We start from the raw sequence: 55764 nt of genomic DNA, 5'->3' as shown, positions 1-55764 counted from the left end.
GTGTGTTTTTGGCTAGTGCACTCCACGCGAGGGATGATGAAGGTAACCCTATTGACGTGGTTATGATCGACGATCCTATCCAGTCAATGGATTCAATCAACATCCTGTCAACAATTGACCTGCTGCGCAGTATCTGCCTCCAGTTCAAAAAGCAAGTAATCATCTCGACACACGATGAAAATTTCTTTGGCCTACTCCAGCGAAAAATTCCAGCACAGATTTTGGGGTCAAAGTTCTTGCAGCTTGAAAAGTTTGGCGTGGTCGTTCCGGTCGAACCGTTCCTTAACTAGCATTTGAGCACAGAAGGAACGAACTCGTTCTTTCTGTGCTCTAATTCCGCCCACGGAGTTGCCCGCGAATACCAGGAAGATCACCAGATAGATGCCTACTCACCCCTCATCAAGCGTGAGAAACGGGTTGTCTGGCGGCATCAGTTCTAAAAGCAACATAGGCTCTGCAATCAAGTATCCCCTCAAGGTCGCTTTCTTTCTGGGACCTTGAACGTTACACGACCAGATATTCAATCCATCACCACGCTTCCTATGGACTTTGAGTTTTTCGAATTGTTTTTGCAGCCATCGCCATTCTTCAATGTCTTGATTGACACCGTTGGATATGCCCGGGAACTCTTGGACATAACGTTGGAAAATACCCGGGGTCACCAGAAACACAGTACCGCTAAGCGTGTGGATTTTAGCCTTGCTGTCATTGATGATCAGCTTTTGATTCTGAATGCCTTCTCTGACCCAATTTAGAAAGGCCTGGCCAGGGTTGTGCGACGGGAGGAGGTAAGTTTCAGGAAGGCTTTCTAACGGGGAGCGATTGGCCACTGGCCCCACCAACTCAAACATGTCAAGCAAAGTTCCGAGGTAGTCAGCATCTTTCATCGCCATGGTATCTGGCTGCGATTGGCTTTGATGCGATACTGTTCCGCCTGCCTTGGGCGCCGGTGGTGATACCGGAGCATCAGCTGGGTGGTCATCGACTGCAATGCTCACCGTTCCGCTGAAAGCATCAGGCCGGTCTTCGTTCCCCCAAATCAATACCGGTTGAATGCGCAGAAAGGTGAAGGTCTGCTGCCAGTTTCCCTGCGCCACGAGCGCAGTCCATATAGCTTTGCCTTCTGGAGTCGACTCGACCAGACCATGCGACTGCAGTTCGTCGAACACGGCAATGTTGGACGAGGGAATGCCCTCAATCGATTGCGACAGCAGATAGGCTCGCAGTTTGTCGGTGACCGTTTTGCTGACGAGCCAGAGTGCGTCTTGAGTCAGCCAACCCGCAGCACCTGGCTGGTTGAGTTTCAGCTCGTGCTGAACCAGATGACGCAGTCCGCTGATCAAGTGATGTTGCAGCGAATGAATCGGCGCTTGCAGCGCCTTGCTCGGGTTACCACCGATGTTCTGTGCGGTGGATACACGGTCGGCCTGCATCACCAACTCGCCCAGCACGCCAGCACGTTCGTACTGACCGGCCAGGACATACAGCAGGCTGGACCACAGTGGCGGAAACCCACTGAGCCAATCGAGGATCGGACGGTCGAGAATCTGGGTGTAAAGCAAACCTGCAGCGGCGCCGTGCAGGTGATAGTCGCGACCTTTGACATAGCGCAAACGGTAGGGCTGATCCAGGGGGCCGTGCCAAGGATGCCAAAGACGGCCATCCTGTCGCTCGACCTGCAGGTCAACGGCGATCTTGCCAATGTCATGCAGCAGCGCGCCATAGGCGATGCCGGCGGACCAGGCGTCAGTCTGGGTGGCCTGGTCTTCGGGCGCAGCGCCGGTGGGAAGCAGATACGACTGACGCAGTTTCAAACTGCAGGCGACCAGTTCCAGTCCATGGTCGAGCATGCCGCCGAGATAAGCATGGTGATGCGTCTCGCTAGCCGGGAGTTGTTGGACCTGTTCGGCGTAGCGATGGATCGGATTTAAATAGAGTTGGATGAACTGCGCGTGGGAGAGGGCGGTGTGCTGCCAGATGCGATCGAGCAGCTGGCGGCGGTGCTCCGCGGCTAACAAGCTGTGAGCCGACTCGATGGGCAGGTAACCTTCGGCGACGTTGACGGTCGGTGGCGGAGGGGGCTTCTGCCTTTTGCGGCGAAACAGGCTGAGCATCGTGACCTCCGGGAAGTGACTGGGTCAGTGGTCTTTTAGCTTTTTCGGATAGAGCTCTTACCCTTGAGTCCCCATTCCCTTCCAACCCTTACCCTTCCTTTTGGCTCGTGTCCCTTTGTGCGGCAATCGGAATATGGATACTGCTAGGAATCGTTTTGTTGGGGTAGTACGGAAAAGACAAGAGTCGGTACACTGCGGTGCATCTTTTTTGGGTCTTGCCATGAACCTCACTGATGCCACGCTCGTGCTGCTGCTCGCGGCACGTATCCATGGGACCGACGAAGCCGTCAGGGCTTCGGCGAAGAGCGTGGTCAAGAAGTTGCCGCGCAGTAAACGCGATCTGATCTACAAGGTGATCGACAGCCGAAGTCCGCTCGAGTTGGTGGATTTTTTGGCGCAAAACCTGGATACGTAACAGCATGCTGGCGGTGTGCGCACATCTCATGTTCTTTGCGTCATAGTCCCGAGGCATTGGGATTTTTCTGGTCACAGAAAAAAAGGCCCCAACTCGTGTTGGGCCCTGTGAAGCGTTTACAGCGGAGAGGTAACGATCAAGCTCCATCGTTCATGCAGAGTGAGTTGTCCAAGACCGCTCGCTTCAGTTGCTGCTCCAGGTTGAGCACATACTCCGAGGCGCATCGGGCATGACCACTGGCGCGAAAGATCGCGCGTTTGTCAGCCTTGAGCAGGCCGAGCCAGGAATCGATATAGCCCTCGTGCCTCAGCTCTCCCTGAATGCCGGCGTAAGCACATAAAAACGCAGCACCCATCTCGGCGATCAACTCCTCAAAGGCATAGCCGGGCGAGCCGAACGGACAGGATGATGTCACGCCTTCGCGCTGCAACCGAGAGCGATGCCCGGTCCAGTGTGTCAGCTCGTGAAGTGCGGTGGCGTAGTACCCACCTTCATCGTGAAATTGCACTTTTGTCGGCAGTTGGATGAGATCCCTGATGGGGTGGTAAAAGGCTTCGTCGGCAGGCCGATGAACGATGTGTGCACCTGAACTTAACAGCAGATTTTTCGCAGCGCTATTGGCCTGGAAGGGATCGGTCGGTTCCGTTTCGAGCAGGGTTTGATTGAACATATCGAGCCCTTCCGTTTGCTCGATATTGAACAGAAAATGCGTCCTGAGAATGCCGAAGTGAGCGACCTTGGGCTGACCGTTTTCATCGAGTACGGGTTGGCCTGACTCGGTCTGTTCCTCGCGCTCCATCGGCTTGTAGAGCACCGTCAGGGTACTGTGCTCACCCTTACGGATGTGCCCACCGGCCTTTTTGGCTTGGTTGAAGGTCAGCCAACGATCTTGAGTGAACCCCTGCAACCTGGCCTCAGCCCAAAGCAACAGTAAATTGATGCCCGAATACGGACGTCGCGTGATGGCGTTGATGGGGTAGGGTTGATGACCGATGTAAGCTGAGCCACTTGAGGACCAGGGTTTGATCCAGGGAGCAACGCCTTGGTCTAACGCGGTAACGATCTTGTCAGTTACGTCTTGGTAGATATCGCGCATGGCAATTTCCTCGAGAGAAAAACGGAGGAACGCCTTGCCCGTCGGGGAAGGGTTCCCCGGTGGGTGATGGGCTGGATTGATGTAGGTCTTGCATGCCGTCCGAATGTGGAGGTGGCGCCGCTAATTGCGCTTAGCGCTGGTGTTCTTCTGCAAGCGCTATCAGCAAGGCGCCAGGCTGACCCGGTTCTTGGAGTAGGCTCAGACTCAATTGCAGCAACGGGTCTTGGTCGAAGTGATCGGTTGGTTCAATGTGGACTACCTCGAACAGCACATAGGGCTTGTGTGGATAGGCCAGGTGGGCTTCGAAGGCTGCGCGCAATACGTGGCTCAACCGATCGACCTGCAGCGTCTCCGCGTGATCGGATTGTTCGAGCAGTACTGCGCGTTGCCACGCGCCAGGGGTGAACACGATGGGCAACCGAAGGGTGTTCAGTGTTTCCGGTGTAAGTGAGTCGGGCATGGTATGTCTCCGTTGAAAACGCGAAGAAACCTGTCCCGTGCGGGGAAAGATTTCCCCGCAGTGGGTTGAAAAAAATCAAGAGGGTTTTCCTCACGAGCAGAGCTCGAAAGGCGCTCACGAGAACAGTAGGCGTTCATCACCGTAGAAGCGGTGACCGTGCGAGCCACCGAACGCTAATCGCACTTGGGGAGAGCCATCACCGAAATGACGTAGCCTTGAAGGTTCTGGCTACCTTGGGGAAGTGCTGTCGATAACAGCGATCCGTACCTTGTATTTAGCTGGACGATTTATCTGGGTCAATCACTGCAGAGACGCTGTTTCACGGGGTTTGTCTTCTGGCTTCCAATGACGATTTTTCGGCCGGGAAAACTGATAAGCGGTCAGGCACGGCCGGTTTTCAGTAGTAGGCTGTTACTCTTGTCTCAACCATGAAAACGCTCAGAAGAGGGCGAGACCATGCCGACTCAGCAACCTGTTAAGAGTTTACGTGCCCACCGCTGGGCGTACGCCTGTGGTCTGTCGGTGAAGCGTGGTTATCGTAAGTTGAAAACGTTTGAATCCCGCGTGGTCGAGCGTGCGGAAACGGCAGGTATGCCCGCAGGTAAATTACTTGTTCGCGGGTGTTTTCTGACTGCCAAGTTGGCGTTGGTTGGAGGGCTGCTCTTTATCGGTTTCTGGCTGGTCGCTTCTGTTGTGGTGGTGATCGCTGTGATTGCTCTTCTGCAGTCCAAGGCTGTCATTGACACGGATCTTGAAGAGGATAATCCAGGTCCAGACTATCTTGGGGCTAACTCCTATCTTGGCAACTACGATGACAATGGCCACTACATAGGTCATTTCAAATCATCTGAAGACGTCAGAAGAGTTTCTTCGTAGCACCCATCAACTGATCTGTTCCTTTGCCCGCTGCTCCATGTGCGGCTTTGCTTGCACCTCCTAACATCCCTTCAAGGCTGTTGCCGATTGAGTAGCCAGCCCAGCTCATGGCGACCAAAAACAGTCCAGGCAGCACCAAGAACATTGCCCCCATCACATACTCGATCACCTGCGCGGTGACAGTCCCATCCATAAGCCCGGATGTGGGCAGCGACAACAGCACCTGATTGGAAGCCGAAACCTGGTTGTACAGGGTATCGAGCATGCTGGAGTCGACCCAACGCGCCAGTTCCCACCAGAAGGTCAGCATGTGTAAGGTGAACAGCGCGAACGTCACGGTCATTACGGTCTTCAACTGATAGGTACTGACCAGCAAGATCAGCGGCAAGCTGATGATGATGCCCATGATCAGGAAAGCCTGCACCATCGGTAGGGCGGCGCGTAGAGCATTCATCGCCGGGAAGTTGCTGAAAGAGCCGAGGGCCAAGCCGGTATTGGTGGCCAGGTTATTAAGCCCCTGATTGATCGAGCCGCCACGAGCGCTGGAACCATAGTCCTGGTACACTTGTCCGGGCGACATGGACATCGATTGCTGGCGCGGACTGACCAGTTCGCGCAGGGTGGCATCCTCGATCTCGTTGCTCGAGCGGCCAGTCAGCCAACCTTTCAGCTGAGTCAGCAGAGATGGATCAACCTGCTGGATCAACCGCTCGCGCAAGCCAACACCGCTGTCGCTCCACCACTGCTTGCAAGTGGGGTAGCCCGCGCCATTCTCCAGCCGCGGCAAGGAAACATCGCGGCTTTCGTCATACGGCCAACTGATTCGCGGTGTGCGTGAACGATCCGTGTCGTAGTAGCCGGGCGTGTCTAGAAGATAGCTTGAGCCGATCCAGGACGCGTCGTGACTTTGTGCCTTGTCCAGTTGCGGGCGATTGGTAAACAACCGAGAACGGGAATAGCCATAACAGTCGCGGGTGAAGTCGGCGACTTCCTGCAGCAGTACCTGGCTGTCGATGCGCGAGTTGTCGATCTCCAAGCGCATCTGCCGAATATCCGGTGCGCAGGGAATGGAGGCGGTGGCGGCGGCGGTTACCCCTTTGCTCAAGGCATGCACCAGAAACCACCAGATCGGTACGTTGGCGGAGCGTTCGCCGATAGTATTGAAGGTCGTTCCCCAAGCGGTTTCCGCTGGTTTGGCCACACTGACACCGCAGCGCTGGCTAGCCTCATCATCGAACGCCATTGAGGCGAGGCTCAGCGGAAAGACGGGCGCGCAGCCGAACAATACGACGATGTAGGCGAGCCACAGCCGGTTCTCGATCCGCGGTATCGAGAGCAGCCCCTTGTTACCCTCATCCGCGCCTTGCTGACGGGCCGATAGCCATTCTTGCAGGATGATTGCACCAAAGGGCGCGGCGAACAGTCCGGTATCGGACAGGACGCTCCAGAGACCGTTGTTGATGATCCAGGCCAGCAGGGAGAGGTAAAACTCCAAGTAGCTGTTGGTGCTCATGAGCATGGTGGTGACCTCACAGCCGGGTGAGTTCGACGCAGGTAAAGAGCACGAGCCCTAATGCCCCGATGTGTTTGACGCGCAGTCGATCCTTTGGTCGATGTCGGTACCGCCGAAGCAAATCCCACCAGAGTGCAAAGAGGGCGCCGTAGAGCAGGGCACGCCACCATCGCAGATAGGGCCGTACGGATTCGAATGCCTGCTGCCAGACCTCGAAACTACCCAGCGCAGTGCGGCCGATCCAGGCGACCAGTGCGGCGATTAGAATCATCACCGCGGCAATCCCCAGACTCGAAAGAAAAAAGAATAGCGGTGAGCGTTTCATGGCTCACTTGCGCCTGGCGTCAGCATCATTGAGTCGACCGGGCTCGGGGTCGCCTTGCTCGACGGTACGCGAAGCATCGGCACCACCAGCATGCCGATCGAGCACCAGGCTGGCGGTGTTGATGGCCAGCATCTGCCTGACCTGCAGTTCGGTCTGCAGCAAGCGTATTTCGCGCTCCAGAGCGTCGATGTTTTTCGTCAAGGCGGTTTGGGCCGGCTCGGCGGAGGCGATGTTCGGTTCGTGACTGCCCGCCAGCAGGGTGCGCAGTAGCAGCAGTGCCTTGTCGAGCACGCTGGACAATGCCGTCTCACTGGCCAGGCGCCGTGCTAACAGATCCTGGTCGGGATCGTCGCGCAGGGCTTCAACCACACCACGAGTCACCGGCAGCATCGGGCTGGAGGCTTTCGCCAGGTTGTCAGGGGTAGGCGGCAGAGAGCCAGACAGCAACCTTTGCAGGGCTTTGAGGTTTTCGCTGTAGGCCTCCTGGATCAGCGGCGTCAGTCCGCTGCCAGCGGTCGCACGCAGAGTTTCGCAGCTGTCGCAGGTCGCGACTTCGCTCTCGCCCAACACCCGAACGGCCCATTCGGATTCTTCTTGGGGCGAGGCCCAGGTCTGACAAATAGCCCCTCCCAGGCAATCACTGCTACTGATCGAGGCACTGTCATCCACCGTACGGGTATGCAGCAGGTTATAGCCTGCGCGGACCACGTCGGCGGTGACCCTAATGGGCGTCTGTCCGTAACCTCCGGCCTTCGAACCGCCGACCCAGGACACCCCATTGTTGCCGTTATGGGTCTCGGTGTTTTTCACCGCGGCCACCGCATCACCGCCAGATTGCTCCAGATTGCCCTGCATTTCTTGGTTCTTGGCCAGTGCGCCCCAGCCGGCCTGACCGACCTTGTCCGCCATCTTCTCGGCCATGGCCTGGCAGGTCAGCTTGGAGCGGTCGAAGTCGATACGCCCCTGCATCACCCCGTTACTGAGCAACTCATAAAGGCCGGGATTGGCGCGTTGGATGATCAACGCCGGCAGCGACATCACCGCTTGGGTCGCGTTCTGCACGATGCTGCCCATGATGTGCTGGAAACCTTCGGTGACGCCGTTCAGCTGGTTTTGCAGGGTGTTGGTGAGGCTCATGTTTCCGCACATCATGTTCGCTCGCCATGACCCGCCGACACCGAGACCACTGGGTCGGTAGAGCGAACTCGGTGAGCCGACTGCCGAGCCGCCACCAATGGTGTACATCACTCGGTCGTCGAGGACTTCACCTTGAGTACCCAGGCGGTAATCGCCCTCGGCGGCGTGGACATGTAGGACAACGGTCAGCGGTCCGTAGAGCAACAGACTCACCACGCCCAACCATGGTCGTGCGAGAAACCGACTCATGACGCACCGCCTTCGAAGTCGATGCTGAACAGAAAGGTCTGCCCCTCACGTTTGCAGCAGCTATAGGGCCGCCATAACGACCAGGCGTAGCCGCCATCCGCGCTCTGTACAGGATCGCTGGGGAAGACGGCGCACGTCGATTGAACCTGAGGGTAGAGCAATTGCCATTTGTGGGTTGATGCATCGTTTTCAACGATAGGACCAGGCGGCCAGTAGCCGTCACGTTTGGCGGGCGTGAGCGGTAGGTACACATGCGGTTGCCAGCTGCGGGTAATCACATCACCGGCCCGTTGCACCATGACCGCGGCCGCCTTAAAGTCGTCAGGCTGTACTAGAAAGCCCTGCCGGGGATAGACGTTGCCCCACATATTTCCCAAAGCCTGGCGACCAATTTCACGGATCCCCGGCATGAGCGACTCTGGGTAAAGACTTTCCGGTATGCCATGGCGCCAGGCCAGTGAGTCCAGGGTACTCAGGTAGTAGGGCATGAACGCAGTCGCACCGCTGGCGCAGGCGTAGCCGGACTGCGAAGCCAGTTGTGTCGCGGCCCAGCCACCGGGGTGGCCGATACCGTCGACGTTCTTGAAGCGGGGCAGGTTTTCGCGGCGGGTGTTCGGCGTGATCAGGTTACCGCCACCTTCCGCACCGCTGATGGGAGCGGAGAGGGCAGCCATCTCGGTCCATGGGTTATTGCCGGTGGTGGCGTAGCTCGAGACCACCAGCTCAGGAATGAAATGACGAACCTTGGTTGAGGTTTTGACGGTGCAGCCGATGGGTGTGCAGAGCAGCCAGAAACAAATTCCGACCACCCGGTATGCGAGGCAATTTGGCGAAAGCACAGAGGCGATGATGCTGCCGGTATCCAGCGCCATGCTTGGGCCGCACGCCAGCAGGATGCTCAGCGCCAAGGGCCGTAGCTTTGTGGGCGAAAATAACGGGCAGGCAACAGGCATGATCCAGGCTCTTGGTGTGCGGCCTGGGTAGATTTGATTGCGAGCGGAAGACTGTCAGTGGAAAAAATGAAGGAGGATGTATCGGATTTGTGAGTCGTGAGACTACTATTTGACGTGAAGGGCGCTGCGCAGAGTATCGGGTTCTGCAAGTAGCTGATCTGTGGTGATTTCGAGAATATTGGCGAGTTTGCACAGGACCAACAGTGACGGATTGCCCGTGCATCGTTCGATTTGACTGACGTACGTGCGATCCACCTCGGCCATGAGCGCCAGCTGCTCTTGGGTAAGGTTTTTCACGCGTCGCATGAAGCGGATGTTTTCCGCCAGCTGTAGACGAAGCTGTTCGTAGTCTTGAGTCATGCGCGCAAATTGCGCCTTGAGGGACTCTCAATCCACGGGATATAGTCTACATTTGCATTGATCTAGGCCATTTGATGCTCATGCCTGTTATTGAGCGTTCATTTGGTTTCGTTAAGCTTTTCGAAGCTGGACCAGCGTCTAACAATAAAATCAGACATCTAGGGTGTGTATGGACGAAAACTACATTTCAATTCCTGCGGCGGATGGTTGTCCAAGCCTTCTCACACCCTGGGGCAACGAATTTGCGCCAATGATCGAACGTGGCGTGCAATGTGCTCAGGCTTGGCTTGATACGCCCGGCGAGATTCCTCTGTGGTGGGAGCTGGCGCAAACACGCAAGACGTTTCCTGTCGGTGACTGTCAGGATGCCTTTGAAGCCGGATTCCTGTTGAGGATTCAGCAGGGGCTTCAGCGCGGTACACGGATACCTGTATCGACTTGACCACCCGTTTGCATTTAGCCTGGCCTATCACATTGGCACAGGCCAGCAGGTTTCGGTCCTAAATCACTTTTGGTTTTTAGTTGCGGCGTTTTTGTCCCGATGTTTGCTCTGCGAATCGCGCTGCCCTCGACGAAAGCGAGCGGGCATCAGGTTGCGCAAGGAGTCCAGCTATGTGGCAGCAACCCACCGATCTCTCTCATTTTCCGCGTCGCCAACCACACCAGCATATCTTCAGAGGGCACATCAGGATGGTAAACAAACTCGATCTGCATCACGAAATGAAAAAGATGCTACGCGTAAAGACTGCCATTCTACGTCGCTCACCAGGTGATTCCCTCGCAGACATAGTCGCTTCCGATCGTGAAGCATTCTCGGGCATTCGTGTGTTGTTCGCGAGCGATGAGGGAGGGGTTCCATTGCAAGTTTTGGGACGGTCAGATGATCCAAATGTGCCCGTGGTTCCTCTATTTGCTGGAAAGGGGATTTTTGCATTTTCCGATGCTATCGAAAGCCAGATGAGGAGCGGTAGTGCGCCTTTGGAGTTTCCCTTTTTCTCACTACTCGATACAAATTTTCTTACTGAGTTACCTGGTTTTTTCCGTCATAAAGATTCAAGGCATCGCGAAAAGGTGGGGGCGACCTTGCAGTTCATTGAAGGTCAAGGCGGGCGTGGTTTTGATTGGGTGTTTGCGGCACTGGAAAACCTACGTGAAGTTGTAAAACCTAATAACCCTTGGCCGTACCAGAAAGTTGCGGCAGCAAAGATGTTTGATGCCATGATGCATATCCCCGAAGTTAGGGAGAGGGTGCTGAACGGGCATGCCGAACAGATTCAGGATTACATACCCGCAGCTGAGGAAATGTGGGATGCATTCTTGACCAATCGGGAGGCATGGGCCTGTATCCAACGGCGAGATATGATGCAGTCCATAATTTTACGCGCGATGCTGGAGTGCTGGAATGGCAAAAGCGTAGATGATGGTATTCGCTGTTTGGTAGATTTTTGTCTTGATAATTTTGACGTCATGCCCCTAAAGGAACTTTACTTCGGATGGAAGGCTCTGAGCGGATTCGCTGATAAGCAGAGTAGAATGCCCATCTTTGACGAGCCCGCGTTGCGGAACCCAAACGGGGATTCGAATAACAGGATTTCTGCTCTTGCCTGGGACCTCTATATGTTTCGACATTGCGAAACGCTTATGACAGAAAAAAATGGTAATCAGTTCATGATTCCTGTTGTAACTACGCTTGATGATGGTTTGTTAAAAGCTATTAAGAGCTGTCCTCTGAGGGCGCTTTTGATTCATGATGAGGCTCGAAAAGTAGAAGCTATATTCGACGATGAGATGGAATTTTCCACTTGTCTAGATCGCGCGCTTTCGGATGAAACAAAGGTGCGAATAAATGACCCAGTACGTATGGCCAGACCGAAGCGTATTTCGAAGCATGATTTGAGTTTTCTGATAAATAGCCTGGAATCAGAAGTAAAGAAGGCTGCTAGAGCAAGGTCACAACCGGGGTCGCATCATTAATAATAGAAAGTGGTGTTGCATTTGGCGGATATAAAAATATTTGAAGTGGCCCCGCGCGGGCGATGGCCAGCAACAGACCGCCCGGCTAAGTGCAGAACACAAATGCAATCAACTGTTCAGTTGTCGTACAAACGACTGGTCAGTTGCGATGCAATCGCAGAGTTCACTCTCTGGAAGGGCAATATCTTAAATAGCTATTCCTATGTTGATTCTATTCCTCGCGCTCTATCGATCCGTTCAGCTACCCGATATGCCGCTTCCAGTTCAGAGCAGCCGATCTCCTGCATCAATGTCCAGCGCTCGGCTTTTTCCTCGGGCTCCGTCATGGCCAGGGCGAGATAAAGACTTGGCGGCACGGCTCGAAACAGCGTTTCGAGCTTCTTCGATAGTACGACCCCCTCGGTGTACTTTCCTGGCTCCTTGCTGGCGGAGAGCAGCAAGGCTTTCTGTACAGGCGTGAGCTTTTTGAACCGTGCGATCTCCTCGATTTCCGCGGACGGCATGTTCAAACAGATCCACCACTCGATCATGTTGAGCATGGTCTCCGCAGCGGTGGGAAAGTCAGCAAGGTTTTGCGTCGCTAGCCAGAACCATGCGCCGAGCTTGCGCCACATCTTCGTGCCCTTGACCACGAATGGCGCTAGCAGAGGGTTTTTGGTGATGATATGGCCCTCGTCGGTGACCATGATGATCGGCCGGCCCAGATACTGGTCGCGCTCGGCGAGGTTGTTCACGGTGTTCATCAGGCTGATGTAGCTGATGGACATCTGTGCTTCGTAGCCTTCACGAGCATAGGTGGCCAGGTCGACGATGGTCACATCGCTCTCGGGCCAAGGCGTGCCCACGCGATCGAACAGTTCACCCTCGAAACCCTGGCAGAACAGGTCGATGGACTCGCCCATTTCCTGGGCACGCTCACGACGCTTCTCCGGCAAGTGCGTGTCAGCGGCGACTCGCAGCAAGGCGTCGCGCACGTTGCGGGTCAGTACCTGGCGGCCCGCCGCGACACAAGTTTGCGCCGCATCGAGAATGCACTCGCGGATCAAGCTGCGATCGGCTCGACTTAGACGCGCCTCTTCCTTGGCCTCGCCGCCGGTGATCATCAGGCGGGCGGTGATTTCCAGTTCGCCGAGAACATCGCGCTGGTCTTCGCGACTGGTTACCACCTCATCGTCCAGCTCATCGATAGACAGACTTGCTACCTGATCCGGCTGCTCGACCAGGCGCCAAGCGGCGGCGAACGGTGCGAGGCTGACTGAGGCGCCAGGTTTCAATTGGACCTTGTTGACCGACAGGCCCTGTGTCGCGAAGTAGTCGCCCTGCAAGCCGAATGAGTTGCCGGCCTCGACGATAAACAGGCGAGGGCGGTACACCGCCATGACCTGCATCAGTAAGGTGACCAGGGTTGCCGACTTGCCGGCACCGGTGGGGCCGAACAACAGCAGATGACCGTTCATGGCCCGGTCCAGCCGTGATAACGGATCGAAAGTTAACGGCGAGCCGCCCCGATTGAACAGGGTGATACCCGGGTGGCCGGTGCCGGTGCTGCGGCCCCACACCGGAATCAGATTCGCTAGGTGCTGGGCAAACATCAGGCGGGTATACCAGTTGCGCGTGTCGCGCGCCGGGTTGTAAGCCATCGGTAACCAACGCAGGTAACTGTTGCAGGCGGCGACTTCATCGCCTTCGCCGACCGGTTGCAGCCCCGCACCCAACAGCGCGTTGGCCAGGCTGACCGAGCGCTGGTGCAATTGCTGCTCATCGTGACCGCGTAGGTAGAACGCCAGGGTGCCGCGGTACAGCTTGTGCTGGCGACCGATGATCGCACGGGCCTCTTCAACATCCTGGCGGGTCTGGGTCGAGGCCAGGTTTTCACCGATGGCTTTGCGAGCAAGGCGGTTCAACTGATCCTCGAGTACATCCTGTGGTTTGACCACTAAAGTCAGACTCATTACCGTACCTTCGGGTAACTGGTCGAACAGGGCATTTACCGCGTCGCCTTTGCGGGTTTCGCCAGTGAGTTGACCAATCAAGGGCGCTCGGCGCAGCTTGTCCACTACCATCACCCGGTGGGGCTGATCGTCGAAAAACCAGAGTCCGCGCTGTACATCCGAACAAGGCTCATTGAAAAATAGGCGCTCGGCGAAGTCATGATCGAAGGGCAGTTCCAGCGACTCACCATCGCCCGACTCCGGATAGGCCACGCGGCGGTAGAAGTCCTTGGGCGCTTCATCGGTGAGCTTCGGCGCTGGATTGAACCAGGGCAGCAGCCAGGCATACAGACCGCGGCCATTGACTCGCGTCGATTGCACCCCGCACGCCTGCAACGAAGCACCGATTCGTTCGCAAGTCTGTTGCAGGGATTGCACCGGGGTGAGTCCTGTCTTTTCAGCGCCAGACTCAAGCCAGCGATAGATCACCAGGCGCACCCGTCGGTTATTGCCACGCCAGGGCAGGCGCGTCACCACCTTATCCTCAAACAGACCGCCGGGCTTGGCGATGGCCTTCAGATGAAGGCGGCTGAGTTCCAAATACGCTTCGGTGAAGACCGTGGCGCGCGCGCTGTCCTGGATATAATCGGTGAGGCGGGTCAGGTAGGGGGTGAAGTCGTTGTCGTCCTGACAGAAAAACTGCGCCACCCACGGAGCTTGGTCCAGCTCGTCAAAGCTATCCTGCAGGGCATCCTCGAGGGCATCGCGGGCGGCCATCAACCAATCGGGTTCGCGCCCCTCAGCGCCAATGGGCAGCAACTCGAACACGGCACCCACCGAGCGATTGTCATCCAGCAGAAAACACTGCTCGGTGTCGAGGTATTCGACCCAAGGCAGGTGATCGGTGAAGCTGGGGTTGTGCGCATAGAGTGTGGCTTCATCGGCCAAGGTTGCGCGAGGGCGCAATGGGTTGCGCCAGGCTTTCCACGCGTTAGCGCCGGTTCGCATCATAAGTCTTCCTGACGTTCACCGGGCAGCGCGTACTGCACGCACTGGTAAAACGGAAAGACTGTCGAGTAACCCGGAACCGGTGCCTGCTCGGTACCACTCAAATGCGGATACACATACAGCACTAGATCGGGATTAGGCAGGCGAGGGAACAAATTGTGGATCTCGTTCGTCGCTGTGCGCGTGTACGGTTCTTGGAGAGCCGCGGAGACATCTGCCTGAGCCAGCGGGCGGCGTAACTGCTGTCGAGCATCCAGCAGTTGCTGCTGGGTGCCTTGCGAACCGGCGCCGTTCCAGATATCCATCATGGTTTGCTCGCCATGGGGCAGCAGCGTGTCTTTGTCGGTGGAACACCCCGTCAGGACCCAGCAGAGCAAGCTAATCCAGGTCAGGCAGAGAAGCATAGTCTTTTTCATGGCGAACGCTCCGGCCCTCGGGCTCGTAGTCGATGGTGATCTCATTGTCGAGGTGCAGGGCGACCTGTGCGGCCGGTGGCACGTACACGGCGGCAAAGGCCTCGCCATACAGCTTGTTGACCCACTCACGGATGTCGCTGACCCCACCACTGAGAATTGAATTCAGTGCGCTATTGCCACTGCTGCTGGTGACTCCGAGCGTACTGCCGCCCGAACTGATCAAGCTGCTGTTGTTCCGCTCATCCCCGAGCAAGGAGGCGACACCTGCGCCGGCCGCCGTGATCAGGCTCTGGCTACCGAGGTATTGCTGAGCGTTCGAGCGGCGCTCGCCGGAGATGCAAGGAACGCCATACGGATCGGACAGGTAACCGAGGCCACCGCGGATCTTGTCGGTGTTTGAGCTTTGGGTGGTGGAGGCAGTGCGGCTGGCTACCGCCTTCGGCTGGGGCACCGTGCGGATGGTTCCATCGGTAAACACAACGGTGATTGACTCGACCTGTCCGCGCACGCAAGACAGGGTCCAGTCACCAGACGCCGTGCCGCTCATTACGGCCCCCGCGACGTCCGGCAGGTCGATGCCGTTGGCTGTCAGGTTCTCCGAACCGACCAGCACCTTGAAGGGATAGGGGTCATTCACGGTGCCGTCCACCGGGACTCGGCCGATCAGCGCAGTCATGGCGACCGAGCCCATCAATGTCGCGTTTTCGGGAATGGTGTAGACCTGCTTCGCGCCTTCGGTACGATCAACGGATCGCGTTGGGTCGCGCTCACCCTTGGTAACTGCACGTAGCTGTTTCTGGCTGCGATCAATCGCGTTGTCTTTCAAGCCTTCCAGAGAGTTGAAAGCGGTAGGCAGGCTCAGTGCGGAGGAAGTTGTGGTTTTGCCTCTGGCGTTGGTGGACGAAGCATCCGAGGGTTCAATCCACTGCAGCGTATCAGTGGCAGAGTGTCGCCCTTCTAACTGAGCCCCATCGCCCGGCTCTAGCCCCAATCCGATCGGCATGTCCTTGCCTTCGCCGGTCAGCCCCGACAACTGTTCCTGCAATTGCGTCAGCAGGCCGCGAGCCTGACGACTGTCTTGTTCCGCTTTGAGCCGGGCCTCGTTGGCTTGGCGGCGGCCTTCGTCGACCTGCTGGGTCACACTGCCAAGCGCGGTCTGGATACGCGAATCGACACTGTTTTCCCGCTCGCGAAGGCGGTTGTTTTCCGTCTGCAGCGAATCGTTGTGTTTTTTCAGGCCGAGCATGTCGCTGCGCATGTCCTTCACCTGTCCGACCAGGGTGGCGACCGTATCGCGTGGGGTGTCGCCAGCAATGCCGAGCGACTTGGCCTGCTCGGCGGATAACTGAATGTTGCCCTGATCAACCAGGTTCTCTGGAGAGGGAGTGCTGCCACCCGCGACCCAGGTTTTCAGGATGATCAACACCACGGCCAGTAGCGCAGCCGGTACCAGCCATTTGAGCAATGCGTTAGCTTTCATCGTCAGCACCTCGCGCAACGGGCGGGAGCAGCACGGCTTGTTCGAGGCCGGCACCGCGGGTGACGAGATAGGCGATCGTGGTGTCTTCAGCGCTGCCGACAGGTCCGAGGAAAGCATGTTGGAAGGCTACGGCGAACAGCTTGGCTTGAAGTCGGCGCGGATCGAGTTGCACACTGAATGAGCCGCGGTTGCGCAACTTCACCGCGGTTACCCAGTAATCACCGAGTCGCCAGGCGACGATGGGTGTGCTGGACACGTTTTCGGTCGGCAGCAGGGTTGGCAGTTCGGTGCGTAGCTTGAGCGGGACGCGGCGTATGCCGGGCAGGGGCTCCACGGTGCGCAGAGGCGCGTACAGGCTTTGCGCGGCGTAGCGCGTCAAAGCGACCGGGATCGGTGTGCGTTCTGGAACAGGGACGGTATTAGATTCAGCCTCGGTAGTTTGCACCTGAGCATTCTTGAGAATACGTACGGGCCCCAGCGGTTGATCGCCAGGAGTGGCCGCGATATCCAGGAGGATGATCTCGCCCGTCGTGACCGATTGCAGTTGCAGTCGGGTCGGTGCAATGGCTTCCGACGCTCGCAGGTACAGCGTACCGCCGGTTGATTGCACGCGCAGCTTGCCCGTCAGGGTTGAGGGCACGCCGACTCGAACATCCTCATCAACAAAGACCACCCGCTCCTGATTGATCACCAGCGGGACCGCGAGGGGGAGGCGCTCCCATTGCATCAGCTCGACGGCCTGCGCTGCAGCTCCCCATAGTGTCAGTGCGACGGTTAGTCCCAAGGTAGAAATCCGCTTCATGGCTCAACTCCAGGCAGGGAGATTTTTTGCGGAGTGCCCTGATAACAATCCAGTGCCAGTCCCCACTTATTGCGTTCGGGGTCCAGATCAAAACGCACCACGCGCAATGGATAACGCACCACCACCCGTTTCACCGGTTCGGCGGCGTAATATTCATCGGCATTGAGATCGAGCTTGACCAGCCAGCTGTCGCGGTCGAGTTGCTTGACCCTGAGTTCCGGATCTTCGCTGTAGCCTCGGCCCAGAATTTCGTAGACGCCACGCACCCGCTGGCGCAGTTCTCCGGCGGCTTTGCGGTACTCGTAGTCGCCGTCGAGGAAGGCCTTGCAGGCGGGGGTCAGGTAGGACTGTAAGCTATAGATGGCGCGGCGATAGTCCTGCTCGCCATCCGAGGGCCAGCGGTTGAGCTGACCAAAGATGTAGAGGGCAAAGGCATAGACATTCTCTGAGGGGATATCCCACCACTTGCGCGTGCTGCCCGAGCGCAGATCTGGCGGTACATGCACGGTCAGATCGGTCGGCGCCGAGCGCCAGCCATACCAGAGTCCGGCACAGACAAGGGCGAGGATCATTACCGCCAGACGCAGGCTGAAGATGTGGGCTTGCTGGGCATCCACCTTGTTCCGAAAACGACTCATGGTTGCCACCGGGACAGGGCAGGGCGCAGTCGACGCGAACGGCGAACCGTCCAAGCGCCGGAGTGGAGAATCAAACCTCCACGCCCCAGGCGCCAACGGCTTGCAAGTATCCATTCGAGCTTGCGGTACAACCAGGTTTCGGGGCGGGCACGTTTGGCCCGACGCAGTAGCGTGCCACCGGCAAATAACACTATGGCCATGCCCGCGATCATGCCGGTCGGTGCTATAGCAATGGAAGCGGTAGCGATCGCTAGAGGAACGCTCACTATCAGGCCGATGACCGCGCCGGAACCTAAAGCAATCCAAATCTCATCATTGGTTAACCCGCGCAATACGGCGGGATCACGATTGAGTCGCTCTGGCAGAAAGACCAAAGTGCCGTCGACAAGGCGTTCGATAGCGTCGTTCATGCCAACCTCACAGAATTGCGGCAGCCTTGGTCAGGAACCAGATGATGATCACCACCAGTAGGGCTCCGATGCCGACTACGGCGCCGAGGTCTTTCCAGGTCTTGCGTTGGTTCTGCACGTCGGCATACACCGTCAGCGAATGCCAGGCCACACCCAAGAAAGCGAGCAGGGCGATCAGTAGACCAAGCAGGATGCCGCCGTCATAAGCGTAGTTTTTGATTGTCTCGATCAACCCGGAACCTTCACCCCGTGAAGGAGCTTCCATGGTCGGAAGTTCGGCAAAAGCCAGGCTTGGACCGAGCACCAGCAGCAGACCGATTAAGCGCTGGCTCGCGCGATCACGCAGGTTGTTTTTCAGGGGGACAAGGCGCTTGAGCATGACGGCGATCTCCAGGATTAGGAAAGGGCGAAGAACATCAGGACCAACAATGCGAGCAGCACGCGCATGGCGCTGCCACCGAACGCTCCAAAGCGCACACTGCCGGCGGCCCACCCCCGGTAAGCCGTCAACATCACCCAGGCACACCAGAGTAAAGCCAGGACGAGAACCAGGGACAGCCAGAGCGTCGAACTGCTCTGCGGTGAGAAACCGGAGGCGTTTTGGAACGCCGAGGTCTGAGCTTCAGTCATGGCGACGGCTCCGCGGACGGAGTGTCGAGGCGGTATTCGCCGACCAATTCAGCGGGATCGCGGGGTTGCGCACGGGAAGGAAACAGGTATCCCAGCACACCATGGCGGATGCGTTGGATGTCTTGAGTCAGTTGGGGATAGTCGAAGCGATAGCGTTCGTTTGGTTCAGAGGTACTGGCCACCTCAGCTTGCGTCGCAAGGCGTTCGATAATGTCGAGTTGTTGCTGGACCAGGCTGAGCTGTTCCTGCTCATGAGCAGATGCGGCATAGCTGCTGCCTTGAACAATGGTCAGTGAAAGGAGCAAAAAGTTGCGATAGATGGTAATCGACATGATGCTGGCCCATGTGGAGATGGAGCCAGAATCAAGTTAGCGTTTGAATTATTCAGTATTAAACGCGAGGTGGGATGTATCGCTTTTTTAGGGGCGAGCGGAAAAAGACTCTCACACTACATCAGCAATCGATTGGACCATAAAGAAAGCTCAGACAGCACTCTTACCCATTAATAATGTGTTGTTCATGCGGCAATGAGTGGATTTGCTCGTGCTTGAAGGCAGCATGGGTGACGAAGAGCTAATCATCGCTTAACATTGGAATGTTCATTTTTCATTTCCCTAAACTGAAGGAAGTTTCACATGTCTCGGTTGGTTGAATTTCGTAAGCTTGAGCAACAACTGGCCGAACAGCTCGCAGAGCTTGAGTCGATGAAAAGTGATTCCGGCCTGAAAAAAGAAATGGAATTTGAGAGCAAATTGCGGGCGTTGCTTGGAGAGTACGGCTTCAGCTTGAAGAACATCATTAGCATCCTAGATCCAGAGGCTGGCCGTCGTACCTCGACACTAATAGCAGCTCCTATGAGGGCCGCCCGTAAAGCTCGCGATGTGAAAATTTACAAAAATCCGAACTCTGGTGAGCTGATCGAAACCAAGGGAGGTAACCATCGGCAGTTGAAAGAATGGAAAATCGAGTTTGGCGCAGACGTTGTCGAGTCGTGGCGTACGCAGTAAGAACGATTTGATTGCAAGGGCTCTGCATGCGCCCTTGTTTGTTGGTGAGGGTGATGAGTCCTGAATGCGAATCTTGGTCCCTCTCCTGCACCAATCTTGAGGCACACTCCCAAACTTTGGGAGCCTGCCTTGCACTCAACACTCCGCTCGAAGTGGGGAATCTCGGTCGAATTCTGGCGGGTGAGCTCGTGCGGTGTATCAGTTCTGCAGACGCTGGATAACTATCCTGATACCACGGGGATATACGACTGAAAATATAATTTTTCCGAGTCAGAGATATTTCTTAAATGTAGTTGCCGTGATTGCCATTGCGATGCCAAGCGTTACAGCACAAGGCAAAAATACGGCCATAGGGTTGAGCGAAAAGGGCAGGGACAGGTAAATGACCCAGGGCACGACCAACAGTGGTATCACTGCTCGTTTAGCACGGTGATAGACAAAACTGCTTTCTCGCCCGGCTCCAAACTTACGCAGGTCGCGACGCATCAAGCCATCGACAAGACCGGTGAGCGTGGCCAACAAAAATAGTGGTGTTGCCAGGACCAGAATGGTCAGGCGCACCACGAAGGTAAAGGTCACATAAACTGCAGCCAGTACGAAATCCTCAATGCTCACGTATAGCTGATTGGTCCAACTCCAGAAACTGTTGCCCTGACTCGACACCCGCGCCTGCCGGGCAAAATCCGCAAAGCCCGTCTTGACCAGCAGCCACTGATTTAGAAAATCCAGTACTTGAACGATCGTTTGCCCGGGTTGTTGGAGGATGAGTGAAGCTCTGAAGTGCTCGCTGAGCCATCCCAATTCGCTATTCAACATGGCCTGGCTGTGTCGCCAACCCTGATCGCCCCAGAACAGTAGCAGGCCGGCGAACTCTATGAGGATCGAGAACAGCAACGAGGCGATCAGCAATCCGATGATGCGCAGGACCAGGCTGATCGCCGAGATGATCAACCCCGGGCGCTGGACCGGTTGTGGCGGCGTGTTCTGGACGGAAGTCGGCATCGTTCACTCCATTGCGCACTGCAGAGTTGAGTTGGGCACGACGTCTTCCGGATCGCTTTCTGTTGAGTCGAAATCTAGGTCTCGGTAGGGCTACCCTACCTGATCTAAATCGAAGTTTGTTGTTGGGCCGCCACCGCTTGCGCTCCACCATTGCTCCGCCTGCGCGTTATAGGCCGCCCGCATCCGTTGAGTGAGTTCCTGCAGGTCCTTGGGCATGGCATCATCGTTGGAGGGTTTTGGCAACGGCATACGGACTTTCCAGAGCTGCCCACCTGCCTGGAAGGAGAACATTTGCCCCTTGGGCAAACTGACAATGTGAGCAGGCTCGATCAGCGGCACACTGGTGCTGCTGACACGGTCTTGTGAGGATGAGGTGAAGTCTGTGTTGGCCTCAGGATCGGAGGTGTCGGTGGCGCCCGACACCAAGGTCTTGGTCAGCACGTTAACCTTGGGCAACTGTTGGGTGAGCAGTTCCGCAGTGGCGGTCTCGCGCACGCGGAGTATCTGCAAGGTATTGAAGTTACCAATGACCTGGCCGGCCTTGGCGCGGTTACCAATGCGCGCTTCGATATCGCTGAGAGTCTGGGTATAGGCGGTTACCTGGATACCGGCACCGCCGCCTTTGTTGATCAGCGGGATGAATTCATCCCCCATTAACTCGTTGAACTCATCGGCGTGGAGGTTGATCGGCAACTTGTCACTGTTGTTACCCGATTGGGGCAGGCCATGGTCGGTGCCGTGTTTGTAGATGTGTCCGGCGACCGAGACCAAGTCGGCGAACATGGAGTTGCCTACAGCGGCGGCCACCTCGGCGTCGGTCAGCGCGTCCAGACCGACGTAGACGATGCCGCGTTTTCGGATGATCTGCATCCAGTCGAAGATCGGCCGCGGGTCATCCAGGTCGGTGTAGTTGGGGGCCAGTAACTGGGCGGTCTTGCCGGTGGTGAGTTTCTCCAGCAGCGGCAGTAGCGAGGCCACGATTTTGTCGAAGTAAGTACGGTCGTAGCGCACCGCTGAACGCAGTCCATCCATTACCGGATCAAATACCCGCTTCACCGCCAGGTATTGCTCGATGGCCACCACCCGTTTTTCTCGTCCGACCATATGCCGGGGAATGTTCTTCTCGGTGAGCTTGCTTTCGAGCTGGACGATCACTTCCCACGCCATCGGGTCGGTCTTGGCGAAAAACTGCTGGGCGTATTCGATGAACAGTGCGTCGATGTTGACTACGTGCCGTTGGATCTGCAGGTAGTCCGGACGTCGGCCTAGCTCGATCAGGGCGCGGGCGATGATGTTGACGAAACGCCAGGCGAACTCGCGAAAGGCCGCAGAGTTACCTTCGCCACTGAGCTGCCCTGCGATGCGTGACGCCACTTCCGAGATACGACCGAAACGTCCCACAGCGTTGTAGCGGGCGGAGATTTCTGGCCAGCCCAGATGGAAGACATAAAACTCCTTCTCCCGACCGGCGCGTTTGGCTTCTACGTACATGCGCTTCAGCAGGTCGGCATCGCCCTTCGGATCGAAGACAATCACTACCTCGTGTTCGACGCGGTGTATGTCCTGGGTGATATACACCTCGGCGAGCCGCGTCTTGCCGACACGGGTAGTGCCCAGCACCAGTGTGTGTCCGACCCGTTCGCCCAGCGGCAGACTGACTTCCATTTCGTCGGGCTCGACCCCATGCAACAGCGGCGAGCCACCTACCGGGGGCAAAGGGCGCAACGGATTGAAGGCACTGTCCCAAGCCGTGACTCGGGCCAATGTCGAGAGCGGAAACGGTGCATGTTCCAGGCGTCGTTCGAGTTCACGGGCCAGGCGATAGCTGGTCAGTTGGTCGACGTAGTGGGCGACCGCCGGATCCTGGGCCTCGACCAAGCGCTGGGTGTGCAGACGGGTCCAGCGAAAGCCGCGACCCATAAACAAACGCTTACGGCTGACCGGAATCTGCCGACTGGTCAGTTCGTAGCGGGGCAGCCGGCGGATATTGCGCCGATAGCGCAGCACCTCCCAGGCTTGTCGCAGGCGGATAAGGCCGAACAGGGTATAGGCCAGCGCCGCAGCCAGCCCGATCTCGGGTGAGAGGGCCACAGCCCAGGGCGAGTACACGCACAACACCGCGGCGGCGATGCAGATCGCTACGGTGTACAGCTCCACTGCTGGCCGGAGCTTGGACTCCATCGCATGCTCGGCCATGACCTGACTCACTGTTCCAATGAGGTGGCGGTTATCAAGACGGGGTAGTGCTCAATCTGCAGGCGGGTGGCGATGTCGTTGCCGTTGACCGGCAGGATGGTGACGCCCGGAGCGGCTGCTCGAATCCGGGCCAGGGCTTCAGCATCGGCCACTTCGACGGCGAGGCCGGTTGCGCCCATTTCGTGCAGTTCAGTCGCGCGTTGATTCAGCCAAGCCCACGACTGGGGATCGTCGCCCACCAGAAAGAAGGGTTGTAGCCCAGGCATGTTCAGGGTACGAGATGCGATCTGGCCGGGGCTCAAGTGGGAGCTGCGGACGGGCAGTATCCAGTCTTCATTGGCAGACGTGGACAGGTCCGCATGCACGGCCCGGTCAGCCTGAACTCTGTTATTTATGGGCAGGCCCGTGGCTTGGACGTAGGGTTGGATGACGTCGCCAGTCGGATCCCTGACTACGGTTGGTTTCGCCTGGGCGACAGGTGCCAAGAACAGGATGAAATAGCAGGTAAGGAATATTCGCGTCATGGCGGTGTGCCCTATTTGAAGGAAACCAGCAACCGTTCGAGTTGCCGGGAAAATCCGGCGCGGTAACGCGCGGCCGGCGTTCCTCCTGCCGGGCGGTGATAGCGTCCGGCAGCTGACACCCAGTCACCGGTGGCGGTGTGATGCTCCTGCAGCAGCGCGGCGGTAACGGCGAGATTTCGGTACGGGTCGAGGGCATCGCAGGGGCTGGAAAAACGTTGTCCGTGGTAACCCAGGTTGGTTTGCCCAAGTCCGGCGTCGACCCGCTTGGCGTCATACTGAGTGAGTGCCTGGAGCAAGGCGTGACAGGCGGCCTGGCGAGTGGCGAAGCGGTAAGGGTTACCGGCGATGTTCAGGGTCCAAGGCCAGGGCAGCAGTCGGCCATGGACCCGAATACCGCTCTCCTGCAGGGCAATCGCGAACAGCACCGTAGAAGGGATGTCCGCGTCATGCGCCGCCAGTTGGTAGGCAGGAGGCGGAAGTTCGTCAGCCTGGACGGCGAGCACCGTCAGCAGGAGCGCAATACCACTCAGTCGAGGCGTTGCCATTGTCCACTCACCTGTTGAAATGTGGCAGGCAATGGCCCCGGGGCACCCAGGCTGAACCAGCGACCACGGTCATGGTTCAGGGTGATCTGCTGGCGTTGAACCTTGGCCGGATCGATGTCTGCTTGCCGAGCCCAGCTACGGACGCGTTCATCCTCGCCTTGGCTGCCCACCAGGTAGATATCGAACGCCGTGTCGCTGCTTTGCAGACGCTGTGCTTCGGCGGTGCACGCTGGGCAGTGGTCCTCCACAAACAGGGCCTGGCGCGGCACGACCGATGAGCTGGCAGGGGACGGGGATGCCATGCCCTGGATCGGCAGCAGCCCGGGAAACAGCTTGGCCCAGGCTGCGGTGTAAGCGTTTTGGTAGGCCAACTCGCGCTCAGCGCGTTTGGCTTCCAGCGCTACCTGTAATTCGGCATAGCGCTGGCGCTCTTGGTCGGTCTCGGCCTCAACCCCGAGTGTGGTCAACGGATCAAGGTTCGGGCTCCAGAAACCGCGTGGGCTGGCTTGGATCTGTTCGAAGCGCGTCCACTCCTGCTCCGTCAGACCCCAGCTCGCCGCTTGTACAGAGTCAGAGCGCCCCAGAGGGGCGGACAGCGGGTCCTGGATACTTGACTGTGTCGTGACGGGGTTGCCCATGGCCGCGCCCGTGGTCAGTAGCGAAGCGAGACAGACGACGGCGGGCAGTAGCGCTCTGTTCATGATCGCTTCTCAAGGGATTTGCACGGTCTGGTCTGGCTGAGCGGCCACTGCGAAGATGGCTGAGTTCGGCTCCAGTACTTTTAGGTGCCAGGCCCCCAGTTGCTCACCGCTATGTAGCAGCCGGACATCCGTGAGAGAGCGACTGTCATGAGGTGCGACCGCCAGAAAACGCTCACCACCACGGGACTCGACACTCAACACCGAGAACGGTGGCGAGAGCGGGGCGGGCTTGGGGCGAATGGTCTTTTTCAGCTTGGTCGCGGAAGACGTCGGTGGTGGAGTTGATGACAGAGTTTTGAGCCCCAGAAGCTGCTGCTCGACGTGCTCAAGGCGTGCGCGTAGCGCTGTCAGGTCTGCCACGGTGGCGCGGGCTGCCAGACCGTCGCGCAGTTCCTGTATTTCTTGCGCCCACTGATCCAACATCGGATCGAGGGTATTGGCCTGTTGCTCGCCGGTATCGACCATCTGTTTCAGGTCTTTCAGCGCGTACTGCAGCTTCTCCTGGGCGTCCTTGAGGGCGCTTGAATCACGTTGCAGGGTATCCAGGGTTTGTCGGTATTGCGTGTTCGTGCTCTGTAGTTCCGCCACGCGCTGATACTGGTTATACAATCCACCACTCAGCCCGGCGGCCGCCAGGCAAAGCAATCCAATAATGAGGGTTTGAAACGTCGAGGCTTTCATGGACGTGCCTCCGCCTGATGGGATGAGCTTGGTGTGGCCCGCACGACGCCGGCCTCCGTTTTCTGCTGTTCGAAGCAGACCGAACGGCTGACTTCATCGGTCGTGAGTTGCCAGGCGGGCCCAGCCAGCACTTGTAGCGCGTTGCGCAAAGAGAGCGGGCCGAGCCGGTAATGAGCCGCGGGCAGGGGCCGAGTAAAGAGCACCCTCACCGACGCAGTAGCGGGGCAGAGCGAATAGCCCGAGCGTCGCAATACGTACTGCAACGCATCCTGCACCGAAGGACTCAGGCTGGATGGGATGTTCACTTCAATGATTTGGGCCAGAAGATCGCGTTGTTCCGTGGTGGGCTCGGTGCTCACCAGCGTATAGCGGCCATAGCGGAGTTCTGCCGGACGGCTTCCTTCGGTTGGGCCCCTCGAGACCTGGGTCCAATTGGAGCCATTGTCGATCGCTAGATTGATCGGCGGTGTGTTGGGGATTTGCGCGGTGCAGGCGCTCAACAAACCCAGCAGGCAGACAGGCGTGAAAAAACGCTCCATGGATGAAACCTCATGTCAGATTCAGTGCAGAACCTGACATGAGGTGAAGGAGCGATTCAGTGAGAAAGTTGATTCAAGGCGGGTCGTGTTAAAGCCGAACGCGTTGTTACTCATCGAAAATGGCGAGCCCATCCAAGATGGTAGCGTCGGGGTCGAAGATCAACAATCGCACATCCGCCAATGCCGCCAAATACAGTACGTTGACCAAGGCTTCCGGTGTGCCTGCGTCGAGTTGTTCTTGTCTCAAGCTTGAATAACGTTTGCCCTCAATGTTCAGCACGTTTTCGTCCGTCCGTGGTGTGCCGATCAGTTTGCAACCGATGCCGCAGCAATCCGGCAACGTTAAAAGCTCGAACAAGAGGCCGGTTTGTCTCGGCGCGGAGTGACTGACCCACCCTTCCAGATAGAACATCGCTTCTTCGGGAAGGTGCGCGGTACTGATTTCCCAGGCTCGACTGTAGTGTCCCGTTTCGAAGCTCAAGCGATGGACCATGGCTTGTGCCTCTTCCAGGGAGTACAGATCACCGAGGTGATGCCGCTCGTTGAGCATTTCGCCCATCACAGCGTAGAGTACTTGGCGCACTAGCCCGGTGGACTGGCAGCGTTCATCCAAATCATCCGAAATGGATTGGCCTTCGCTGATCAAGGCGAAATCGCCATTGAACAGGCAGGCGAACAGTTGCAACTCGTCGTCGGGCAGATGGGCTTGTGAGTCGTGTAGGGGTCGAAAGCAGGGAGGGCAGTCGTCTTCGTAGGTGATCAGTAGCAGCCGTTCTATATGAAGGTTGTCGTAACCGCGAGCAAATGGGTTTGAGGCCGTCAGCAGGGCTGCAGCTCGGTGTGTGGGGTTCATGAGCGTGCTCCAGAATGAAAATGAACAAGGCGCCCGAAGACGCCTGTGAGGGTTAAAGCCAGCCATGTTCGGCAAGGGAGAGAGGACGACCTTCACCCACGATGAAGTGATCCAGTACACGCACTTCGATCAAGGCCAAGGCCTCCTTCAGCCGTGCAGTCAAGACGCGATCCGCCTGGCTGGGTTCCGTACACCCTGAGGGGTGGTTGTGAACAAAAATGGTGGCTGCAGCGTTATGCACGAGGGAACGCTTAACGACTTGGCGGGGGTAAACGCTGGCGCCATCAATGCTGCCGTGAAAGAGGACTTCGAATGCCAGCACCCGGTGCCTGGCATCGAGAAAGATCACACCGAAGACTTCATGCTCTTGCTGCACAAGATGCAGTTTTAGGTATGAGGCCACAGCGTCAGGCGACGTCAGGTTCGGGCCGCGGGCGAACAGCCGACGATCCAGAATATGCAGTGCTTCGTCGATCACCTGGTTTTCTTGGACGATACGATCAGCCTCGAAATCCGAAGTATCGATCAGTGTGAGTTGGGTGCTCATGGTGGTACCTCCGAAGGGGAAAAATCAGGGGTACACGCCCGAGGGGAGCAGTGTCCCCGAGGTGGATATAGAGTCGTCGGCGTTAGCAGATGACGCGCTGTTTACAGCCGAGTGAATCGGTGGCGTTGACCGTACAAGGGCGAACCACAACCATCGCAAGGCAATGGAGAAAAGGCTTTTATCCCCCAGCCGGCTTCGGGATCGAAGTCGGCACTGATGGGCATTAACCGAATCAGTCCACGATGGATGCCGGCGATGCGCTTCTCGATTTCATCCGTCGTGTAGTAGAGCGATAACGTGCTGTAGTCCTCGTACGCCACAGCGAACAGGCAGTCGTCGCATAGCCAGAAGGATTCCATGTCGGTTCTCCTGTGCTGATTGAAGAAAAGGCGCTCGAGGGAGCGCCTTGATGTGGAACATCGTTGACTGTTCAGGCGGACTGAACGGTACGGGTAGCATCACGGCGAGCCGTGCGGGGAGTGGGTGGAGAGTCAGGTTCAACCCGAGCCTCTATTGGGATGTCGATCGCCTCAGCTTCGGCATCAGCCGATGGTGGGGATAACTCACTGGTGGGCGCTGGCTCAGCAGGTGCTGTTGCTTCCTGCCTGGCGGGCGCTTTGTACTCGAACGTGCCGTTGACCTTGATCCAGTCGATGAACAGCAAACGACCTTTCAGGCTGGCGCCCGGTTGGCCTTGTTTATCGCCTTTCTCGTAGAGAAACGGATCGATCCACAGGTCGCCGATACGGAACGACAGCAAGACCTTTTTCTCGGCTTTGACGGCGTCCATATAGAGACGAATCAAGCGTTCAGCTTCACCCCCAGCGACTTTGCAGTCGAAACGGGTGTACTCCACCGCATCGATGGCACCGTGTAGGGCTGCAATATCGCAGGCCATGAATGGCTGGCCGCGGCGGACTTGTACTTCACGAACACGGTTGAGGTAACCGATACCGACGGTGTGCAGGTTGAAGTAAGTGGTCGCTTCTTGGGAGTGGTTGGCGTGGGCCATGATGGTTCTCCTGTTTCAAGGGAAAACGGTGACGCACAGTCCCTGAAGGGGAAGTGAGCCCCGTCAGGGTGGGTAAGGTGAAGGCGAGCAATGAACGACTCGCCACCGGCAAACCGATGACGATCGGAACGATGCGTCTGGGGGAATAGCAGTGCAGCAGAGGAGCGTCTGCGGTGGTGATCCGCAGGCATAGGGGAGTGGGCATTCATCACCGCTGAAGCGGTAATCGTGCAAGCTTCCGAACGCTGATTGCACTTGGGTGAACCACCACGAACGTGGCGTAGCCTTTAAGGTTCAAGCTACCTGGGCTGGGCTGTCAACGACAGCGAACCACGCCTTTTGTATAAGCCTGTCACAGGGGAGCGTCAAGACGCTGCAACCCGATTTTTTAAGGCCGGAATACGATGGAAGTCACTGGAATTAAGAAAATGAAAAAAATGAAGAGTGGGCCTGGAGGGGCGCCAGGCGAGGAAGAGAAAAGCCACCTTTGACGGTCTTGCGCAGTCGACAAGCGCCTCGCAACACTTGGTTGAACTGCGCCATGATTCGCCAACCGACCCTTGTCGTGGCCTGGGTCGGAACCTGCTGGCACGCATCCGCGCACAAAGGGTGCCCAGTGTTTCCCCGGTGGGCTCCGGGACTGAATACGATCGCCGAAGCGGATGACCGCTATTGCCTGGTAGAGGCAACAGTGGTCATCCGCCACCGTGATGAGGTCGAGCACAAGTGAGGAATGAAATTCCGCAGAAGAGAAGGCTCCGAACTCTAGGAGTCCGACCGAGCTACCCGGAGCGAATCGGTCTTGGGTCGCCGTTGGCGGTGATCCGAAGCTACTACAGCAGAGAGGGCAACACGACGTCAAGCCAGTGGGCGACCCCTCATAAGAAACTACATTGAGCGCGATGAAAGAGGTTACTTACTGCCGAGATGAGTGGCCAATTGTTCGACAGTTGCCAGGATAAAGGCGCGGTCACTTTCTTTCAGTCCGTGCAGCAGACCCGCGATCATCTGGCCTTGATCATTGGGACGATTGCTCGACTCCGTCAGCAGTTCATCCATCCGGCAGTCGAAAATATCCGCTAACTGCATCAGCTTGACCACGGAAAGCTCTACCACACCCCGCTCCAGGCGCGATATGGCTTCACTGCCGATCCCCATGCGCTCAGCCACCTCTTCTTGGGTCAGATTACGCTCGGTCCTGTGTTTCGCGATCATGCGCCCGATTTGGGCTTGGGTTGGATGTTTATGTGCCAAGTGATGAGTTCTCCAGTTCAACCCGAATGGTTGAGCAAAGACCCATTGACATGAACATCCTTAACGGTTGAGTATCAACTTATAGAGTTGTTATATTGGCTGAAATCGCTATGTAATGCGACGTGGCTTCTATTCCTCCAGGAATCAAAGTCCGAGGTGGTCAGTGAGAATGAGCGGTCTGATAGGGCCAAGCTGAGGAACGGTTGAGCATGGAAGAGGAGAGCGAGAACGTCATGGATCTGATTTGGGATCGAACACTGGAGCTGTTCATCAAGATTCATGATTGCCCGGAGAACCCCGAGCACTTCGACAGTCTTGTCCATTGGCTCAACGAAGATCCTGCTCACCTGAAAGCGTTTAACGAACTGGGGCAGATATGGATTGCGACAGGCATCGCATTGGCCCGTGAAATCGGACAACCGCTAAGCGACTTGGAGAGGGATCAGCCACCGTTGATAATGCACTGACCATATCGCTCCCAATACTCATGTCGATCTCCAGTGAAGCGTCATGAGCGACGCGTATCTTTTCTTATCGGCACAGTGCCCTTGCAGTCCGGATAGTGGGAGCATGACCAGAACGGCCCTGATTTTCCCTTTCGCCTGAGCATTGAAGCGTTGCAAATGGGGCAGGCCGGACCAGCTTCGATAGGCATGGCTAAAGTAAGTGAGCCGTAGCGTGCGACCAACTGCGCAATCCAAGTCGCCTGCTTGGCGACGAACGCATCAAGGGTCAGCCGTTCCGCTTCGATTTCGTCCAGAGCCTGTTCCCAGATCGCGGTCATACCTGGATCTGCGATTGCAGCGGGTACCGCCTCGATCAGGGTATGGGCCGCTGCGGAGGCCATCAAGGCGCGTTTTTTCTTCAGCAAATAACCGCGATCAATCAACCCCTTGATGATACCGGCTCGCGTGGCTTCGGTGCCGATACCGGTGGTTTCCCGGAGCTTCTGTCTCAGGCGTGGGTCGTTGACCAGCTTAGCCACATTTTTCATCGCCTTGATCAGATCGCCCTCGGTGAGCGGTTTGGGAGCTGCAGTGCGCATGGACTTGAGTTCGACGTCGTCCACTGTGCACTGACTACCCTGTTGCAAGACGGGCAATACTTGGGACTTATGACTGGGCTCATCCTCCTCGGCGGCGTCATAGAGCAAGCCTTTCCAGCCCTGGACCAGGATCTGTTTGCCTACAGCGGTCAATCGTTCTTCGCCACACTCCAGTTCGACCTGGGTCCGATCAAACTCATGATGCGGAAGAAATTGCACAAGGTAGTGGCTGCGAATCAGTTCGTAGACTTGGCGTTCTTGTACGGACATCCGCGCCAGGTTTGCCGGCTCGGTGGTCGGGATGATGGCGTGGTGCGCGGTGACCTTGGCATCGTTCCACACGCGAGAGTGCAGTGATTGATCGAGTCTTCCTAATGCGGGTTGCAGCGCGGGATCCGTTTTGAGCAGGGCATCGAATACCGCGGGTACCTCGTTGAACATACTATCTGGCAAATAGCGGCAATCGCTGCGCGGGTAGGTGGTGGCTTTGTGGGTTTCATACAGCGCCTGGGCGATGTTCAGGGTTTCCTGAGCGCCGAGACCCAGCTTGCGTGAGCAGACTTCTTGCAGTGTGCTCAGGTCGAAGGGCAGGGGCGGCGGTTCTCGGAAATGCTCAGTCTGCAGCGAGAGTACTGTGGCGGTCTTACTGCCAGAGATCACTTGGACCGTTTGACTGGCAAGCGCCTGCTGCAGGCAACGACCGGCCTCGTCTCGCCCTGAGTTTGGTGGTAACCACGATGCGATGAATGGTTGCCCCATTGAGGACAGGTGCACATCCACGTCCCAGTAGGGCACCGAGACGAAGCTGGCAATCGCACGATCCCGATCGACCACCAGACGTAAAGTGGGTGTCTGGACGCGTCCGACCGACAATACACCGTCGTAACCCACCCGCCGACCAAGGAGGGTAAACAAACGACTCAGGTTCATGCCGATCAGCCAGTCGGCGCGGCTGCGGGCGAGGGCGGAGTGATAGAGCGGGAAGGTTTCCTGACCAGACTTCAGCGAGGACAGTGCTTTGCGAATCGACGCCTCGTTGAGGGCGGACAACCAGAGGCGCTGAACGGGGCCTCGATACTGGCAGAGCTCCAGTAACTCGCGGGCAATCATTTCACCTTCGCGATCGGCGTCGGTGGCAATGACGACGGTGGTAGCGTCACCGAGTAGGCGTTTGATGACCTTGAACTGTGCGGCAGTCTTGGGTTTGACCTCAACCCTCCACTGCGCGGGAGTGATCGGTAGATGATCCAACGACCAGGATTTGTACTGAGCATCATAAGCTTCAGGTGGGGATGTCTCCAGCAGGTGGCCGATACACCAGGTGACGGTTGAATCGGTGCCGATTAGGCAACCATCACCACGCCGGGTGGCTCCGAGCACCTTGGCGATGTCACGACCCTGGGACGGTTTCTCACAGAGGAAGAGACGCATAGAACTGCTCCGGATTGGGTTCGGAGCAGCGTTGTTCGAAGTAGCAGGGGCGAGATATGAGAAACCTGAATGGCAGGTTCCTCATATTAGTCGGTGAGGGCAGCCTTGAATGGGCGAGGCGGCTACCTCGTAGTAGTGTGGAGCTTCACAAGCAGCGAGTAATGACAGGCCAGGAACTTCGCGCAAAGGCGCATTTTTAATGCTTGAAGTCTGTCAGGCCGTAGGTGGTTGTCCTCTGCGTTTCTTGGGTTTCGACGCAGGTGAACTGGCCTGCTCTGTATTTTGAGAGGCCACCGGTTCACTGGAGCGTTCCCGCATGACCACACTGTGCACCCGGTGGGGCAGGACACCGACTCGACGGGCCTCGATCTTGAAGGTCACCCGCGCATTGTCTTCGCTGTCCTCCCACTCATCGCGCACCGTACGACCTTCGACCAGAACGCGCATGCCTTTCTGGTACAGCGTGCTCCAGTGTTCAGCTTCGCGGTGCCAGAGCTCAACCGGCGCCCAGTAGCCGCCTCGATCTTCATAGCTGCCCTCGCGTGAGATGGGGTTGTCGAAGTACACATTCAGCCGCAGCAAACGCCGTGGTTCGTCATTACCTGAGGCGAATTCTTGGAACTCTGGCGCACTGCCGATATTGCCTTCGCCAACGAAAAAAGTACTCATCGTGATACCTCCACTGCGGGTGTGTACTGGCGCAGCAGCTGTTCGGCGCTGGCCATTTTGATCGCGCAGGTCGAGGCCTGGCGGTAGATCGAATGCACCACGCTCATCTGCAGGTTCAGTGCAATGCGCTCGCATTCGAAACGGTGCAATCCCTCGCGTACGGCCTGCGGCAGGGCGTTGTTGCAGACCTGGCGTTCCCAGACCGCAACCCCCATACGGGCAAAATCACGGGTGCGCCAACGCAAAAAGGTGCTGCCCGCGCTGGTGTTCTGCAGCACCAATCGGATATCCAGCAGTGAGTAAGGAGGCTGTCCGGCCTGCTGCACCACAGCCTCCATCAGGCGACATAACTGCGCCTCGATTTCCCTCGCCGCCTGCGCCAGGTGTTCCAACTCCCCCTTACCCTTAAAGGGCTTTAAAAGGCCTTTTAGGGAGGCAGCGTGTTCGAGCTGCCGATAGGCATCCGGTGTCAACGCGTCGAAGGGCATTGGTTGAGCCGGGATCATCGGATTCATGCTTCGTCCTCCGGCTCATCCGCTGTCGCAGACGGTTCTTCCGCGTCCTCTGCCAACGCGTCGGCGTCATCCACTGGCACAGCACCACGGCGAATGATCGGCGGCGCGAACTGGGAGCGGCGATGACCCTCCAGGATGTCCATTGGGGGCAAACCCATCTTCTCGATGGCCGCAATGGCACGGGCGTTGTTCGCCGCTATGTCATCACGGGTGACGCCAGAATGCCGATAGCGCTGGGCTTGGCCGAACAGGCTGCGCAGCAGATGGGCGCCATCATCGATCCAGGCTTCCATGTCGACGCGGCCGATCAGGGCGGTGTGATGGGCCAACAGGGTACGGCGCACTAGGGTGTCGTAGTCGGTCAGCAGGTAGACCGCGAGAAAACCCAGCTGGCTGCCGATGTACAACGGCAAGGTGACGGGGTGGATGTTGAGGTTATCGCCCATGTCGATCTGTGTCGGCAGGTCCTGTCTGATCCGGTCCAGCTGCTGGGTCAGTTCCAGCATCCCAACCTTGGCCTGCATCAGTTTTTCTTCGAGTTGCACGATGGCCCAATCGGCATAGGGATCGTCCTGGGCCGCGGTTTGTTTGATCAGGTTGGTGACACTGATGTAGCCGGCCATACCCATGATCGAGTGGACGCCTTCGCGTGCGGCTCGACCTTGCCAGATACGGGCGGCATGGTGGGTGTGCAGGGTCAGGGTGATGCTGCTGCGCAATGAACCCAGATTGAGTTGATAGTGATCGGCCACGGTGGTGTCCTCGCATCGGCTTGGACGGGAACGTTGCGACAGATGAGGGGCAAGGACAGCCAAAAAGCTGAATGCGGTCTGTTCGGTTTGGTTTAAGAGGGTTAACTATGGAGACGTCAATGGGTGGAGATGTCCCGGCTTTTCCCTAAGAGATTCATAGTTTGGTCCGACGTGTTCGTAGAGTGGAACTCAATGGATTTGATGCCACTGGCATCAAATCTACTGACGTCCACCGCGTTTGCCACGCAGTTGGCGTAGCTCATTCAGACACGCTTGGGCGAGGGCGGATGCGGGTTCGCCCTGTTTTCGAGACGGGCGTGACTGTGCTGTTGGGGGCGGATCTGCAATGGGTGAGGGCTCTGTCTGGCCTGCCCAAGGACGAAAGTCGCCTTTCAGCGCGCGCTGGATCAGGCCCATCAGATACGCCGCTGGCTTGCGGATTCCACCGGCCGCACAGCGTGCCCCCGCTTCGTTGAGCACCGCCTGCCGATCCGCTGGTTTGAGCTTGTTCAGCGCCACGGCGACGGCCTGACGCTCGTTTGGGCTCAGGTGCAGCGCAGTGGGCCAGTGCAGGTTATCCACCGCTGGGGTCGCGCGCGGTACTGTACAAATACTTTCTTTTAATACAGTACAGGCGGCGTTCGGATTCCGAACGGTGCGGGAAACACTGGCGTTCAGACTCGGTTCGGAATCCGAACGAGGGCCTGTACGATTCCGAACGAGGGCATTTTCTCCCGGTTCCGAATCGTGCAGAGTGGCATCGGTTGCCGGATCCAATCCTTGCTGCGCCCAAAGTTCGCCCGAACTGTCGAGCCGCGTCGGTAACCGATCCCGATCGATATTCGTGTCTTGGCGGACTTCCTCCACAACGTGCTGGGCGACAATACGTACCGCCTTGGTGGCATGACCGAGGGCATGTCCGACCAGCGCCAGGTAATCCTGATCCAGTTCCATGGCTTCTGCGGGGGTTAACGGCTCATCGTGCAGAACGTACAGCGAACCTTGAAGACGTCCGCTGAGCTGATCGCGTCCGCGACTCACCAAACTGAGCCAGCGGGTCAACCTGAGCATCGTCAACACCCGAGCAATGGTTTCACGGGAGGCTGACGCACCGTAGGGCACGCTTGATAGGTAAGGCTGCAAATCCTCATAGCGCGGTGTGACCACGCCCTGACCGTGCAGCATGAGTCGAAACACCTGCCAGGCATTGCGCTCCAATGGCGTCAGCCGACTATCCAACAGCAGCCGACGTGGCACGACTTCGTGAGATTGGCCACTGAACAAAAAGCCCGCCTGCAGGGCCTTGTTGGAGGGATGTTCAGTGGTGGGGCGTGCGGGCCAGCGCTCACTCAGCTGCTGGGTGCATTGCTGCAGGACACGCTGCCAGCGATTGGAAGGGGCAGTGTTCATGTGTCGTTGCTGTACTGGTCAATCTGCTGCCACACGATGGTCAAGCTGATCTGTTGTTCTTCGGCCAGCATCATCATGGCGTCGAGCTGATCTTCAGTACCATCTTGCGCACGCAACTGGCACCAACGCTGCCAAAGTGAATGTTCCTGGGCTTCGCTCAAATGCTGAGGACGGCCCTTACGGGTTTCTATCTTGAGCAGACGTCGGCGCAGGGCGGTTTCCGAATGCGCCAAGCCAAAGCACTGGTACATGATGGTGCTGCTGGCGCCCAGCTTGAGCGCGCGGTTGATCAATCGCTCGTTCTGCTCGTCGCGCTCGGCTTGTTCGATCAATCGATGCAGCACCGGCGAGTCGATCTTGACCTCTACCCAGGGTACGGTGGCATGGGCCAGGCGTGACAGGGTTGTGGGCGGTAGGGATTGCAACAAGTAGATGTCGTCTTCACCCAGCCCAAGTGCCTTGCAGCGCTGCAAATTACCCAGGCGCAACTCGTGAAGCACTTGGGTCAGCATGGCCTGATTGAGCACATTGAAGGACAGGTTCATGGCAGCTCCTTCGGTGAATCAGCTTCAGGGGTAAGCGTTAGGTCGATCAGGCGCCGGGCCAGACGGATCAGGCGATACAGTTTGATTAACAAACTGTCGGGCAGTCGCTCCAGGCCTACGTCCATGATGGGATGGTCTGGCAGCGGAAATTGGTAAATCCCCAGCAACAGTTGGCCGAACAAGGCTGAGGGCAGTTGCTTGCGATCCTCCCAGTTCACGTCGTCTTGAGCGCGCATTAGGGCCAGGAGCAGAAGGTGAACGCCGGTCGAGCGAGGTGTCGCAAGATCTACCAGCTCCATATCTAGGGCAAAACCCAATCCATGCTGCTGATCGATGATGCTCTCGGGATGTCCGGCATAGGTCGCCATTTCCCGCGCCAGTCCGGCGATGGCTGAACGCAGTTTTTTGGGGCTATCCAGTGTGGGTGCGATGGTCCAGATGTTATCGATCGCGCAGGTTTCGACGGGCGGTGTTACTTCAGTGGCAATGTCGCGATCGATTTGTTCGCGAATCTGTTGAACGCGTGACGGAGGGCTGACCGCTGAGGCGATATTCGTTTCGGGCGGTGTGAGCAGCTCCTCTCGCGCTGTTTTGGTCTGGGCGCTGGTCTCGGCTGATTGGGGACGTGACTCGGAGGGGGGAACTCCGACCGAGGCTTCATCAACGCTCGGCAGATGCCTGTTCTCCGAGGACGTGGTAACAACAACGCCAGGCGTCGAGATGACCCGTTGGGTGTCGCTCAGTTCCAGGGCCAGCATTCGGTAGGACTGTCCGAGCAAACGGCTCATGCGTTCGAGCAGTTCATCCTGTATCTGCTCAATATCGAAGGCCTCGGGTTCGGCATCGAAGTAACCCAGGGTATCGAGCCAAAATTCGGCGAACGCAATGGTGGCGTTTGGATAACGGTTCCAAGTTCGTTCAGCCTGGCTACGTAGGCCGATCAGGCGTTCGATTTGCGGCTTACCCAATCCGGCATACAGGGTTTGTGGAATGGCGGGCAGTAAGTGTTCAAGGGTGTCGAGCATCCGGCTAATGTGCGACTGCGAAATGGGATAGCCTCCAGCGACAAGGCGTCGTGCCAGCTCACGTTGCGAGAGCACAGCGCCATCTGGTTCGAGCATGGTTTTGAGTTTGGCCACAGCCAGTGCTCGTTCGATGAAGGTGAGTTGGCCGTGCAGATCGCTTTCGGCCAGATGGCCGAGCAGGGCGGTGATTTCATTGGCCCAGGGTCGGAACAGGCAGTGAATGCGAAAAAAACGTTCGTCGCGGGTTTCCTGCCACAGCTCGCCGAGAATCGCCAAGCGCGTATTACCGCCGTTGCGGATGATGAAATAGGTTTCCCCTGGGCGGCGAGTAATCGGCGGTGGTTGATCCAGACCGCGTTCACGGATCGAGGCCTTGATATCGTCGTACAGCGGATTACGGATGAAGCGCGGGTTGTGTTCGTAGGGCCGCAACTGCTCCAGCGTGACCAGCATAGGCGTGTCAGTGAGTGGGTCGGGCAGACGCTCTACTTCTGGACCCCGAGGGAAGTGGTCCTGGTGCAGCTTGTCGGAGATCTCCTCCTGACTGAGCTTCTTCATCAGAACATCCTCAATTAACGCCGGTTGCGCAAATGGTCGCCGACCTCGAACTTGACGATCTCGACGGTCCCCGAACCTTCGAAATGTCGGGAGAGTTCTGCGAGGAACCACCCCATGGCCGAGCGCCCACCCTGCAGACGAAAGACCACGGTGCAGTACTCCTCGCAAGGTGGGTGGTGGGGTTGAATGGACGGTGGAACGATGATGGGAAGCTGATCCAACATCAACAGACTCCTTGCCAAACGCTGTTGGCATCAAGATCGATTAACCTAAACGGCTATCGAGAACACTCGCGCGACGAGTCGCCTGATTGAATCACCGAGACTCTGTTTACCGTGTAGATTGCCGAACGCCATTCCGGGAACAGCTCGGCGGCCAACGCTTGCATGGTTTCTAGCGTTGATGACGAACGTCGTCCGGGTGACTGGTGACTCTCCATTCGGTGTACTGGAAGTCCAAGAGATGCGGCGTTGAGGTACGCCACCCGATCTGGAATTAGGGTATCTAGGATTGATATGTTGGGTGTTTTAATGAAGGTTTCGCGCAGACCCCGAATGATCATCTGGGTATCCTTCCACCGTGCGTTCACTTGGTTAAGCAGCAGTCGCAGCGATGGTGTTGTTATGCCCAAGTGACGAAACGGTTCTAGTTCACTCAGCAGCTTTAGGATGCCGCGATGCAGCTCGCGTGCGGCGAGCATTTCCGGAGTGACGGGCGAGAGGGCAAGATCGGAGGCCAGCGTGGCCATCTCCAGAAGCACGCTGCGTGCGCCTTGGGTGTCGATCAAAAGAAGGTCATAGCTGGCGCCGAATTGGTCAAGTAAATTTCGCAGCCGCAGCCGACAGTCGGGGGCATGCAGCAGTAATGTGCTCAACCGACCTTGATCGTCATTGGAGATAATCAAGTCGAGACCTTTGACCTCTGTTTTGGAAATAATCTGTGCAGGAGATGTCTGATTGAGTGCTATGAACTCGTACGTACCCGCAGACGCTTTTTGATTCAATGCGTAATAGCTGGAGAGGGTGGGTTGGCTGTCCAGATCAAGTAGCAGCACACGGAGGCCCGCATCCGCTAGCAGACCGGCAAGATTGGCCGCTACAGTGGTTTTGCCGACACCCCCTTTGGTCGAAACAATCGATATCACACGCATACCATCAGCCCTGTTGCACCAAACGCTCGGTGATCCATTGCTCGATTTCCAGAGAGTCCCATCCGACTGCACGCAGTCCAATACGTTTAGCTTTAGGGAACTTACCTTCCTTCATCAGGTTGTAGATGTGAGCGCGCTTGAATCCGGTTTTTCGCTCCACCTCTTCACGGCGCATGATATGGCGCTCGACCTGAGGATTAGGTGCATCAGCCGTAGAGAAAGATTGATTAAGCATGTTGGTCACTCCTAGCGCCGTATGGCATCGGGTGGGAAGTGACCTGGATTCAATAGTAGAAAGCGGGAGTAGTCATTGCAGTGCAATTGAAGTGATTGCAGTGCAACCCTCACTTTTTAGCCTTTGCAAGGTTGCGTCTGCCGGCCGCAAACTTTCCGTCTAGTGTGCGTTTGCTCAGACCCTTTACGCCGCCGTAGTGCGCGGTAATTGAGTCGACGAGAGAAGCTTGGCTGTCGAAAACGGAGTGCCGTCTACCGGTACTGGTGGAACCTAAGATGGTTTCGACCAGCGCGCCGATAATGTTAAGTAAAGTTTCCTTGCTGTCTTCACTAAGTTGGAGTTTGTTTTCGGCGAGCTCGCGAAGCTGTTCGCGCTCCAGTCCTGCAGCTTTCAACTCATCAGTCAAAGTTTGGAGTTTCGCGTCACTAGCTTTTAGCTGTACCTGTAGGGCATCTCGATCGGCTTGTAAGATCAAGTACGTGTGGTTGTGGATTGTTTCCTGACTGATTAGCGGTGGGCCGAAAAGAAAAGATGGTCGTTGATCAGGGTGGGACATAGACATCCAGCGCTTTAAATCTGAATGTCGGATGGTCATGAGCCTGAAGTCGACAGGTGTGCCTGGAGTGACCGTAATACCCAAGGCTCCGTACGGAATCTCACGATTTCGAATGGCATCCAGAATCTTCCAGAAGTTCGCGTGCAGGCACGGCCACTGCGGAAACTCATTGCTTAGGCGATCGGGATGGCCCCATGCGAACTCGAGGATCACGGACTCATGAGCAGTTAAATTACTCCAACGTATTGCGGCTTCGATGGGCCTGTAGAACAGCTTTTCAGTTGGAGTCACTCTACTAGCTTCGTTCATAGAGGTGGCCTCTAATAGAAGGGTAGTCCGCTACGGGAGGTCTGAATGCCTTACGCGATGAAATAGGCTTCCGTGCGGTTGCTGCCAGTGTGAATTTGTTCATGCAAGTCGCGGCTTGGAAGTCGTTAGGGATAAATACCCAGCGCGTGCATTCGCCGATCCCAGCAGTTAGCGAACTAATGGCTTGAGCTCGGTGCGCGAAGGAAAATCTAGACAAACGCTCACGTCGTCGCGTAACCGAAAATTACTATTTATTTCCTGGATAATGCAATTTTGCGTTGTCGTTATCTGTGGGGGGCTAGTGAGTGGTCAGTGACGGCTTTAGTTTTTGCTAAGTGCAAAGAATCCCTTTATAAGTGCAATAGCTCCTGGCTTTTTTTACTGTCGCCTTAGATTTATTTTTTCAGTGCTTATGTCTATGGCTTTCAGTTATGAGCTAATGGTCAATCGTTATAGTTGCCGCCGGTTTTGTTGTGTTAGGTTTTTATAAGTTCTATCGAAACAGCAAGGGAGGTCGTGACGTGAATGGATTTATAGAGACCGATAATCTTAGTTATTTCAAAGTCAATCGACAGGCTTATGTTTCCCCCCAGGTTTACCAGCAAGAACTCGAATCGGTCTTCGACAAGAGTTGGTTGTATCTGGCCCACCTCAGCGAGGTGCCAGCGGCCGGGGACTTCCTTACCCGTGACGTGGGCGGGCGCAACCTGATCTTCCAGCGTCAGGGCAACGGTGAACTTGCGGTGTTCCTCAATGCCTGTTCGCACCGGGGGGCGCGGGTGTGTTCCGAGCCTCAGGGCAATACCCAGCGCTTTACCTGTCCTTACCACGGTTGGACCTACGACACGACGGGCGCGCTGATCGGCCAGCCTGACAAGGCAGCCTACGAGCATCACGGCCAATGCAACCTCGACCTGTCGCTGGCCCGCATCAAGCACTCCGTCTACAAGGGTTTTGTCTTCATCCACTTTGCCCGCACGCAGAACACCCTGGAGGACTACCTCGGACAGGCTGCCGACTACATCGACCTGATCCTCGACCAGTCCGAATCCTCCCTGGAAATCATCCCTGGCGCGTTTGACCATGCCATTCAAGGCAACTGGAAATTGCTCGCCGAGAACGGTGTCGATGCCTACCACCTGCCGTTCGCCCACAAGCGTTATCTCGAATACCTCAACACCCTGGGTACCGATCCGGCGTCCCACAAGCGTACCGGCGAAGGCTTGTCCCTGGGCAACGGGCACGGCTTGATCATGAGCGGGCCTCCCTCCACGGGCCGGCCGATTGCCTACTGGAGCCCGTTGTTTCCCGAGGCACTGAAAGCGCCGATTGCCGCCAAGTTCGAGCACCTGGTGCAGCGCTTCGGCCTGGCGCGGGCGCAGACCATTGCCCACACCAACAAGAGCCTGTTCATCTTTCCCAACCTGGTGATCAACGACATCCTGGGCCTGAACATCCGCACCTTTTTCCCCGTCTCCGCCACCCAGGTCAATGTCACCGTATGGGGCGCGGGGTTCAGCAACGAGAGCCGCGAGGAGCGGGCGGCGCGGATCAACGGCCTGATCTCCTTTATTGGCCCGGGCGGCTTCGGCACCCCGGATGATGTGGAAATCCTTGAGTCCTGCCAGCGGGCCTATGCCCACAGTGCCCTGGGCTACAGCGATTTTTCCCGGGGCATGGGGCCAGGCACCCAGCGCCACACCGATGAAGAACAAAACCGCAGTTTCTGGCGTGAATGGAGCCGTCGCCTCGGGCAACAGATCCCTCTGCGCCAACTGGCCATCGCTGTTTAGCCAGCCACTATCACCGACTCCTGGCAGATCCTCCACGCGCACATAGCTTGGGCTACGTGGGGAATATCGGGCACTGCAAGGGCATTATTCATGTGCGGAATTGCCGGATGGACCGATTGGACCCAAGACCTGCGCCCCCAGCGCGAGGTGATCGAAAACATGACGCGCACCCTGGCGCTGCGGGGCCCGGACGCCGAAGGAATATGGGTGGCGCCCCACGCGCTGCTGGGGCATCGGCGTCTGTCGATCATTGACCTGGTCCATGGCGCCCAACCCATGGCTGACGCCAGCAACGAAGTGGTACTGACCTACAGCGGAGAGGTCTACAACTACCTGGCCTTGCGCGAAGAACTGCAGGCGCTGGGGCAGGCCTTCACCACCCGTTCGGACACTGAAGTGGTGCTGCGTGCCTACCTGCAATGGGGCGAGCAGGCCTTCGCCCGGTTGACCGGGATTTTCGCCTTTGCCCTGTGGGATGAACGGGACCAAAGCCTGTGGCTGGTTCGCGACCGTTTTGGTGTCAAGCCGCTGTATTACTTTGCCACCGGCACTGGCGTGCTGTTCGGCTCCGAGCCCAAGGCCATCCTTGCCCATCCCCAGGTACGCCCGGTGCTGGATGCTAGTGGGGTTGCCGAGCTGTTTGCCCTGAGTACCGCGCCCACGCCTGGCCACGGGATCTACCAGGGTTTTTATCAGCTCAAGCCTGGCCATGCCTTGAGGTTCGATGCCAACGGGCGGCAGGACCTTGTCTACTGGTCGCTGACGGCCGAGCCTCACAGTGACAGCCCGGCCGACACTGCCCGGCAGGTTGGCAGCTTGTTGCGCCAGGTGGTCGAGGAACAATTGGTGGCGGACGTACCCCTGGGCAGCCTGCTTTCCGGCGGCCTGGATTCCAGCGCCATCAGCGCCTATGCCGCTCAGGCGCTGGGGCGTGAAGGGCGCTCGTTGCCGACTTTTTCGGTGGACTTTACCGGCGGTGGTGAAGGCTTTACCCCAACCTCGTGGCAAAGCAGTTGGGACGAACCGTTCGCGCAGTTGGCATCGGCAGCACTGGGTACGCCACACACCACCTTGGCGGTCGCACCCGAACAGGTGCTGGAGCAGGAAGAGGCGGTACTGCGTGCCCGGGACCTGCCGGGTTGGGGAGAGCTGGACAGTTCGCTGTACCTGCTGTTCCAGCAGGTGCGCGAGCACACCACGGTGGCGCTCTCGGGGGAGTCGGCGGACGAGGTGTTCGGCGGTTATCCGTTTTTTCACGACCAGCAGGCCCTGAATTTTTCCGGGTTTCCTTGGCTGGCGGGCAAGAGTGGTCTTTGGGAACTGCTGCGGCCCGAGGTCGCCGAGCGGGTTGCACCGCAGGCGTACATGGCCAGGCGTTACCAGGAAGCGTTGGCGGAGGTTCCGCACCTGGCCGCAGACAGCCCGGTTGAGCGGCGACAGCGCGAGGTCACGTACCTGGCACTGACGCGCTGGTTGCCGGCGATGCTCGACCGCAAGGACCGCATCAGCATGGCGGTGGGCCTGGAGGTGCGGGTGCCGTTTTGCGATCACCGCCTGGTGGACTACGTATGGAATGTGCCCTGGTCGATCAAGAGCGTGGCCGGGGAGGGCAAGACTCTGTTGCGCAACGCCGTGCGCGGCGAATTGCCCGAAGCGATTGTCGAGCGCAGGAAAAGCGGCTTTCCGGCCAATCCCGACCCGCGCTACCTGGCGTTGTTGCGCAGCCAGCTCAGGCAGTTGCTGATTGACGGCGACTCGCCGGTGTTAGACCTGGTGGATGCGCGCCGGGTGGGTGAGCTGCTCGAACTGGAGCAGCCGCTGCCCAGTCCCCGGGCCTCCAGCAGCCCCACGGCCGGCCTGGCCTACCTGCTGAACCTGGACCGCTGGTTACGCCTGTACCAGGTGGAAATCCGCCTCTAGCACCGCCTTCAACCTTCAGGGGACATGCCCATGAGCCTTCCATTGAACATCAGCGCCCCGAGCTTGCAGGCCCGGGTCAGCGACTTCCTGATCAGCGAAGCCGAGTTGCTGGACAACCGCGAGCTGGAAACCTGGATCGGCCTGTTCGATCAACCCGCCCAGTACCGGGTACTGCCGTTGCAACGCCATCTGGTTGAGGGTGAGCCCCACGACAGCCTGTTCATCATTGCCGATGACTACGGCCGCCTGCGTGAGCGGGTCGACAGCCTGCTCAGTGGCCATAGCTGGATGGAGACGCCGCCTTCGCGTACCCGACGGCTGGTGAGCAACGTGCGGATCAAGTCCAGGGACGGCGAGCAGTTGACCATCAAAAGCAACTTCGTGGTGCACCAGTTTCGCAACCAGCAAACCTGGTACTTCGTCGGCGAGGCCACCCATGTGCTGTACGACAGCCCTCGTGGCTTGCGGATTCTCAAGCGCGAAATTCGCCTGGACCACGAAACCATCAGTGCCCAGCGGCGCATCAGCATCATTTTATGAGGCAGGAGCCCTTCATGAGTCATTCATTGCTTCCCGGTTTCGAGTACTCGACCCTGACCACCCGCGGTGCGCGGATTCAGGTGGCGGTCAAGGGCAGTGGCCCGCCACTGTTGCTGTTGCACGGTTACCCGCAAAACCACCTAGCCTGGCACCGCGTTGCCCCGCGCCTGGCCGAGGACTACACCGTGGTGCTGGCAGACCTGCGCGGCTACGGCGAATCCCGCGCCCTGGATGCTGACGCTCCGGGCGCTTATGACAAGAGCGCACTGGCCCTGGATCAGTTGGACGTCATGCAGAAGCTGGGGTTTTCGCGGTTCGCGGTAGTGGGCCATGACCGTGGCGCACGGGTGGCGTATCGCTTGGCGCTGGAACACCCGCAGGTGGTGAGTGCTCTGGTGTCGCTGACAGTGGTGCCGATCCTGGATGTCTGGGCGGGGGTCAACAAGGCCTTTGCCCTGAACGCCTACCACTGGTTTTTCCTGGCCCAGCCGTTTGATCTGCCGGAGCGGCTGATCGGTGCCAACCCCGGCTATTTCCTTGACTGGACGTTACAGCGCATGGCTCAGGGGCGCGATATTTATCATCCGCAGGCGCTGGAAAGTTACCACCAGGCTTTTGCCCGTCCCGAGGTATTGCACGCGATGTGCGAAGACTACCGGGCGGCAGCCGGCGCCGATGCCGCCGCCGACCAGGCCGACCGCGACGCCGGTCACCAGTTGCGCTGCCCGGTGCTGGTGCTGTGGCAGGACCGTCCCTACGCAGCGGCCAGCCACCCGTTGACGGTGTGGCGATCCTGGGCCGTGGAGGTGCGGGGCGCGGCGATTGCGGCCAGCCATATGCTGGCCGAAGAAGCACCCGAGGCGGTACTGGAGCAGCTCTTGCCCTTCCTGCATCAGGTTGCGCAGCCATGAGTGCGGCACCCCTGACGCCAGCCGAGCAAGGTGCGCTGTGGCGTCAGCGTCTGTTTGAGGCCCACAGCGCGATGACTGCCTACCTGATCCAGGAACATCGGGCGCAGGACCTCGCCGACTGGGTTGACGTCACCGGGCGGATCTTCCGCGACTTGCCGCCCGCCTTGGGCGCCGGCAGTACCGAGTGGCAGGCGGTGTTTTTCCGCACCCAGGCGTTGATCGAACAATTCATCGTGCAGCGCAAGCAGTTTTACGACCTGGATGCCTGGGCGGCCGCCACCGGCCAGGTGTATCGCGCCCTGGAGCCTGCCGGCCAGGGTGAACCCGCTGCGGCGGCAGAACGCCTGGGGCGACAGGCTTCGCTCTACGGCACGCGTTTCGAGATTCGCCAGGTCGCCCCCGACGCCAGTCTGTTCAAGGTGCACCACTGCGGAATCTGGGACTACCGCGAGCGTGCCCGAGCCAACGGCGTGCCAGTCACCTTGAAGTCGGCTTGCACCTATTGCACCAAGTTGCTGTCTTCGCTGGTCCATGCCAAGGGGTGTGACGCCCGCTGGACGTTGCTGGCCGACGAACAGGGCCATGGCTGCGAATGGACCATTACCAAGGAAAGCCTCATTCACGCAGGAGTCGTCGAGCATGAGCACGATCATTGAGCAAGCCCGTACCCTGGCCGGTTATGAAACCTCCAGCCAACTCTTGCAGTTGCGTGACCAGGACTGGGTCCTGGGGCGTGCACAGATCCAGCCCAGACGTTTGCTCGACCTGGGTTGCGGCATCGGTTCGCTGCTGCAGGGCGCCGTGGAGCGCTGGCCGAGCCTGGAGCAGGTGTGGGGCATCGAGCGTTCGCAGTTGCGCCTGGACCTGGCGCGCGAGCAATTACGCCATGTCCCGGCCGAGGTGGTGTTGCAGCAGGGCGACCTGCTGGACCTGCCCGCGCTGGAGCAGCGTTTTGACCTGATAAGCATGACTGCTGTCCTGCATTGGTTGTATCCCCATGAGGACAGGTTGTTCCAGTGGGTGGCACGGCATCTGGGTGAACAGGGCGTGTTTCTCTTCACGTCTCATCACCCCGTTTCGCAGCAAGGGTTGGGCGGTGAGGATGAGTTGGTAGCCGAGGCACTGCTGGCGATGAAACTGGTCACGCCGGGGCACGTGCAGGCGCATTTCGCCGAAGCGGCGGTACTGCCGATGGGCACGCGTACCCGACCACGGGTGGCGCTGGAAGCACTGGTGCAGCGCCATTTTCAGGTGCGTTCGATTGCCAGTCGCTCGGCGGCGCTGCGGATCCACAGCATCGAGGAATATCAGCGCTTTCACGCCGCTACCTTTGGCACCTATTTCAGCCCGTTGGTGCCACCGGAACGAATCGAGGAGTTCTTTGCCCGCCTGGGCGCCATCGCCGAACAACGCATGGCGCGCCAGGGGCATGTGACAGACATCCCCGTCAGCGTCTGGCGCTGTGTACGACGTGCGGAAAAAAGTGGGGCATAACCTTATGAATAAACAGTCTGGATCGCTGCTGAAAAAGCCCTGGGCCATTTGCACTCACAGGTACGTGATTCCCTTAGGGTAAGTTGATGATGTCCATTGAACGTCCATCCTGTTTGCACCGTACTCCCATGATCTGGGCTGTGGGCTTTACCTGCCTGATGGCGGTTGAGCCCCTCTGGGCCCAACCTGCCGCGCCGGCGGGCAAGGTTCAGGTGTTGTCTTTTGATATTCCGGCGGGGGATTTGTCTCAGGTGCTGCTGAGCATCGCCCGCCAGAGCCGCACGCCGATCTCGTTTGATCAGGCGCGGGTGCAGGGGTTGTCGGGGCCTGCCATCAAAGGCTCGTTGAGCATGGACCAGGCCCTGGAGCAAGCATTGCGCGGCAGCGGCCTGGGTTTCAGCCGCAACGCCTCCGGCGTATTGACCTTGCACACGGTGGCCTCCCAGGCGCCGCAGCCCACCACCTCAACCCTCGCCACCTCGGCGGGAACCCTGGCCACCGTGGTGGTGACCGGGACTCGCCAGGCCGACGTCAAGGCCACTGACAGCCTGAGCCCGATTGACGTGGTCTCCAACGAGCAATTGCGCCAGACCGGCACCCAGAATGTGCGCGAAGCCTTGATCAAGTTATTGCCCTCGTTGTCGCGCCAGGCCCAGGCCTACAACGCTTCGGCGCTGACCAACGCGCAGTCCCTGCGGGGCCTGAGCCCCAACCATGTACTGGTGCTGGTCAATGGCAAGCGTCGCCACGAGACGGCCAATATTAACGTCAGCGGCGGCTTGCAGAGTGGTTCCACCGGGGTCGACCTGGATACCATCCCCATGGCCGCCATCGACCACATCGAAGTACTGCGCGACGGCGCCTCGGCCCAATACGGCTCCGATGCCATTGCCGGGGTGATCAACATCATTCTGCGCTCGGCCGACCACGGCGGGTTGGTCTCTTACAACGCTGGCCAGTACGGCGCGGGTGACGGCTTTTCCCAGGGCGGGGCGGTGAACAACGGCTACCGGGTGGGGGAGACCGGCTATCTGAATCTCAGCGCCGAGTTCCGCGAGCAAAAGAGTACGATCCGCGCCGGCATCGACGAGCGTACCGGGCATTACGGCAACCCCTCCATTGGCGACCCGGCCGTGCATCGCCAGGCCCTGGCGTTCAACACAGGGGCGGCGCTGACCGACCAGCTGGATTTCTACAGCTTCGCGACCTACACCCATCGCACGGTGTCGTCGGCGCAGATCTACCAGTTGCCCACACTGGTGCCGACCATTTACCCCAACGGCTTTACGCCACGCATCACCAGTGATGAGGACGACTATTCCCTCACCGCCGGCCTGCGCGGCGTGGAACTGTTCGGTGACTGGGACTGGGACCTGAGCTCCACCTACGGCGCCGACAAGCCCGATATCGGAATGGACCACTCGGTGAACCTCGCGCTGTACAACGAAACCGGCACCACCCCGCGCAAGTTTGACCTGGCCGAATACAAGGTCACCCAATGGACCAACAACCTGGACCTGCGCCGTGCCTTCGACGTGGCGCTGCTGCCCAAGCCGCTGAACTTTTCCTGGGGGCTGGAGCAGCGCCGCGACCTGTATAAGGTTGGCGCCGGCGATTACTACTCCTACTACAACGGCGGCTCCAAAGCCTTGCCCGGCCAGGCACCCGCCACTGCCGGGCAGTGGACGCGGGACGTGCTGGGCGGCTACCTGGACCTCTCCACCCACCTGACCGAGCAATGGCAAGTGGCGACGGCGGCCCGTTACGAGCATTACAGCGACTTTGGCAGTACCACCAACGGCAAGCTCTCGACCCGGTACGATTTCAACCCCCAGGTGGGCCTGCGGGCCAGTGTCAGTTCCGGGTTTCGTGCGCCGTCCCTGGCCCAGGAGAACTATACCAGCCTTGGGGTCTCGCCGACGATTGCCACCGGGTTGCTCGCCGCCAACTCGGCGGCGGCCAAGATGCTGGGAGCCGAGGACCTCAAGCCCGAGAAGTCGATCAACTACAACCTGGGGTTGGTGCTCAACCCGCTGAGCGACTTGAATATCGCCATCGACGCGTACCAGATCACCCTGCGTGACCGTATCGTCGACGGCGGCACCTACTCGGGCCAGCAAGCCATCGACGCGCTACGTGCCGGCGGCATTTCGGTGCCGTCGGGCCTGGCCTCGGTAAGCACTCACTACATGACCAATGGCGCCGACACCCGCACCCACGGTGTCGACATCACGGCCACCTACCTGACCCGGCTCGACGGCTGGGGCCAGATCGACTGGCGCCTGGGCGCCAACTTCAACTGCACCAAGCTGCTGAAAAACCACATCGGCAGCGACGGCCGGCCGCTGCTCAACGATCAGCAACAGGCCTGGATCACCAGTTCCACACCCCGTAGCCAGGTGTCCCTGGAAGCCAATTGGAGTCGCGATAAATGGGGCCTGACCGTACGCGAGACGCGCTACAGCAAAACCATCTCTGAACTGGACTATTACACCGGGCCCAATGCGTACTCCACCACCGAGTTCAACCATTTCGAGAACTCCCCCAAGTACCTCACCGACATCGAGTTGCGCTACGCCGCGACTCGCCAACTGTCGCTGGCCGTGGGTGCAAACAACGTGTTCGACGTCAAACCCGACAAACTGCCCGCTGAAAGCGCTTACCTGGGGTTCAACCACTACGACACCTATGCCTCGCAGATCAGCTTCAACGGGGCTTTCTATTACGTGAACGCGGTCTACAGCTTCTAGGGGAGGTGAACACGATGTCCATTGAATTGCGCGGCGGCGTGCGTGCCTGTGCCGTCGCCGGTGACACGGTGTTTGAACGCCAGGCCGGGCGTTTCCTGCCCGACCTGCGCAGTCGCCCGGTATGCCCCTTCGATATTCAGCAGAAAGCCCGGTTGGAGGAGGCCGATGGCCTGGACAGTGCCTTGGTGACCGTGGCCAGCGCGTGGCCGGACCCCTGGCTGGTGGCCGGTTACGCCTTGTCGTCTACCGACACACTGCGGGTGACCGTGGCCCACCGTCCAGGTGTCACTCAACCCACCGTCGCGGCACGCTCCCTGGCGACCCTGGACCGTTTGTCCCAGGGACGTGCGGCGGTGCATGTGGTGATCGGCTCCAGCGACGCCGATGTGCGCCGCGACGGTGATTTTGCCGACAAGGAGCAACGCTATCGGCGAGCCTTCGAATACCTGGATATCTTCACCCGCACCCTGGCCAGTTCCGAGCCCTTCGATTATGCGGGCGAGTTCTATCGGCTCGAGAACGCCGGCAGCGGCTTTTCGGCGGTGCAGCAGCCGCGTCCGCCCTTATCCATCGGTGGTTCGTCGGACAGTGCCCAGCAACTGGCGGTGCGCTTTGCCGACATCTACGCCGGCAGCTTCAGCAGCCCTGAGGCCACCTATCAGCTGAAAGTGAAACTGCAGGCATTGGCCGATGGGCGCCCCTTGAAGTTCTGGAAGCATTTCCAGGTGATTCTCGGCGAGACCGAACAGGCGGCGCGTGACACCGCGCGAAAGTGGCGTGAGGCAGCCCTGGGCTTGTTATTGGCGCGCCCCGCTGCGGAACTGAGTGCCTCACCTCAGTTGGCGCGGGACAACGAACGCGAGATGCTCGGGCAGTTGAGCCCGGCCAGGCGTCAGCAATGGGCGGTCGAAGTGGTCGAGCGCGCGTTCGCCGGCCTGCGGGTCGGAACGATCGACAAGGTCGCCTTGGACATCCTGGCGTTTCATCAGGCTGGCATCGATATTGTCCAATTGGAGGCCACCACCGAGAGTGCGCTCGATATTCAGTTGCGGCGCGAGTTGATCGAGCGCCTGAGGGCGGCCTCATGAGTGATAGGTCCATCAGCCGGACCGAACCGCTGGTCGAACCGCGCGCTTCTGAGTTCACACCGGTGACGCTGGGGGTGTTGCTGGCCTGTGTCATCGGCGTCATCGTTGGCCCCACCGGGTTGGTGATCAGCAGTTTCTCGTTGTTTATCGACCCCATCAGCGCCGAATTGCACTGGGACCGCAGCCAAGTGGCATTGCTGGTGACCTGGCTGGGCTTGGCGGTGGCGCTAAGCAGCCCGTTCAAAGGCTGGGCAGTAGACCGTTGGGGCGCGCGGGCGCTGGTGTTGCCCCTTACGGCACCGCTGGCGGTGTGCATGGCCTGCACGGCCTGGGTACGGGCCGACTGGCAGTTGTACCTGTTATTTTTGCTGATGGGTTTGCTGGCGCCGGGCAACATTCCCTATGCGCGAATTCTCGGCGGTTGGTTCAATCATCGACGGGGGGCCGCCTATGGGCTGCTGGGCCTGGGTTTCGGCGTCGGTGGTCCGCTGGCGTTATACACCGGCAACCTGTGTATCGAGGCGTTTGGGTGGCGCACCACCTATTTGATCTACGGCCTGCTTGAGGGGCTGGTGGCCTTGCCCCTGTTGTGGTGGCTGTTTCGCGAGCGGCCTGTGGTGGTGTCTGCATCCAGCCGGCGGCGCCCGACCGAGGGCAGCACACCGCGCCAGGCCTGGGCGGGGATAACGTTCTGGTTGATTCTGGCAAATTTGCTGCTGGGGGTGTTTGCGGTCACTGGGGTGATCATCCATGGCGTGCCCTTACTGGTGGAGAAGGGCCTGACACGCTCAGACGCCGTAGACGTGCTGTCGGCGTTGTGGCTGGGCATGATCGTGTCGCAACCGCTGCTGGGGCTTGCACTGGACCGCTACAACAGCCCCCGGGTGGCGCTGCCATTTGCATTGCTGGCGGTGTTGGGCATGCTGGTGTTGATTCAGGCCGGCCAGCACGGCTGGCTGTGGGCCGCGGTGTTCCTGATCGGCCTTGGTGCTGGCGGTGAAACCGGCACTACCCAGTATTTTCTGACGCGGTATTTTGGCTTGCGCCACTTCAGCGTGATCTATGGTTCGGTGCAGCCGTTTACATTTGCCATCGCGATCAGCCTGGGCACCTATGTGTTGGGCGTGATGTATGACCGCTCGGGCGGCTACGGCTTATCGAGTCAGGTGCTGCTGGCGGCCTTCTCGGTGGCTACCGTATTGCTGTTGGGCCTGGGCCGTTATCGTTACACCGCCACCGGTTTATCAAACAAGGGAGCAACACCGCCATGAGTAAGGCATTGGAAGCCGCAAGCGAGCGCGACCGCCTGGCGCCCGGTGTATGGTTACTGGCAGTCCTGGCGTTTGTGGTCGGCACCGTTGAATTGGTGGTGGCGGGGATTCTCGATCAGCTCGCCCAGACATTCGGCGTCACCCAGGGGCAAGCCGGCTTGTTGATGAGCCTCTATGCGCTGGTCTATGCGTTGGCCGGTCCGGTATTGATCTACCTCAGCGCCAGGGTGTCCAGGCGACGCCTGTTGCTGGTGGCGCTGCTGGTGTTTGTGCTAGCCAACCTGGCCGGGGCAGCGGCGGGGACGTTCATGCTGTTGCTGCTCAGCCGGCTCCTGGTGGCGGCCAGTGCCTCGGTCACCGTGGTGGTCGCCATCACCGTCGCTGTGGCGCTGGTGCCGGCCAATCGCAGCGGGCAGGCCATCGGCCTGGTGTTCGCCGGCATCGTGGCGTCGTTGGTGCTGGGGGTGCCCCTGGGCACGCTGATTGGCGAGTACTGGGGTTGGCGCAGCCTGTTCCTGCTGCTGGCGGGCGTGGCGTTGCTCAGTGTGCCGCTGGTGTCACAGTGGCTGCCGGATATTCCCGGCGCACCCGGCATAACGCCGTCCCGGCAATGGGCGGAGCTGGTGCGGGCCAAGGTGTTTCTCGCCCATGGGGCGGCGCTGTTGCAAATGACCGGGCAATTCACGCTTTACACCTACATCGTGCCGTTTCTGGTGCGCAGCATGGGCCTGTCGAAAACCGTGATCAGCTTGGTGCTGCTGGTCTACGGTATCGGTGGCATCGTGGGCGCGGTGCTGGGCGGACGCGCGGCGGACCGATGGCCCGGGCCACGCACGTTCGTGGTGTTTCTGCTGTTGCATGCCCTGGCGATGAGCCTGTTGCCCCTGGCGACGTTTTCCTTGTTGGCGCTGCTGGTGGCGGTGGTGACCTGGTGTATTTTCAACATGGCGCCGGGCCCCGCGATCCAGAATTACCTGGTGCAACTCAACCCCGACACCGCCGCCGTGCAGATCAGCCTCAACACCAGTGCAATCCAGTTGGGCGTGGCCCTGGGGGCTTTCCTCGGCGCCGGTGTGGTGGATCATTTTTCCGTACAACTGCTGCCGTGGCTGGGAGCGGCCCTGGTACTCGGTGGTGCCGGGTGCGGCTGGTGGTCGGCACGGCTGCCCAAAACACAGGAAAACGACTGACCGTCGAGAGAACTTCAACCTGGCAAGCTCACTACCGTCGTATCCGTTGGCGTGGGGTGTCTCAAGTGACTGAATGCATATGGATAGCCCTTCACCTTTCAAGAGCACGCTGATTGCTCAACTGTTCCAGCAGAACTACGGCTGGTTGTGCCGGCGCTTGTCGCGCCACACCGGTTGCAGCCACAGCGCCGAGGACTTGGCTGCGGAAGCTTTTTTGCAAGTCTGGATGCTGCCTGACCCGGGGGCGATCCGCTCGCCCAGGGCGCTGCTGGCAACCATCGCCCAACGCTTGATGTACGAGAGTTGGCGGCGCAAGGACCTGGAGCGCGCCTACCTGCAAGTGCTGGCCGAGGCGCCGGATCAGGTCCACCCTTCGCCCCATGAACAGTGGATGCTCATCGAAAGCCTGCAAGCCATCGACCGCCTGCTCGACGGCCTCTCGGGGCAAGCCAAGACGGTGTTCGTGCTCAGTCAACTGGAGGGCCTGACCTACCTGCAGATCAGTGAACGTGTGGGGTTGTCTCAGGCGCGCATTCATCAGTTGATGAAAGAAGCGCTACGTTGCTGCTATCGGGGCCTGGAAGAATGAGCCAGGCGGACCGCGACGACGCGGTGTTGGAAGAGGCGATTGAATGGATGGCGCAGATTCAGTCCGGTTCGTTCGACAGCCAGCAGCAACAGGCGCTGGAACAATGGCGCGGGCAATCGCCACACCATGCGCGGGTCTTCGATCAGTTGCTCAAGGGCCTGGCCAGCGTCCAGGCATCCCCTTGGCGTGGGCGTACCAGCGCGCCGCTGCTGCGCGCGCTGGAGCAACCTTCGAGCCGCCGGCGATTTATCGGCAATAGCCTGAGCTTGCTCGGTGTGGTGGTGGGCGCGGGGCTACTGGGCCGATGGTTGCAATCGGGCATGGGCTTACCCAGCGAGTGGGTGACCGGCACCGGGGAGCGTCATCGCTGGCTGCTCGACGACGGCAGCCGGCTCGAGCTCAATGCCCGTAGTAAAGTGCTCCCGCGTTTCATTGACCAGCAACGCGGGCTGGTATTGCGTCGTGGCGCGTTGTTGCTGGAAGTCGCCGAGAACCCGGTATCGGCGTTCGAAGTCACCACCTCGGCCGGGATTGTGTCTAGCCAGGCCGGGCAGTTGCAGGTGGCGGAAGAGGGCGCGTGCATCCGTCTATTGACCCTGCGCGGCGAGGCGCTCCTGCGCTTGCCCACAGGGGAAAGCATTGTGGTTCCCAGCGCCCATTCCCTGCTGTTCGATGCCCGTAGAGTACTTGCCCGAGACGGCCTGCAGCCGGACGAAGGGTCGTGGGCCAGCGGTTGGCTTGAAGTCAATGACAAGCCGTTGAGTTGGGTCGCGGAGGCGTTCAGGCCTTATCTGCCCGGTGTGGTCATGCTCGACGACAAGGCTGCGAAAATTCGCGTCAACGGCCTGTTCCCGCTGGACGATATGCCCATCTCCCTTGAGATGCTGGAGCGCAGCCTGCCAGTGGCGGTCAGCCGGTATAGCGATTATTGGGTCAGTATTACTGCCTCATAGCAACCCACTTAGGTTGCCTTGGTGGTGAATGCTGGCCCGAGGTGATCTTCATAGGTTCGCACTGGGCACACACTGCTCCAGAGGCAATGCCACTCCGCGCGGAATGACGGCATAACCTTATAAAAAAACAGTCTCGATCGGCGCTAAACAATCCTGGGGGCAATTGCACACATAGGAACGTGCATCCCTCAGGTAAATCGATAATGACCATAAAACGTTTGTCTCGCGTGCCTCGCAGCTCAATGATCTGGGCGGTGGGGCTCACCCGCCTGGTGTCGGCGCCGCCGCTTTGGGCCGAGCCTTTCGCCGTGGCCGGCAAGGTCCAGGCCCTGGCTTTTGATATTCCTGGCGCAAGCCTATCCCAGGTGCTGTTGAGCATTGTCCGGCAGAGTCGTACGCCGATCTCGTTTGACCAGGCGCAGGTCGAGGGGTTGTCGGCGCCGGCGATCAAGGGCTCGTTGAGTGTTGATCAGGCGCTGGAGCAAGCATTGCGCGGCAGTGGCTTGGGGTTTAGCCGCAACAATGGCGTACTGACGTTGCACCCCGTAGCGTCCGCGCCGGCAGCATCCGTTGTGCCGCGTGCGCCGACGTCGACGGGCACGCTGGCGACGGTAGTGGTGACCGGCACTCGCCAGACCAATGTGAAAGCCAGCGAGAGCCTGAGCCCCATCGACGTGGTGAGCAGCGAGCAACTGCAGAGCAGCGGGGCGACTGACCTGCGCGACATGCTGGTCAAGTTGCTGCCCGCGCTGACTCGACAGGCGCAGCCGTTCAATGCCTCAGCCTTGACCCATACCCAGTCGTTGCGCGGCCTGAGCCCAGACCATGTGCTGGTCCTGGTCAACGGCAAACGTCGCCACGAGACGGCCAACCTGAACATCAGTGGTGGTTTGCAAAAAGGCTCGACGGGCGTCGACCTGGACACCATTCCCGTTAGCGCCATCGAGCGCATCGAGGTGCTGCGAGACGGGGCGTCCGCACAGTACGGCTCGGACGCCATCGCCGGGGTGATCAATATCATCCTCAAGTCTGCCGACCATGGGGCGCTGTTCAACACTGATATCGGGCAGTACGGCGCCGGTGACGGGCTGTCCCAGGGCTCGGGCATCAACGGCGGGCTGGCGTTCGGCGAGAGCGGTTTTCTTAACCTGAGTGCCGAATACCGGGAGCAGGAGCGTACCGTCAGGAGTGGTATCGATAACCGCACGGGCCATCGCGACAACATTTCCATCGGTGACCCTGCCTTCCATCGCCAGTCGATGGCATACAACAGCGGCTATGGTTTTGACGATGACGTCGAGCTGTATAGCTTTGGGACCTACACCAGCCGAAAGGGCTCGTCGGCGGCAAACTATCGCCTGGGTTCGGTGGCTCCGACGATCTACCCGCAAGGCTTTACCCCGCGCCCCAATAATGA

60 protein-coding genes (2 of these 60 only partly in view) are annotated in these 55764 nt (G+C 58.7%); 20 read left to right on the top strand and 40 right to left on the bottom strand.

The window, feature by feature from the left end; genetic code table 11:
* Positions 1–290 carry the 3' portion of a hypothetical protein gene (locus tag AC1RAC_RS03375; protein ID WP_492616228.1) on the top strand. 2356 nt of this gene lie to the left of the window's left edge, so the window shows 290 of its 2646 coding nt (coding positions 2357–2646); the start codon falls outside the window, past its left edge; it ends in the stop codon at positions 288–290.
* Between the two features lie 99 nt (positions 291–389).
* On the opposite strand, the gene mobH is transcribed toward AC1RAC_RS03375, so the two are convergent.
* Positions 390–2114 (bottom strand): MobH family relaxase, encoded by a 1725-nt coding sequence (gene mobH, locus AC1RAC_RS03370; RefSeq protein WP_492616227.1) that lies wholly within the window; start codon positions 2112–2114, stop codon positions 390–392.
* Between the two features lie 220 nt (positions 2115–2334).
* Here mobH and AC1RAC_RS03365 point away from each other — a divergent pair, with 220 nt between their 5' ends.
* The gene (locus AC1RAC_RS03365; RefSeq protein ID WP_020300924.1) at positions 2335–2529 is read left to right on the top strand and encodes a DUF7740 domain-containing protein; all 195 of its coding nucleotides are present in this window, start codon (positions 2335–2337) and stop codon (positions 2527–2529) included.
* 136 nt (positions 2530–2665) lie between these two features.
* Here the strand turns inward: AC1RAC_RS03365 and AC1RAC_RS03360 are convergent, their stop codons facing one another.
* Together AC1RAC_RS03360 and AC1RAC_RS03355 are read right to left on the bottom strand one after the other, a co-directional pair.
* A complete protein-coding gene (locus tag AC1RAC_RS03360) occupies positions 2666–3625 on the bottom strand; it encodes an ArdC family protein (protein ID WP_492616226.1) in 960 nt (319 codons plus the stop codon).
* A 130-nt stretch (positions 3626–3755) separates the two neighbouring features.
* Positions 3756–4085 (bottom strand): hypothetical protein, encoded by a 330-nt coding sequence (locus tag AC1RAC_RS03355; protein ID WP_492616225.1) that lies wholly within the window; start codon positions 4083–4085, stop codon positions 3756–3758.
* A 456-nt stretch (positions 4086–4541) separates the two neighbouring features.
* Here AC1RAC_RS03355 and AC1RAC_RS03350 point away from each other — a divergent pair, with 456 nt between their 5' ends.
* The gene (locus AC1RAC_RS03350) at positions 4542–4961 is read left to right on the top strand and encodes a DUF3742 family protein (protein WP_492616224.1); all 420 of its coding nucleotides are present in this window, start codon (positions 4542–4544) and stop codon (positions 4959–4961) included.
* Here AC1RAC_RS03350 and AC1RAC_RS03345 read toward each other — a convergent pair.
* The 5 genes from AC1RAC_RS03345 to AC1RAC_RS03325 all read right to left on the bottom strand — a co-directional run bounded on the left by AC1RAC_RS03345 (position 4942) and on the right by AC1RAC_RS03325 (position 9498).
* Positions 4942–6480, bottom strand: a complete 1539-nt coding sequence (locus tag AC1RAC_RS03345) for a conjugal transfer protein TraG N-terminal domain-containing protein (RefSeq protein WP_492616223.1) — start codon at positions 6478–6480, stop codon at positions 4942–4944. The two genes, AC1RAC_RS03350 and AC1RAC_RS03345, sit on opposite strands and share 20 nt — an antisense overlap.
* A gap of 10 nt (positions 6481–6490) precedes the next feature.
* Positions 6491–6799, bottom strand: coding sequence for a hypothetical protein (locus AC1RAC_RS03340; protein ID WP_492616222.1), 309 nt, complete (start codon positions 6797–6799; stop codon positions 6491–6493).
* A gap of 3 nt (positions 6800–6802) precedes the next feature.
* A complete protein-coding gene (locus AC1RAC_RS03335; protein ID WP_492616221.1) occupies positions 6803–8185 on the bottom strand; it encodes an integrating conjugative element protein in 1383 nt (460 codons plus the stop codon).
* Complete coding sequence (locus AC1RAC_RS03330) at positions 8182–9138, bottom strand: TIGR03756 family integrating conjugative element protein (protein ID WP_492616220.1); 957 nt, start codon at positions 9136–9138, stop codon at positions 8182–8184. Before AC1RAC_RS03330 ends, AC1RAC_RS03335 begins: the two co-directional genes overlap by 4 nt.
* Before the next feature lie 105 nt (positions 9139–9243).
* Positions 9244–9498 (bottom strand): helix-turn-helix domain-containing protein, encoded by a 255-nt coding sequence (locus AC1RAC_RS03325; RefSeq protein ID WP_492616219.1) that lies wholly within the window; start codon positions 9496–9498, stop codon positions 9244–9246.
* A 169-nt stretch (positions 9499–9667) separates the two neighbouring features.
* On the opposite strand from AC1RAC_RS03325, the gene AC1RAC_RS03320 reads away from it, so the two are divergent.
* Together AC1RAC_RS03320 and AC1RAC_RS03315 are read left to right on the top strand one after the other, a co-directional pair.
* Positions 9668–9940: a LasR-specific antiactivator QslA gene (locus tag AC1RAC_RS03320; RefSeq protein WP_492616218.1), complete on the top strand. Its 273-nt coding sequence runs from the start codon at positions 9668–9670 to the stop codon at positions 9938–9940.
* A gap of 170 nt (positions 9941–10110) precedes the next feature.
* A complete protein-coding gene (locus AC1RAC_RS03315) occupies positions 10111–11472 on the top strand; it encodes a hypothetical protein (protein WP_492616217.1) in 1362 nt (453 codons plus the stop codon).
* A gap of 200 nt (positions 11473–11672) precedes the next feature.
* Here AC1RAC_RS03315 and AC1RAC_RS03310 read toward each other — a convergent pair whose 3' ends face one another.
* The 9 genes from AC1RAC_RS03310 to AC1RAC_RS03270 are packed head-to-tail and all read right to left on the bottom strand — an operon-like array spanning position 11673 to position 19119.
* Entirely contained in the window at positions 11673–14369 is a 2697-nt protein-coding gene (locus AC1RAC_RS03310) for a conjugative transfer ATPase (RefSeq protein WP_492616322.1), read from the bottom strand.
* A gap of 41 nt (positions 14370–14410) precedes the next feature.
* The gene (locus tag AC1RAC_RS03305) at positions 14411–14827 is read right to left on the bottom strand and encodes a TIGR03751 family conjugal transfer lipoprotein (protein ID WP_492616216.1); all 417 of its coding nucleotides are present in this window, start codon (positions 14825–14827) and stop codon (positions 14411–14413) included.
* Positions 14790–16307: a TIGR03752 family integrating conjugative element protein gene (locus tag AC1RAC_RS03300; protein WP_492616215.1), complete on the bottom strand. Its 1518-nt coding sequence runs from the start codon at positions 16305–16307 to the stop codon at positions 14790–14792. The genes AC1RAC_RS03305 and AC1RAC_RS03300 overlap by 38 nt, the downstream gene beginning before the upstream one ends.
* Entirely contained in the window at positions 16297–17109 is an 813-nt protein-coding gene (locus AC1RAC_RS03295) for a TIGR03749 family integrating conjugative element protein (RefSeq protein ID WP_492616214.1), read from the bottom strand. Before AC1RAC_RS03295 ends, AC1RAC_RS03300 begins: the two co-directional genes overlap by 11 nt.
* Positions 17106–17747, bottom strand: coding sequence for a PFL_4703 family integrating conjugative element protein (locus AC1RAC_RS03290; RefSeq protein ID WP_492616213.1), 642 nt, complete (start codon positions 17745–17747; stop codon positions 17106–17108). Before AC1RAC_RS03290 ends, AC1RAC_RS03295 begins: the two co-directional genes overlap by 4 nt.
* Complete coding sequence (locus tag AC1RAC_RS03285; RefSeq protein WP_492616212.1) at positions 17744–18157, bottom strand: TIGR03750 family conjugal transfer protein; 414 nt, start codon at positions 18155–18157, stop codon at positions 17744–17746. The genes AC1RAC_RS03290 and AC1RAC_RS03285 overlap by 4 nt, the downstream gene beginning before the upstream one ends.
* A 7-nt stretch (positions 18158–18164) precedes the next feature.
* On the bottom strand, positions 18165–18536 hold the full coding sequence (locus tag AC1RAC_RS03280) for a TIGR03745 family integrating conjugative element membrane protein (RefSeq protein ID WP_275969337.1): 372 nt from the start codon (positions 18534–18536) through the stop codon (positions 18165–18167).
* A 17-nt stretch (positions 18537–18553) separates the two neighbouring features.
* Positions 18554–18787: a TIGR03758 family integrating conjugative element protein gene (locus AC1RAC_RS03275; protein WP_492616211.1), complete on the bottom strand. Its 234-nt coding sequence runs from the start codon at positions 18785–18787 to the stop codon at positions 18554–18556.
* Positions 18784–19119, bottom strand: coding sequence for an integrative conjugative element protein, RAQPRD family (locus AC1RAC_RS03270; protein ID WP_492616210.1), 336 nt, complete (start codon positions 19117–19119; stop codon positions 18784–18786). The genes AC1RAC_RS03275 and AC1RAC_RS03270 overlap by 4 nt, the downstream gene beginning before the upstream one ends.
* A gap of 303 nt (positions 19120–19422) precedes the next feature.
* Between AC1RAC_RS03270 and AC1RAC_RS03265 the strand changes: the two genes are divergently transcribed.
* Positions 19423–19794, top strand: a complete 372-nt coding sequence (locus AC1RAC_RS03265) for a histone-like nucleoid-structuring protein, MvaT/MvaU family (RefSeq protein ID WP_492616209.1) — start codon at positions 19423–19425, stop codon at positions 19792–19794.
* Between the two features lie 270 nt (positions 19795–20064).
* On the opposite strand, the gene AC1RAC_RS03260 is transcribed toward AC1RAC_RS03265, so the two are convergent.
* The 12 genes from AC1RAC_RS03260 to AC1RAC_RS03205 form a co-directional block, all read right to left on the bottom strand.
* Positions 20065–20796 carry a TIGR03747 family integrating conjugative element membrane protein gene (locus tag AC1RAC_RS03260; protein ID WP_492616208.1) on the bottom strand — a complete coding sequence of 244 codons (732 nt, stop codon included), beginning with the start codon at positions 20794–20796 and terminating at the stop codon, positions 20065–20067.
* A gap of 90 nt (positions 20797–20886) precedes the next feature.
* The gene (gene traD / locus AC1RAC_RS03255; protein WP_492616207.1) at positions 20887–22992 is read right to left on the bottom strand and encodes a type IV conjugative transfer system coupling protein TraD; all 2106 of its coding nucleotides are present in this window, start codon (positions 22990–22992) and stop codon (positions 20887–20889) included.
* Positions 22993–23000: 8 nt separating this feature from the next.
* Entirely contained in the window at positions 23001–23516 is a 516-nt protein-coding gene (locus AC1RAC_RS03250) for an integrating conjugative element protein (protein ID WP_492616206.1), read from the bottom strand.
* Between the two features lie 11 nt (positions 23517–23527).
* Positions 23528–24061: a lysozyme family protein gene (locus AC1RAC_RS03245; protein WP_492616205.1), complete on the bottom strand. Its 534-nt coding sequence runs from the start codon at positions 24059–24061 to the stop codon at positions 23528–23530.
* A complete protein-coding gene (locus tag AC1RAC_RS03240; protein ID WP_492616204.1) occupies positions 24043–24762 on the bottom strand; it encodes a TIGR03759 family integrating conjugative element protein in 720 nt (239 codons plus the stop codon). The genes AC1RAC_RS03245 and AC1RAC_RS03240 overlap by 19 nt, the downstream gene beginning before the upstream one ends.
* A gap of 9 nt (positions 24763–24771) precedes the next feature.
* Entirely contained in the window at positions 24772–25443 is a 672-nt protein-coding gene (locus tag AC1RAC_RS03235; protein WP_492616203.1) for a chemotaxis protein, read from the bottom strand.
* Positions 25440–25982 carry a PFGI-1 class ICE element type IV pilus protein PilL2 gene (gene pilL2, locus AC1RAC_RS03230; RefSeq protein ID WP_492616202.1) on the bottom strand — a complete coding sequence of 181 codons (543 nt, stop codon included), beginning with the start codon at positions 25980–25982 and terminating at the stop codon, positions 25440–25442. Before pilL2 ends, AC1RAC_RS03235 begins: the two co-directional genes overlap by 4 nt.
* Before the next feature lie 106 nt (positions 25983–26088).
* Entirely contained in the window at positions 26089–26835 is a 747-nt protein-coding gene (locus AC1RAC_RS03225; RefSeq protein ID WP_492616201.1) for a DUF5983 family protein, read from the bottom strand.
* A 52-nt stretch (positions 26836–26887) separates the two neighbouring features.
* Positions 26888–27382 carry a RadC family protein gene (gene radC / locus AC1RAC_RS03220; protein ID WP_492616200.1) on the bottom strand — a complete coding sequence of 165 codons (495 nt, stop codon included), beginning with the start codon at positions 27380–27382 and terminating at the stop codon, positions 26888–26890.
* A 101-nt stretch (positions 27383–27483) separates the two neighbouring features.
* Positions 27484–27741 (bottom strand): hypothetical protein, encoded by a 258-nt coding sequence (locus AC1RAC_RS03215; RefSeq protein WP_492616199.1) that lies wholly within the window; start codon positions 27739–27741, stop codon positions 27484–27486.
* 71 nt (positions 27742–27812) lie between these two features.
* Entirely contained in the window at positions 27813–28394 is a 582-nt protein-coding gene (locus AC1RAC_RS03210) for an STY4534 family ICE replication protein (protein WP_492616198.1), read from the bottom strand.
* Positions 28395–29306: 912 nt separating this feature from the next.
* Positions 29307–29648 (bottom strand): helix-turn-helix domain-containing protein, encoded by a 342-nt coding sequence (locus tag AC1RAC_RS03205; RefSeq protein ID WP_477759074.1) that lies wholly within the window; start codon positions 29646–29648, stop codon positions 29307–29309.
* 209 nt (positions 29649–29857) lie between these two features.
* Here AC1RAC_RS03205 and AC1RAC_RS03200 point away from each other — a divergent pair, with 209 nt between their 5' ends.
* The gene (locus AC1RAC_RS03200) at positions 29858–30115 is read left to right on the top strand and encodes a hypothetical protein (protein WP_492616197.1); all 258 of its coding nucleotides are present in this window, start codon (positions 29858–29860) and stop codon (positions 30113–30115) included.
* Positions 30116–30156: 41 nt separating this feature from the next.
* Here the strand turns inward: AC1RAC_RS03200 and AC1RAC_RS03195 are convergent, their stop codons facing one another.
* The 11 genes from AC1RAC_RS03195 to AC1RAC_RS03145 form a co-directional block, all read right to left on the bottom strand.
* Entirely contained in the window at positions 30157–32124 is a 1968-nt protein-coding gene (locus AC1RAC_RS03195) for a DNA topoisomerase III (protein WP_492616196.1), read from the bottom strand.
* 213 nt (positions 32125–32337) lie between these two features.
* Positions 32338–32793, bottom strand: coding sequence for a single-stranded DNA-binding protein (locus AC1RAC_RS03190; protein ID WP_492616195.1), 456 nt, complete (start codon positions 32791–32793; stop codon positions 32338–32340).
* Positions 32790–33308: a DUF3158 family protein gene (locus AC1RAC_RS03185; RefSeq protein ID WP_492616194.1), complete on the bottom strand. Its 519-nt coding sequence runs from the start codon at positions 33306–33308 to the stop codon at positions 32790–32792. The genes AC1RAC_RS03190 and AC1RAC_RS03185 overlap by 4 nt, the downstream gene beginning before the upstream one ends.
* Positions 33305–34060, bottom strand: coding sequence for a PFL_4669 family integrating conjugative element protein (locus tag AC1RAC_RS03180; protein ID WP_492616193.1), 756 nt, complete (start codon positions 34058–34060; stop codon positions 33305–33307). Before AC1RAC_RS03180 ends, AC1RAC_RS03185 begins: the two co-directional genes overlap by 4 nt.
* Positions 34061–34279: 219 nt before the next feature.
* Entirely contained in the window at positions 34280–35470 is a 1191-nt protein-coding gene (locus AC1RAC_RS03175) for an STY4528 family pathogenicity island replication protein (RefSeq protein ID WP_492616192.1), read from the bottom strand.
* Positions 35467–36015, bottom strand: coding sequence for a DUF2857 domain-containing protein (locus tag AC1RAC_RS03170; RefSeq protein WP_492616191.1), 549 nt, complete (start codon positions 36013–36015; stop codon positions 35467–35469). The genes AC1RAC_RS03175 and AC1RAC_RS03170 overlap by 4 nt, the downstream gene beginning before the upstream one ends.
* Positions 36012–37598: a ParB family protein gene (locus AC1RAC_RS03165; protein WP_492616190.1), complete on the bottom strand. Its 1587-nt coding sequence runs from the start codon at positions 37596–37598 to the stop codon at positions 36012–36014. Before AC1RAC_RS03165 ends, AC1RAC_RS03170 begins: the two co-directional genes overlap by 4 nt.
* Positions 37599–37612: 14 nt before the next feature.
* Positions 37613–37822: a hypothetical protein gene (locus AC1RAC_RS03160; RefSeq protein WP_492616189.1), complete on the bottom strand. Its 210-nt coding sequence runs from the start codon at positions 37820–37822 to the stop codon at positions 37613–37615.
* A 53-nt stretch (positions 37823–37875) separates the two neighbouring features.
* Positions 37876–38748, bottom strand: a complete 873-nt coding sequence (locus AC1RAC_RS03155; RefSeq protein WP_492616188.1) for a ParA family protein — start codon at positions 38746–38748, stop codon at positions 37876–37878.
* A gap of 4 nt (positions 38749–38752) precedes the next feature.
* Positions 38753–38983, bottom strand: coding sequence for an AlpA family transcriptional regulator (locus AC1RAC_RS03150; protein WP_489098845.1), 231 nt, complete (start codon positions 38981–38983; stop codon positions 38753–38755).
* Between the two features lie 109 nt (positions 38984–39092).
* Positions 39093–39848, bottom strand: a complete 756-nt coding sequence (locus tag AC1RAC_RS03145; protein WP_492616187.1) for a hypothetical protein — start codon at positions 39846–39848, stop codon at positions 39093–39095.
* 521 nt (positions 39849–40369) lie between these two features.
* On the opposite strand from AC1RAC_RS03145, the gene AC1RAC_RS03140 reads away from it, so the two are divergent.
* The 13 genes from AC1RAC_RS03140 to AC1RAC_RS03080 all read left to right on the top strand — a co-directional run.
* Positions 40370–41641 (top strand): aromatic ring-hydroxylating oxygenase subunit alpha, encoded by a 1272-nt coding sequence (locus AC1RAC_RS03140; RefSeq protein ID WP_492616186.1) that lies wholly within the window; start codon positions 40370–40372, stop codon positions 41639–41641.
* A 90-nt stretch (positions 41642–41731) separates the two neighbouring features.
* The gene (asnB, locus tag AC1RAC_RS03135) at positions 41732–43561 is read left to right on the top strand and encodes an asparagine synthase (glutamine-hydrolyzing) (RefSeq protein ID WP_492616185.1); all 1830 of its coding nucleotides are present in this window, start codon (positions 41732–41734) and stop codon (positions 43559–43561) included.
* 30 nt (positions 43562–43591) lie between these two features.
* A complete protein-coding gene (locus tag AC1RAC_RS03130; RefSeq protein WP_153338237.1) occupies positions 43592–44101 on the top strand; it encodes an aromatic-ring-hydroxylating dioxygenase subunit beta in 510 nt (169 codons plus the stop codon).
* A gap of 14 nt (positions 44102–44115) precedes the next feature.
* On the top strand, positions 44116–45012 hold the full coding sequence (locus AC1RAC_RS03125; RefSeq protein ID WP_138233638.1) for an alpha/beta fold hydrolase: 897 nt from the start codon (positions 44116–44118) through the stop codon (positions 45010–45012).
* Positions 45009–45668: a hypothetical protein gene (locus tag AC1RAC_RS03120; RefSeq protein WP_492616184.1), complete on the top strand. Its 660-nt coding sequence runs from the start codon at positions 45009–45011 to the stop codon at positions 45666–45668. The genes AC1RAC_RS03125 and AC1RAC_RS03120 overlap by 4 nt, the downstream gene beginning before the upstream one ends.
* Positions 45652–46506, top strand: a complete 855-nt coding sequence (locus tag AC1RAC_RS03115) for a class I SAM-dependent methyltransferase (RefSeq protein WP_492616183.1) — start codon at positions 45652–45654, stop codon at positions 46504–46506. The genes AC1RAC_RS03120 and AC1RAC_RS03115 overlap by 17 nt, the downstream gene beginning before the upstream one ends.
* 89 nt (positions 46507–46595) lie before the next feature.
* Entirely contained in the window at positions 46596–49256 is a 2661-nt protein-coding gene (locus AC1RAC_RS03110; RefSeq protein WP_492616182.1) for a TonB-dependent receptor domain-containing protein, read from the top strand.
* 14 nt (positions 49257–49270) lie between these two features.
* Complete coding sequence (locus AC1RAC_RS03105; protein ID WP_492616181.1) at positions 49271–50344, top strand: LLM class flavin-dependent oxidoreductase; 1074 nt, start codon at positions 49271–49273, stop codon at positions 50342–50344.
* Positions 50341–51615 (top strand): MFS transporter, encoded by a 1275-nt coding sequence (locus tag AC1RAC_RS03100; protein WP_492616180.1) that lies wholly within the window; start codon positions 50341–50343, stop codon positions 51613–51615. Before AC1RAC_RS03105 ends, AC1RAC_RS03100 begins: the two co-directional genes overlap by 4 nt.
* On the top strand, positions 51612–52805 hold the full coding sequence (locus AC1RAC_RS03095; protein WP_248132876.1) for an MFS transporter: 1194 nt from the start codon (positions 51612–51614) through the stop codon (positions 52803–52805). The genes AC1RAC_RS03100 and AC1RAC_RS03095 overlap by 4 nt, the downstream gene beginning before the upstream one ends.
* Positions 52806–52884: 79 nt before the next feature.
* Complete coding sequence (locus AC1RAC_RS03090; RefSeq protein WP_153338244.1) at positions 52885–53394, top strand: sigma-70 family RNA polymerase sigma factor; 510 nt, start codon at positions 52885–52887, stop codon at positions 53392–53394.
* Entirely contained in the window at positions 53391–54347 is a 957-nt protein-coding gene (locus AC1RAC_RS03085) for a FecR family protein (protein ID WP_492616179.1), read from the top strand. Before AC1RAC_RS03090 ends, AC1RAC_RS03085 begins: the two co-directional genes overlap by 4 nt.
* 203 nt (positions 54348–54550) lie before the next feature.
* A protein-coding gene (locus AC1RAC_RS03080; protein WP_492616178.1) for a TonB-dependent receptor domain-containing protein crosses the window boundary here: on the top strand, positions 54551–55764 show its 5' end (the start). It continues 1447 nt past the right edge of the window; only the first 1214 of its 2661 coding nucleotides appear in the window; its start codon is at positions 54551–54553; the stop codon falls past the right edge of the window.

It is taken from the genome of Pseudomonas sp. GW823-FHT02F05, from assembly GCF_058797315.1.
Note: the sequence above shows the minus strand (reverse complement) of the source record. Positions and strands in the feature narration are given on the sequence as shown.

Coding starts and splice junctions, on each gene's coding strand:
- AC1RAC_RS03155 (WP_492616188.1), bottom strand. CDS start 38,748: ATGCGTGTGATATCGATTGTTTCGACCAAAGGGGGTGTCGGCAAAACC.
- AC1RAC_RS03090 (WP_153338244.1), top strand. CDS start 52,885: ATGGATAGCCCTTCACCTTTCAAGAGCACGCTGATTGCTCAACTGTTC.
- AC1RAC_RS03170 (WP_492616191.1), bottom strand. CDS start 36,015: ATGAACCTGTCCTTCAATGTGCTCAATCAGGCCATGCTGACCCAAGTG.
- AC1RAC_RS03275 (WP_492616211.1), bottom strand. CDS start 18,787: ATGACTGAAGCTCAGACCTCGGCGTTCCAAAACGCCTCCGGTTTCTCA.
- AC1RAC_RS03335 (WP_492616221.1), bottom strand. CDS start 8,185: ATGAGTCGGTTTCTCGCACGACCATGGTTGGGCGTGGTGAGTCTGTTG.
- AC1RAC_RS03280 (WP_275969337.1), bottom strand. CDS start 18,536: ATGCTCAAGCGCCTTGTCCCCCTGAAAAACAACCTGCGTGATCGCGCG.
- AC1RAC_RS03345 (WP_492616223.1), bottom strand. CDS start 6,480: ATGCTCATGAGCACCAACAGCTACTTGGAGTTTTACCTCTCCCTGCTG.
- AC1RAC_RS03235 (WP_492616203.1), bottom strand. CDS start 25,443: ATGAAAGCCTCGACGTTTCAAACCCTCATTATTGGATTGCTTTGCCTG.
- AC1RAC_RS03265 (WP_492616209.1), top strand. CDS start 19,423: ATGTCTCGGTTGGTTGAATTTCGTAAGCTTGAGCAACAACTGGCCGAA.
- AC1RAC_RS03270 (WP_492616210.1), bottom strand. CDS start 19,119: ATGTCGATTACCATCTATCGCAACTTTTTGCTCCTTTCACTGACCATT.
- AC1RAC_RS03365 (WP_020300924.1), top strand. CDS start 2,335: ATGAACCTCACTGATGCCACGCTCGTGCTGCTGCTCGCGGCACGTATC.
- AC1RAC_RS03320 (WP_492616218.1), top strand. CDS start 9,668: ATGGACGAAAACTACATTTCAATTCCTGCGGCGGATGGTTGTCCAAGC.
- AC1RAC_RS03115 (WP_492616183.1), top strand. CDS start 45,652: ATGAGCACGATCATTGAGCAAGCCCGTACCCTGGCCGGTTATGAAACC.
- AC1RAC_RS03165 (WP_492616190.1), bottom strand. CDS start 37,598: ATGAAGAAGCTCAGTCAGGAGGAGATCTCCGACAAGCTGCACCAGGAC.
- AC1RAC_RS03190 (WP_492616195.1), bottom strand. CDS start 32,793: ATGAGTACTTTTTTCGTTGGCGAAGGCAATATCGGCAGTGCGCCAGAG.
- AC1RAC_RS03245 (WP_492616205.1), bottom strand. CDS start 24,061: ATGGCAACGCCTCGACTGAGTGGTATTGCGCTCCTGCTGACGGTGCTC.
- AC1RAC_RS03325 (WP_492616219.1), bottom strand. CDS start 9,498: ATGACTCAAGACTACGAACAGCTTCGTCTACAGCTGGCGGAAAACATC.
- AC1RAC_RS03195 (WP_492616196.1), bottom strand. CDS start 32,124: ATGCGTCTCTTCCTCTGTGAGAAACCGTCCCAGGGTCGTGACATCGCC.
- AC1RAC_RS03215 (WP_492616199.1), bottom strand. CDS start 27,741: ATGGAATCCTTCTGGCTATGCGACGACTGCCTGTTCGCTGTGGCGTAC.
- AC1RAC_RS03175 (WP_492616192.1), bottom strand. CDS start 35,470: ATGAACACTGCCCCTTCCAATCGCTGGCAGCGTGTCCTGCAGCAATGC.
- AC1RAC_RS03150 (WP_489098845.1), bottom strand. CDS start 38,983: ATGCTTAATCAATCTTTCTCTACGGCTGATGCACCTAATCCTCAGGTC.
- radC (WP_492616200.1), bottom strand. CDS start 27,382: ATGAGCACCCAACTCACACTGATCGATACTTCGGATTTCGAGGCTGAT.
- traD (WP_492616207.1), bottom strand. CDS start 22,992: ATGGCCGAGCATGCGATGGAGTCCAAGCTCCGGCCAGCAGTGGAGCTG.
- AC1RAC_RS03085 (WP_492616179.1), top strand. CDS start 53,391: ATGAGCCAGGCGGACCGCGACGACGCGGTGTTGGAAGAGGCGATTGAA.
- AC1RAC_RS03225 (WP_492616201.1), bottom strand. CDS start 26,835: ATGAACCCCACACACCGAGCTGCAGCCCTGCTGACGGCCTCAAACCCA.
- asnB (WP_492616185.1), top strand. CDS start 41,732: ATGTGCGGAATTGCCGGATGGACCGATTGGACCCAAGACCTGCGCCCC.
- pilL2 (WP_492616202.1), bottom strand. CDS start 25,982: ATGGAGCGTTTTTTCACGCCTGTCTGCCTGCTGGGTTTGTTGAGCGCC.
- AC1RAC_RS03285 (WP_492616212.1), bottom strand. CDS start 18,157: ATGAACGACGCTATCGAACGCCTTGTCGACGGCACTTTGGTCTTTCTG.
- AC1RAC_RS03125 (WP_138233638.1), top strand. CDS start 44,116: ATGAGTCATTCATTGCTTCCCGGTTTCGAGTACTCGACCCTGACCACC.
- AC1RAC_RS03200 (WP_492616197.1), top strand. CDS start 29,858: ATGGAAGAGGAGAGCGAGAACGTCATGGATCTGATTTGGGATCGAACA.
- AC1RAC_RS03340 (WP_492616222.1), bottom strand. CDS start 6,799: ATGAAACGCTCACCGCTATTCTTTTTTCTTTCGAGTCTGGGGATTGCC.
- AC1RAC_RS03185 (WP_492616194.1), bottom strand. CDS start 33,308: ATGAATCCGATGATCCCGGCTCAACCAATGCCCTTCGACGCGTTGACA.
- AC1RAC_RS03360 (WP_492616226.1), bottom strand. CDS start 3,625: ATGCGCGATATCTACCAAGACGTAACTGACAAGATCGTTACCGCGTTA.
- AC1RAC_RS03210 (WP_492616198.1), bottom strand. CDS start 28,394: ATGGCCCACGCCAACCACTCCCAAGAAGCGACCACTTACTTCAACCTG.
- AC1RAC_RS03305 (WP_492616216.1), bottom strand. CDS start 14,827: ATGAAAAAGACTATGCTTCTCTGCCTGACCTGGATTAGCTTGCTCTGC.
- AC1RAC_RS03355 (WP_492616225.1), bottom strand. CDS start 4,085: ATGCCCGACTCACTTACACCGGAAACACTGAACACCCTTCGGTTGCCC.
- AC1RAC_RS03300 (WP_492616215.1), bottom strand. CDS start 16,307: ATGAAAGCTAACGCATTGCTCAAATGGCTGGTACCGGCTGCGCTACTG.
- mobH (WP_492616227.1), bottom strand. CDS start 2,114: ATGCTCAGCCTGTTTCGCCGCAAAAGGCAGAAGCCCCCTCCGCCACCG.
- AC1RAC_RS03105 (WP_492616181.1), top strand. CDS start 49,271: ATGTCCATTGAATTGCGCGGCGGCGTGCGTGCCTGTGCCGTCGCCGGT.
- AC1RAC_RS03240 (WP_492616204.1), bottom strand. CDS start 24,762: ATGAACAGAGCGCTACTGCCCGCCGTCGTCTGTCTCGCTTCGCTACTG.
- AC1RAC_RS03350 (WP_492616224.1), top strand. CDS start 4,542: ATGCCGACTCAGCAACCTGTTAAGAGTTTACGTGCCCACCGCTGGGCG.
- AC1RAC_RS03330 (WP_492616220.1), bottom strand. CDS start 9,138: ATGCCTGTTGCCTGCCCGTTATTTTCGCCCACAAAGCTACGGCCCTTG.
- AC1RAC_RS03095 (WP_248132876.1), top strand. CDS start 51,612: ATGAGTAAGGCATTGGAAGCCGCAAGCGAGCGCGACCGCCTGGCGCCC.
- AC1RAC_RS03110 (WP_492616182.1), top strand. CDS start 46,596: ATGTCCATTGAACGTCCATCCTGTTTGCACCGTACTCCCATGATCTGG.
- AC1RAC_RS03100 (WP_492616180.1), top strand. CDS start 50,341: ATGAGTGATAGGTCCATCAGCCGGACCGAACCGCTGGTCGAACCGCGC.
- AC1RAC_RS03120 (WP_492616184.1), top strand. CDS start 45,009: ATGAGTGCGGCACCCCTGACGCCAGCCGAGCAAGGTGCGCTGTGGCGT.
- AC1RAC_RS03250 (WP_492616206.1), bottom strand. CDS start 23,516: ATGACGCGAATATTCCTTACCTGCTATTTCATCCTGTTCTTGGCACCT.
- AC1RAC_RS03295 (WP_492616214.1), bottom strand. CDS start 17,109: ATGAAGCGGATTTCTACCTTGGGACTAACCGTCGCACTGACACTATGG.
- AC1RAC_RS03260 (WP_492616208.1), bottom strand. CDS start 20,796: ATGCCGACTTCCGTCCAGAACACGCCGCCACAACCGGTCCAGCGCCCG.
- AC1RAC_RS03130 (WP_153338237.1), top strand. CDS start 43,592: ATGAGCCTTCCATTGAACATCAGCGCCCCGAGCTTGCAGGCCCGGGTC.
- AC1RAC_RS03315 (WP_492616217.1), top strand. CDS start 10,111: ATGTGGCAGCAACCCACCGATCTCTCTCATTTTCCGCGTCGCCAACCA.
- AC1RAC_RS03145 (WP_492616187.1), bottom strand. CDS start 39,848: ATGAACGAAGCTAGTAGAGTGACTCCAACTGAAAAGCTGTTCTACAGG.
- AC1RAC_RS03290 (WP_492616213.1), bottom strand. CDS start 17,747: ATGAGTCGTTTTCGGAACAAGGTGGATGCCCAGCAAGCCCACATCTTC.
- AC1RAC_RS03160 (WP_492616189.1), bottom strand. CDS start 37,822: ATGTTGGATCAGCTTCCCATCATCGTTCCACCGTCCATTCAACCCCAC.